Origin of the sequence: Rheinheimera sp. EpRS3, assembly GCF_001513785.1 — a bacterium.
Classification (GTDB): Bacteria; Pseudomonadota; Gammaproteobacteria; order Enterobacterales; family Alteromonadaceae; genus Alishewanella.
In genome coordinates, this window is record NZ_LNQS01000010.1 from 230,686 (window position 1) to 288,356 (window position 57,671).

The 57,671-nt window shown below is 50.0% G+C and carries 46 protein-coding genes and 1 tRNA gene (2 of these 47 only partly in view); 21 read left to right on the plus strand and 26 right to left on the minus strand.

Translation table 11 applies throughout. The annotated features are described in order from the left end of the window. Both AR688_RS16520 and AR688_RS16525 read left to right on the plus strand, forming a co-directional pair. Positions 1–66, plus strand: partial view of a Bax inhibitor-1 family protein gene (locus tag AR688_RS16520; RefSeq protein ID WP_068236544.1) — the end only. Its footprint begins 591 nt before the window's first position; the window shows 66 of its 657 coding nt (coding positions 592–657); its start codon lies off the left edge, out of view; it ends in the stop codon at positions 64–66. Positions 67–154: 88 nt separating this feature from the next. After that, on the plus strand, positions 155–850 hold the full coding sequence (locus AR688_RS16525) for a hypothetical protein (RefSeq protein WP_156420335.1): 696 nt from the start codon (positions 155–157) through the stop codon (positions 848–850). Positions 851–928: 78 nt separating this feature from the next. Here AR688_RS16525 and AR688_RS16530 read toward each other — a convergent pair whose 3' ends face one another. The 3 genes from AR688_RS16530 to ubiK all read right to left on the minus strand — a co-directional run bounded on the left by AR688_RS16530 (position 929) and on the right by ubiK (position 2,770). Then, the gene (locus AR688_RS16530; protein WP_068236549.1) at positions 929–1,837 is read right to left on the minus strand and encodes a histone deacetylase family protein; all 909 of its coding nucleotides are present in this window, start codon (positions 1,835–1,837) and stop codon (positions 929–931) included. Then, a complete protein-coding gene (locus AR688_RS16535) occupies positions 1,834–2,289 on the minus strand; it encodes a hypothetical protein (RefSeq protein WP_068236551.1) in 456 nt (151 codons plus the stop codon). The genes AR688_RS16530 and AR688_RS16535 overlap by 4 nt, the downstream gene beginning before the upstream one ends. 193 nt (positions 2,290–2,482) lie before the next feature. Next, positions 2,483–2,770, minus strand: a complete 288-nt coding sequence (gene ubiK / locus AR688_RS16540; RefSeq protein ID WP_068236554.1) for a ubiquinone biosynthesis accessory factor UbiK — start codon at positions 2,768–2,770, stop codon at positions 2,483–2,485. Positions 2,771–2,910: 140 nt separating this feature from the next. Here ubiK and rep point away from each other — a divergent pair, with 140 nt between their 5' ends. Further along, entirely contained in the window at positions 2,911–4,926 is a 2,016-nt protein-coding gene (gene rep / locus AR688_RS16545) for a DNA helicase Rep (protein ID WP_068236556.1), read from the plus strand. Here rep and AR688_RS16550 read toward each other — a convergent pair. Continuing rightward, positions 4,900–7,461 (minus strand): bifunctional diguanylate cyclase/phosphodiesterase, encoded by a 2,562-nt coding sequence (locus AR688_RS16550; protein ID WP_231732123.1) that lies wholly within the window; start codon positions 7,459–7,461, stop codon positions 4,900–4,902. The genes rep and AR688_RS16550 overlap by 27 nt on opposite strands. Before the next feature lie 242 nt (positions 7,462–7,703). Beyond that, on the minus strand, positions 7,704–8,099 hold the full coding sequence (locus AR688_RS16555) for a c-type cytochrome (RefSeq protein WP_068236563.1): 396 nt from the start codon (positions 8,097–8,099) through the stop codon (positions 7,704–7,706). Positions 8,100–8,659: 560 nt separating this feature from the next. On the opposite strand from AR688_RS16555, the gene polA reads away from it, so the two are divergent. Further along, entirely contained in the window at positions 8,660–11,452 is a 2,793-nt protein-coding gene (polA, locus tag AR688_RS16560) for a DNA polymerase I (RefSeq protein WP_068236565.1), read from the plus strand. Between the two features lie 590 nt (positions 11,453–12,042). Here polA and yihA read toward each other — a convergent pair. Then, on the minus strand, positions 12,043–12,675 hold the full coding sequence (gene yihA, locus AR688_RS16565; protein WP_068236569.1) for a ribosome biogenesis GTP-binding protein YihA/YsxC: 633 nt from the start codon (positions 12,673–12,675) through the stop codon (positions 12,043–12,045). A 181-nt stretch (positions 12,676–12,856) separates the two neighbouring features. Here yihA and AR688_RS16570 point away from each other — a divergent pair, with 181 nt between their 5' ends. The 4 genes from AR688_RS16570 (at position 12,857) to AR688_RS16585 (ending at position 15,790) form a co-directional block, all read left to right on the plus strand. After that, positions 12,857–13,483 (plus strand): c-type cytochrome, encoded by a 627-nt coding sequence (locus AR688_RS16570; protein ID WP_068236572.1) that lies wholly within the window; start codon positions 12,857–12,859, stop codon positions 13,481–13,483. A 590-nt stretch (positions 13,484–14,073) separates the two neighbouring features. Further along, positions 14,074–14,724 carry a class I SAM-dependent methyltransferase gene (locus AR688_RS16575; protein ID WP_068236575.1) on the plus strand — a complete coding sequence of 217 codons (651 nt, stop codon included), beginning with the start codon at positions 14,074–14,076 and terminating at the stop codon, positions 14,722–14,724. Positions 14,725–14,777: 53 nt separating this feature from the next. Beyond that, positions 14,778–15,332, plus strand: coding sequence for a Der GTPase-activating protein YihI (gene yihI, locus AR688_RS16580; RefSeq protein WP_068236580.1), 555 nt, complete (start codon positions 14,778–14,780; stop codon positions 15,330–15,332). 2 nt (positions 15,333–15,334) lie between these two features. Beyond that, entirely contained in the window at positions 15,335–15,790 is a 456-nt protein-coding gene (locus AR688_RS16585; RefSeq protein WP_068236583.1) for a DUF2489 domain-containing protein, read from the plus strand. 32 nt (positions 15,791–15,822) lie between these two features. Here AR688_RS16585 and AR688_RS16590 read toward each other — a convergent pair whose 3' ends face one another. The 3 genes from AR688_RS16590 to AR688_RS16600 form a co-directional block, all read right to left on the minus strand. Further along, positions 15,823–17,106: a metal-dependent hydrolase family protein gene (locus AR688_RS16590; protein ID WP_068237263.1), complete on the minus strand. Its 1,284-nt coding sequence runs from the start codon at positions 17,104–17,106 to the stop codon at positions 15,823–15,825. A gap of 106 nt (positions 17,107–17,212) precedes the next feature. Then, on the minus strand, positions 17,213–17,755 hold the full coding sequence (locus AR688_RS16595; protein WP_068236586.1) for a DUF1285 domain-containing protein: 543 nt from the start codon (positions 17,753–17,755) through the stop codon (positions 17,213–17,215). A gap of 59 nt (positions 17,756–17,814) precedes the next feature. Continuing rightward, positions 17,815–17,890: transfer RNA gene (locus AR688_RS16600), tRNA-His, on the minus strand. Positions 17,891–18,048: 158 nt separating this feature from the next. On the opposite strand from AR688_RS16600, the gene AR688_RS16605 reads away from it, so the two are divergent. Both AR688_RS16605 and AR688_RS16610 read left to right on the plus strand, forming a co-directional pair. After that, a complete protein-coding gene (locus AR688_RS16605) occupies positions 18,049–18,885 on the plus strand; it encodes a mechanosensitive ion channel domain-containing protein (protein WP_068236589.1) in 837 nt (278 codons plus the stop codon). Between the two features lie 2 nt (positions 18,886–18,887). Continuing rightward, complete coding sequence (locus AR688_RS16610; RefSeq protein WP_068236592.1) at positions 18,888–19,634, plus strand: DUF481 domain-containing protein; 747 nt, start codon at positions 18,888–18,890, stop codon at positions 19,632–19,634. Positions 19,635–19,679: 45 nt separating this feature from the next. Here the strand turns inward: AR688_RS16610 and sbcC are convergent, their stop codons facing one another. The 4 genes from sbcC to AR688_RS16630 all read right to left on the minus strand — a co-directional run bounded on the left by sbcC (position 19,680) and on the right by AR688_RS16630 (position 25,153). Then, positions 19,680–22,664 (minus strand): exonuclease subunit SbcC, encoded by a 2,985-nt coding sequence (sbcC, locus tag AR688_RS16615; RefSeq protein ID WP_068236595.1) that lies wholly within the window; start codon positions 22,662–22,664, stop codon positions 19,680–19,682. After that, positions 22,661–23,878: an exonuclease subunit SbcD gene (gene sbcD / locus AR688_RS16620; RefSeq protein ID WP_068236597.1), complete on the minus strand. Its 1,218-nt coding sequence runs from the start codon at positions 23,876–23,878 to the stop codon at positions 22,661–22,663. Before sbcD ends, sbcC begins: the two co-directional genes overlap by 4 nt. 136 nt (positions 23,879–24,014) lie before the next feature. Beyond that, positions 24,015–24,554, minus strand: a complete 540-nt coding sequence (locus AR688_RS16625) for a BON domain-containing protein (protein ID WP_068236601.1) — start codon at positions 24,552–24,554, stop codon at positions 24,015–24,017. Positions 24,555–24,655: 101 nt separating this feature from the next. After that, the gene (locus AR688_RS16630) at positions 24,656–25,153 is read right to left on the minus strand and encodes a hypothetical protein (protein WP_068236603.1); all 498 of its coding nucleotides are present in this window, start codon (positions 25,151–25,153) and stop codon (positions 24,656–24,658) included. Positions 25,154–25,348: 195 nt separating this feature from the next. Here AR688_RS16630 and AR688_RS16635 point away from each other — a divergent pair, with 195 nt between their 5' ends. Then, the gene (locus AR688_RS16635) at positions 25,349–26,695 is read left to right on the plus strand and encodes a sigma-54 interaction domain-containing protein (protein ID WP_068236606.1); all 1,347 of its coding nucleotides are present in this window, start codon (positions 25,349–25,351) and stop codon (positions 26,693–26,695) included. Between the two features lie 7 nt (positions 26,696–26,702). On the opposite strand, the gene AR688_RS16640 is transcribed toward AR688_RS16635, so the two are convergent. From AR688_RS16640 to AR688_RS16665, 7 genes are all read right to left on the minus strand, one after another. Next, on the minus strand, positions 26,703–28,352 hold the full coding sequence (locus AR688_RS16640; protein WP_068236610.1) for a diacylglycerol kinase family protein: 1,650 nt from the start codon (positions 28,350–28,352) through the stop codon (positions 26,703–26,705). An 80-nt stretch (positions 28,353–28,432) separates the two neighbouring features. After that, a complete protein-coding gene (locus AR688_RS16645; protein ID WP_068236613.1) occupies positions 28,433–28,627 on the minus strand; it encodes a hypothetical protein in 195 nt (64 codons plus the stop codon). Positions 28,628–28,679: 52 nt separating this feature from the next. After that, positions 28,680–28,856 (minus strand): DUF1328 domain-containing protein, encoded by a 177-nt coding sequence (locus tag AR688_RS20035; RefSeq protein ID WP_082694821.1) that lies wholly within the window; start codon positions 28,854–28,856, stop codon positions 28,680–28,682. Positions 28,857–29,090: 234 nt separating this feature from the next. Beyond that, positions 29,091–32,162: an efflux RND transporter permease subunit gene (locus tag AR688_RS16650; protein ID WP_068236615.1), complete on the minus strand. Its 3,072-nt coding sequence runs from the start codon at positions 32,160–32,162 to the stop codon at positions 29,091–29,093. Further along, positions 32,159–35,242 (minus strand): multidrug efflux RND transporter permease subunit, encoded by a 3,084-nt coding sequence (locus AR688_RS16655; protein ID WP_068236618.1) that lies wholly within the window; start codon positions 35,240–35,242, stop codon positions 32,159–32,161. Before AR688_RS16655 ends, AR688_RS16650 begins: the two co-directional genes overlap by 4 nt. A gap of 10 nt (positions 35,243–35,252) precedes the next feature. Then, entirely contained in the window at positions 35,253–36,407 is a 1,155-nt protein-coding gene (locus tag AR688_RS16660) for an efflux RND transporter periplasmic adaptor subunit (protein WP_068236621.1), read from the minus strand. A 156-nt stretch (positions 36,408–36,563) separates the two neighbouring features. After that, positions 36,564–37,496: a LysR family transcriptional regulator gene (locus tag AR688_RS16665; protein ID WP_068237266.1), complete on the minus strand. Its 933-nt coding sequence runs from the start codon at positions 37,494–37,496 to the stop codon at positions 36,564–36,566. Between the two features lie 96 nt (positions 37,497–37,592). Between AR688_RS16665 and AR688_RS16670 the strand changes: the two genes are divergently transcribed. The 6 genes from AR688_RS16670 to AR688_RS16695 all read left to right on the plus strand — a co-directional run bounded on the left by AR688_RS16670 (position 37,593) and on the right by AR688_RS16695 (position 44,786). Then, positions 37,593–38,027 carry a DMT family transporter gene (locus AR688_RS16670; protein ID WP_068236624.1) on the plus strand — a complete coding sequence of 145 codons (435 nt, stop codon included), beginning with the start codon at positions 37,593–37,595 and terminating at the stop codon, positions 38,025–38,027. Positions 38,028–38,036: 9 nt separating this feature from the next. Beyond that, positions 38,037–38,492: a DMT family transporter gene (locus tag AR688_RS16675; protein ID WP_068236627.1), complete on the plus strand. Its 456-nt coding sequence runs from the start codon at positions 38,037–38,039 to the stop codon at positions 38,490–38,492. A 108-nt stretch (positions 38,493–38,600) separates the two neighbouring features. Continuing rightward, positions 38,601–39,599: an alpha/beta fold hydrolase gene (locus tag AR688_RS16680; protein ID WP_068236630.1), complete on the plus strand. Its 999-nt coding sequence runs from the start codon at positions 38,601–38,603 to the stop codon at positions 39,597–39,599. A 421-nt stretch (positions 39,600–40,020) separates the two neighbouring features. After that, entirely contained in the window at positions 40,021–42,975 is a 2,955-nt protein-coding gene (locus AR688_RS16685) for a TonB-dependent receptor (protein WP_068236633.1), read from the plus strand. 83 nt (positions 42,976–43,058) lie between these two features. Further along, positions 43,059–43,772 (plus strand): SapC family protein, encoded by a 714-nt coding sequence (locus tag AR688_RS16690; protein ID WP_068236636.1) that lies wholly within the window; start codon positions 43,059–43,061, stop codon positions 43,770–43,772. 15 nt (positions 43,773–43,787) lie between these two features. Continuing rightward, on the plus strand, positions 43,788–44,786 hold the full coding sequence (locus tag AR688_RS16695; protein ID WP_068236639.1) for a cupin-like domain-containing protein: 999 nt from the start codon (positions 43,788–43,790) through the stop codon (positions 44,784–44,786). Here the strand turns inward: AR688_RS16695 and AR688_RS16700 are convergent. Genes AR688_RS16700 through AR688_RS16710 form a run of 3 tightly spaced genes read right to left on the minus strand, consistent with a single transcriptional unit; the run spans position 44,783 to position 49,557 of the window. Further along, positions 44,783–45,763: a glycoside hydrolase family 16 protein gene (locus tag AR688_RS16700; RefSeq protein ID WP_068236641.1), complete on the minus strand. Its 981-nt coding sequence runs from the start codon at positions 45,761–45,763 to the stop codon at positions 44,783–44,785. The genes AR688_RS16695 and AR688_RS16700 overlap by 4 nt on opposite strands. Positions 45,764–45,767: 4 nt before the next feature. Continuing rightward, on the minus strand, positions 45,768–48,293 hold the full coding sequence (locus AR688_RS16705; RefSeq protein WP_068236644.1) for a glycoside hydrolase family 3 protein: 2,526 nt from the start codon (positions 48,291–48,293) through the stop codon (positions 45,768–45,770). Positions 48,294–48,306: 13 nt separating this feature from the next. Beyond that, positions 48,307–49,557, minus strand: coding sequence for a sugar MFS transporter (locus AR688_RS16710; RefSeq protein WP_068236647.1), 1,251 nt, complete (start codon positions 49,555–49,557; stop codon positions 48,307–48,309). A 156-nt stretch (positions 49,558–49,713) separates the two neighbouring features. On the opposite strand from AR688_RS16710, the gene AR688_RS16715 reads away from it, so the two are divergent. The 4 genes from AR688_RS16715 (at position 49,714) to AR688_RS16730 (ending at position 54,977) form a co-directional block, all read left to right on the plus strand. Then, positions 49,714–51,048: a GH1 family beta-glucosidase gene (locus AR688_RS16715; RefSeq protein WP_068236650.1), complete on the plus strand. Its 1,335-nt coding sequence runs from the start codon at positions 49,714–49,716 to the stop codon at positions 51,046–51,048. Positions 51,049–51,075: 27 nt separating this feature from the next. Next, positions 51,076–52,416, plus strand: a complete 1,341-nt coding sequence (locus AR688_RS16720; RefSeq protein WP_068236653.1) for a glycoside-pentoside-hexuronide (GPH):cation symporter — start codon at positions 51,076–51,078, stop codon at positions 52,414–52,416. A gap of 42 nt (positions 52,417–52,458) precedes the next feature. Then, a complete protein-coding gene (locus tag AR688_RS16725; protein ID WP_068236656.1) occupies positions 52,459–53,466 on the plus strand; it encodes a LacI family DNA-binding transcriptional regulator in 1,008 nt (335 codons plus the stop codon). 62 nt (positions 53,467–53,528) lie between these two features. Continuing rightward, positions 53,529–54,977, plus strand: a complete 1,449-nt coding sequence (locus AR688_RS16730; protein ID WP_068236659.1) for a coniferyl aldehyde dehydrogenase — start codon at positions 53,529–53,531, stop codon at positions 54,975–54,977. Between the two features lie 5 nt (positions 54,978–54,982). Here the strand turns inward: AR688_RS16730 and dgt are convergent, their stop codons facing one another. The 3 genes from dgt to AR688_RS16745 form a co-directional block, all read right to left on the minus strand. Further along, on the minus strand, positions 54,983–56,437 hold the full coding sequence (gene dgt / locus AR688_RS16735; RefSeq protein ID WP_068236662.1) for a dGTPase: 1,455 nt from the start codon (positions 56,435–56,437) through the stop codon (positions 54,983–54,985). 67 nt (positions 56,438–56,504) lie between these two features. Continuing rightward, entirely contained in the window at positions 56,505–57,101 is a 597-nt protein-coding gene (locus AR688_RS16740) for a response regulator transcription factor (RefSeq protein WP_068236665.1), read from the minus strand. Further along, positions 57,098–57,671 carry the 3' portion of a sensor histidine kinase gene (locus AR688_RS16745; protein ID WP_068236668.1) on the minus strand. The gene runs 500 nt beyond the window's last position, so 574 of the gene's 1,074 nt are visible here — the last part of the coding sequence; its start codon lies beyond the right edge, outside the window; it ends in the stop codon at positions 57,098–57,100. Before AR688_RS16745 ends, AR688_RS16740 begins: the two co-directional genes overlap by 4 nt.

A 57,671-nucleotide genomic window follows, 5' to 3' on the forward strand; every position in this document is an offset into this window, starting at 1 on the left:
GCCGCGCTGTATATGGACATTATTAACTTGTTCTTAAGGATTTTGCGGATATTGGGGCGTAAATAGCTATGACTCCATATGCATACCAAAAAGGACAAACATTGTCTAAATACGAAATTTTAGCCAAATAAGCACCAAGCGTGAGTATTAAATAGTGAACAGTGAATTCTCGTCTGTTGAAGCTGTACAAAAATATTTGCCGCTAATGTATGAATTAGCAATACGTTTAGATCATATCTCAAAAGCTTTTGATGGAAATCTTGGGTTAAGCGCTCCTTTCGCCTATGAATATGCATATTTTCAGTTTCGCAGAGTCTGCGAATTGATTGCGTTAGGCTGCCTTACTCTGCACGGTGATATCCCTGCTCTTCAGAAAAGCTCAACTAAGAAAGAATGGAATGCTGAAAGGATAATGAACTTGCTTCATCAAAATTATTCATATGCGTTTCCCGAGTGTATTTCAAAGTACCAAGATTCTTTAGGTTGGCACATTCAAGCAAACTCTAAACCAAATGCGCTTTCGAGATCTGAATTTAAAGATTTATATAGTGAATGTGGTCATGTATTACACCGAGGAACTATAAAAACGGTAGAAATATCAAGGGACCTTAATACCGAGATGTATAAAAAAGCTATGACATGGCATAGTAAACTAGTAGACCTGATGAGCGAACATGCTGTTACACGATCTAGTCAAAAAGGGATGTACGTCATATCATTGAAAACCAATAGCGGATATCCAGAATGTAGTATATTTACTGAGGTGCGCCCTGGTGAATTATCAGTTCATACACAGAAAATGAGTGTAAGTGATCAGTTAAAACATTCATACATTGCAAAAACTGAATAGCCTTGGAAAATAGTTCAAACAAGAATTTGGACCATGTTTTGCCAGCCCGACTTCACATGCACTAATTTAAACTCTTATTCAGCAACCTGACACCGCTCTAATCCCCGCTACTGTCGCCGCGGCGCTATCTTTGCCATAACCGCCACCGCCCAGAAATACGGTTGGAATATGTAGCGCTTTTAAGCGCTGGTATACCAGCTTATGGCTTTGTGCTACTTCAGCCACGCTAAGTGATAACCCTCCAAGCGGGTCTGTTGCCAGCACATCTGTACCGGCCACCACAAAAGCGAGTTTATAACCGCTGCTTAACTGCTCTAATGCCGCGCTGAGTTTATTCAGATACAACTCACCACCGGTGCCGCTTGGCAGTGGTACGGCGATATCAACTCTGCGTCGGCTTACCGGGTCGTTGGGGTAAATATCGGCATTGTATACATCCAGCAGGGTCACATTTTTATTATCGCTAAATGTGCGGGCGTTGCCGTTGCCGTGGTGGGCGTCGATATCAATAATCAGTATTTTGTCATCAGCTGTTAACTCGCCGCTGGCGATAAGTTGCTGATAGCTAATGCCAATATCGTTGTAAATACAAAAACCTTCCATTCGGTGTGGGCTGGCATGATGGTAGCCACCGGCTAGGTTCCACGCATCGTCACCGCCAAGCGCTAAACGGCTGGCGATTAACGTACCGGCGACGCCCCAGCGCATAGGCGACAATATTCTGCTATCCAGCCATGAAAACGATAGAAAAGGGATTTTCGGAATCTCCAGCGCCCTGCATAACGCGGCTTTATCTTTAATCTGAATTTTAAGCAGCTCATTTAAAGAGCTGAGAATGGCATCTTCAGCAATAGGACCTTGCGGTGCAATGATATCTGCGTCGTTTAACGCCGCACGTACTTTACTAAATTTGCAGCCATCAAATGGGTGCAGGAATTTAAAAATACCTACGTCGATGTTGTAGTTTTCGTGATAGATAATTTTCATGCTGACTTCAGTTCATTTGCATAGCGCATCACGTTTGCCGGAGTCCAGATGCCGTAACCTAATATGCGACCGACTTTAGCATATTCTGCCGCATTGGGTTTAAATGACGGCTTTTTATTCGCGCCTCTTTTCAAAACATCTACGACTAAGTGCGAGCAATTATGGCGGGCTATCTGGTAACGTGGCACGTTGTTCTGCAGGAAGTTTACATAATGCAGCATTGACACTTCATCAAGGTTCGCAATATCAATTGTAATCGGCTTGCGGCCACCTTCATTCTCAATGTCATGCTCAAGGCTTTCAACATAAGCGCCCGGGTGGCTGGTTTTTATCTTCAAGTCTTTTTTGCCTGCCTCACCATCGGGCCAGAAGCTGACATAAACGTTTCTTATAGTCAGCGCGGCATGGCCAACATGCTTCTCATCCCTTAACCAAATATGTACCTTTACCATGGCTTATCCCTCTGCATTGAAAGCCATGATAATAGTGGTACAGAGCAATAAAATAAACAATTTGTTAATTTTTAATATTCAATTTAACAATTAAATACCAACAAAATAAGATGCCAGCGATACAAGAGCTTTTGGCAATAGCCGTATACCTTTGAGGAACTGCGCAATATCCAGCTGATATTGCGCGCGGGGCTTACTGCTGATCAGACGATGGCAGTTCTTTGGTGTCAAACTGCTGGGTTTTCTCGGCCAGTAACGCAGCGAGTTGCTGTTCCAGCTTTTCTACTTTCTCGCGGGTGCGCAGTAATACCTGGCGCTGTACGTCAAACTCTTCGCGGCTGACAAAATCCAGATCGGCCAGTTTACTTTGTAGTACCTGTTTTACCTTGGTTTCAACGTCATCGGCAAACTGGCGTACCTGTGGTGGAATGGCGTTGCCGATTTGCTTGGCAATATCTTCAATTTTTTTCGGGTCTATCATGCTGCTCTCCTGTATCGCATCAGTAGCTTGCGACGTTATGCTGAACCGTAAGCCTTATTCTACAGGCCAAAACCGTAATCACGCATGCTATTTAGCGGCAAATTTCGTTACAATGCCAGCCTTAGTGTAAGGGTGAGTGAATGAAGTTAAATCCGCAACAAAATGCTGCCGTTAAATTTATCTCCGGGCCCTGCCTGGTGCTGGCCGGTGCCGGCAGTGGTAAAACCCGGGTAATTATTAATAAAATTGCCTACCTGATCCAGCAATGCGACATGCCGGCACGGCACATAGCAGCGGTTACCTTTACCAATAAAGCCGCCCGCGAAATGCGTGAGCGTATTAACCATCAGCTACCGAAAACCGCCACCCGTGGCCTGACTATTTCTACCTTTCACACCCTTGGGCTGGAAATTCTGAAAAAGGAATACCGCCATATTGGCTATAAAGCCAACTTTACCCTGTTTGATGATCAGGACAGTATGGCGCTATTAAAGGAATTAAGCGAAAACGATATTCAGGGCGATAAAGACTTACTGCGCGCACTGCAAAGCCGCATCAGCAGCTGGAAAAACGAACTCACGCTGCCAGCCAAGGCCATAGCTGAAGCTCAGGATGCGCAAAGCATCAGTTTTGCTAATTATTACCAGCACTATACCCAGCAGCTAACTGCCTATAACGCGCTGGATTTTGATGACTTAATTTTAATGCCCACCTTACTGTTTGCGCATAACGCCGAGGTGCGGCAGAAGTGGCAGCAGAAAATTCAGTATTTGTTGGTAGATGAATATCAGGATACCAATACCAGCCAATACCAACTGGTGAAGTGGCTGGTGGGTGAGCGCCAGCGCTTTACCGTGGTGGGCGATGATGACCAGTCTATTTATTCCTGGCGCGGTGCGCGGCCACAGAATCTGGTGCTGTTAAAAACCGATTTTCCCAATTTAAATGTGATTAAGCTGGAACAAAATTACCGCTCGGCCGAGCGTATTTTAAAAGCCGCCAATATTTTAATTGCCAACAACCCGCATGAGTTTGAAAAGCAGCTGTTTAGCGAAAACGGTTACGGCGTGCCACTAAAAGTGATCCCCTGCAAACATGAGGAAGACGAAGCGGAAAAAGTAGTGGCTGAGATTATCTCGCACCGTTTTATTAACCGCAGCCAGTACCGCGACTATGCCTTGTTATACCGCGGTAACCATCAGTCGCGTTTATTTGAAAAAGCACTGATGACCAACCGCATTCCGTACAAAATCTCCGGTGGTACCTCGTTTTTTTCGCGCAGTGAAATTAAAGATGTGATGGCGTATTTGCGCTTGATAGTAAACCAGGACGACGATAACGCCCTGCTACGCATTATTAATGTGCCACGGCGCGAAATTGGCGCGGCTACCTTGCAGCATATTGGTAATCTGGCCAACCAGAAGCAAGTTAGTTTATTTGAGGCCTGCTGCGACAGTGAGTTGTCGATGCATTTATCGGCCCGCGCTCACAATGCGGTGAAACAATTTGCCCAGTGGATTGTTGGCATTGCCGACAATGTTCAGCGCGCCGATCCGGCTGAGGCGATACGCGATTTAATCCGCCAGAGCCATTACGAAGCCTGGCTATTTGAAACCAGCACCAGTGCCAAAGCGGCCGAAATGGCGCTGAAAAACGTTAATGAGCTGTACCGCTGGATCAGCGAAATGCTGCAAGGCAAAGATGACGACGAACCGATGACATTGCCTGAAGTGGTTACCCGTTTAACACTGCGCGATATGATGGAGCGCCAGGAGCAGGAGGATAACGCCGATCAGGTGCAATTACTTACGCTGCACGCATCTAAAGGGTTAGAGTTTCCCTATGTGTTTATGGTAGGCATGGAAGAGGGTATTTTGCCGCACCAGGTCAGCATAGATGAAGACAACGTAGAGGAAGAACGGCGGCTGGCTTATGTGGGTATTACCCGCGCTCAGCGCGAACTGATTTTTACCTATGCCAAAGAGCGGCGCCAGTTTGGCGAAGTGGTGCGGCCGGAACCAAGCCGGTTTTTGTATGAATTACCGCAGGACGATTTAGAGTGGCAAAGCGCCGCGCCGGTGAAAACTGCCGAGCAGCGCCAGCAAACCGGCCAGGCGCATATTGAACGCTTACGCCAGATGCTGAAGAACAATTGACGGTGTGGTACTTAGCTCTTGGGCCGACAGCAGCTCAGCCACATATTTGCCCTGCATAAAGCAGCAGCCTTCGGCCAGCAGCAGGTTTAGTAAGTCGGCGTTATCAACCCCATCGGCCAGTAGGCGGAATTTGTAGCTGAGTGCCAGCGACTGCAGCATTTGCAGTAACTGGCGTTTTTGCTCGCTGCGTACCAACTGGCGGCAAAAAGCGGCGTCCAGTTTGACAAAATCAAACTGCTGTTGCAGCAATAAAGTCAGCGGCGCCATGTCGGCAGCAAAGTTGTGCAGCGCCAGGCGCACACCCAACTGTTTTAATTGCTGCAGGTTATGCTGCACTGTTGCGGCATTGCCACTTTGCAGCAAGTCGGCTTCTGAAAATGCCAGGCATAACCGGTGTAATTCCGTTACCCCTGCCAGCCGTCGCTTTAACGCGTCATATAAGTCATGTTGCTGCAAATGCTGCACACTAAGGCGCACAGTCAGTAAACCTGCACTGGTATCACTTAGCATTAACTGCCGGCAAGCCTGCTGCAGCAACAGTTGTTCGATTTGCGGCAAAATACCTACCTGGGCGGCATGCTGGCTGAAATTATACTGGGTACCCAGTTGCGGATGCTGCCACTGCGCATGTAACTCATAGCCCATTAAACTGCGCGCCTGGCCGCACAGCACCGGCTCGTACACGGCTGTAAATTGCTGCTGCTCTAATGCCTGCATCATAACCTGCTCGGTGCTAAGAGCCTGCAGCATTTGCTCGCGCATGGTTTCATTAAAAATAACAAAGCGGTTACGCCCCATCGATTTAGCTTGATACATGGCAGCATCAGCATCCCGCAGTAAGGCTTCGGCTTTACTGTGCTCATGGCTAAAATGGGCAATACCGATACTGGCACCCGAGTTTACCTGCTGGCCCTGCAATAAAAACGGCTGGCGTATCATGTCAATAATACGCTCGGCGACTTCTTCAGCATCTACTTCATCGGCCAGGCTGGTGAGCAGCACCACAAATTCATCCCCTCCCAGACGCGACACCAGATCATGCTCGCGTACTGTAGTTTGCAGGCGCTTACTTACCTCAACCAGAAATGCATCGCCAATATGGTGTCCCAGGGTGTCGTTAATCAGCTTAAAACGGTCCAGATCGATAAACAGCAGGGCTATTTTCAGCTGCGACTGGCGCTTACTCAGCGCAAATTGCTGTTTTAGCTGTTGCAGAAACATTTGCCGGTTGGCAAGCCCGGTTAAGGCATCATGGTTGGCTTCGTAAAACAGCTTTTGCTCGGCTTTTTTCCGCTCTTCTACCTGCAAGCGCAAAAACAGATTGGTTTGACGCAGTTCGCGGGTACTTTCAAATATTTTACGTTCCAGCTCTTCCTGATGACGCTTTTGCTGCTCGGTTGTTTGCTTACGGTGAATAGCCACCGCTATATGCTGCGATACAAAGCGCAGAATATTCAGCTCGGCCTCTGAATAACAATAACTTTTTTCGTAAGACTGCAGCGCTATAACGCCAATAACCTGCTTATCCAGCATCAGCGGTGCCCCAAGCCAACTGGTAGAATAGCGTACAGCGGAAGCTAAATCGCTGATGCCGCGGCATATTTCACCGCTGGCAACCAATTTTGCGGCGGTATCGGCGTTAATCAGCTTTACATCGGCACAACGTATTACATATTCAGTAAAACCGCGGCTTAATGGCCGTTCACGCGCCGGGGGTGAGTATTGGTCAATATAAAACGGGAAAGTCAGCTTGGTTTTATCGCCGTTAAGCAAGGCAATATAACAGTTGTCTGCATGCATCAAACCAGACAACACCTGATGCACGGCCCGATAAAAGCTGTTCATATCGCTGCTGCTGGCGGTCAGTTCAGAAATACGGTACAACGCCACCTGCAACTGTTCAGCACTGGTGCGTTCTTTTATTTCTTTTTGCAATGACTGGTTAATGCTTTGCAGCTGCTGTGTACGCTGGCGTACAGTGTCTTCAAGCAATTCACGGCTTTTAACTCTGTCCAGCGCGGTAATAGTGTGGCCACCAATGTTGCTGAACAATGCCAGATCAGCTTCGGTATACAGATGCTCAGCGTTATATGACTGAATAGCCATAACACCAATAACCTGGGCTCCACGACACAACGGTATACCCAACCAGTGCGCGCAAGGTGAACCCTGTGCCTGAATATGGCCGTTAAGCACCAGTTGCTCAAACTGCTCACTGTCGCACATCAGCGCCTTGCCGCTGCGGGCAACATAGCCGGTTAAACCGGTTGAAAAAGCACTTGAAGGCACCTGGGCAATAAGCTGCTGATCTTTTTCATCAGAAAAATACTGTGGGGAATACTGCTCGGTTGCGTTGTTATAAAACACTACGTAGAAATTTTCAGCGTGCAGCAGTTCAGATACCATCTTGTGAATAGCAGGATAAAACTCCCGCATATCACTGATAGTGCTGGCTAGTTCAGATAGCTGCAGTAAAGCGCCCTGAATGATATAGGCTTGTTTATAGCGCTGCGCGAGTAATGTAAGACGCCGCAACCTGATTTCAGCCTGACGTAAACGCTTATTCAGTTTTGTTGATCCCTTCAACGCTGATACGATTTTTATATGGCCAGTTATTACTGGGCAACTTTATTTTTAACCGACTCATTATGCACAAAGTTTAACCACATGGAAGAGCCAAACCGGTACTAATTAACAATTGCTTAGGTCAATTTATTTTCTGTGCTGACAAAAACAACTAAGGCCGCATTAAGCGGCCTTAGTGTGACAATAGCCTGTTATACGCCGTCGGTCATAAACTTAATGGCAGCGGCAATTTCATCATCCGAGCAATCGGCACAAGTACCGCGGGCCGGCATATTACGAATACCTTCAATCGCATGCTTCAGCATAACATCGAAGCCTTGATCAATACGTGCTTTCCAGGCTGCATCGCCTTTCTTTGGAGCATCCAGTGCGCCAGTGCCATGACAGGCAAAACAGGCTGTCTGGTATACTTTTTCACCACTACGCGGGCCTGAAGGACCGGCGTCAGAGGCGGCTGCAGCACCGGCAACATAAACCTGACCCACAGGGGCAAGACGCTTAGCCAGTGCTTCGTTGTCTGTATCAGAACTGGCATTGACACTCACTGTTGTTAACAACAAGGCGAAAGCGAGAGTTAATTTTTTCATCTTCTTGGTTCCTGTGGTAAAAGCCGCACAAAATTTGAGGCATTATAGCCCCCAAGCCACAGCAAGGGGAAGCCCCAACAATGGCCGCCATTATAATTGCATAATAAAGTGCGCTGTTATTACCAGTCTGGAGCTAAATCTGCAACAGATATTAGCAGATCTGCTATATGCTTTTTTGTTCCTTACAGAACTTCTTTTAAAGCTAAATTATTTAATGTTTTCGCTTTGAATCCACCAACTTTGTGGTAGTCTATTCGGCCGGTAATTCACGATTTATTCTGCAGTTCTGTGAAGTGCCTGATTAACATGGAAAAGCTTTTCCACAAAATAAAAATTAGAAAATAGTAATATGGGCGCTGCGGTAAACCCCTATTTTTCTTTATAAAACAAAGCATTAAAACACCATTAAACTATATCTTGCAAAAAGACATGGTTCCTTCAGCTATGTTTTGCACAAAGTTATCCACAGCTTATCATCCTGAACAAGACAGCCGTATGACTGGCAGCACTGCACGCGCTGTGGCATGCTATAGCTTTATTTCTGCAGGATATTACTACCCATGGTTTCTATCTCTGGCACTCCACTGATCCTGGTCGATGGCTCGTCTTATTTGTTCCGCGCTTATCATTCTCCACCACATTTAACTAATTCCCGTGGCGAAGCTACCGGCGCTATTTATGGTGTGGTTAACATGCTGAAAAGTTTACTGCGCCAGTATCAGCCAACACAGATGGCCGTAATATTTGATGCCAAAGGCCCCACTTTCCGTAACGAAATGTACAATGAATACAAAGCCAACCGCCCTCCGATGCCAGATGACCTGCGCAGCCAGATCGAGCCGTTACACCGTATTATAGAAGCCATGGGATTACCGCTGTTGTGTGTCAGTGGTGTAGAAGCTGATGATGTTATTGGTACTCTGGCACGGCAGGCCAGCGCTCAAGGCCGCCATACGCTGATTTCTACCGGCGATAAAGATATGGCGCAGCTGGTAGATGAACATGTCACGTTAATTAATACTATGACCAACACCCTGCTCGACCCTCAGGGCGTTGCAGACAAATTTGGCGTCGGCCCTGATCTGATTATCGATTATCTGGCGCTGATGGGCGACAAAGTAGACAACATTCCGGGTTTACCCGGTGTGGGTGAGAAAACCGCAGCGGCATTATTGCAGGGGCTGGGCTCTATTGCGCAGATTTATCAGCAGTTAGATAAAGTGCCGACACTGAGTTTTCGCGGTGCAAAAACCATGGTGGCAAAGCTGGAAGAGTTTCGTGCCCAACTGGAGTTATCCTATCAGCTGGCAACGATAAAAACCGATGTTGAACTGCCTTATCAGCTAACAGACTTAATGATTAAAACAGCAGACAATACGCAGTTAGCCGAGTTATACAAACAGTGCGAATTTCGCCGCTGGTTAAGTGAAGTATTAAGCAATGAACCGGCAGCGGCAAAACCGCAAACCGGCGCCGCACAAGCGGATATGTTTGCCACCGGCGACGATACTGACAGCACAACACCAACAGTTGTCACAGCGCCCGATAACTACCTTACTGTACTGGATGAAGCCGCTTTTAATAGTATGCTGCAGCAGCTGCGCCGCTGCGAACTGGTCGCTTTTGATACCGAAACTACCAGCCTGGATTATATGCAGGCTGAGCTGGTTGGGTTGTCTGTCGCCACCGCAGCAGGCGATGCCTGGTATGTGCCGGTAGCGCATGATTATATCGGTGCGCCAGAGCAATTAAAGCGCGACTGGGTACTGGCACAGCTTAAACCCTGGTTGGAAGATAACAGCAAAGCAAAGGTAGGCCAGAATCTGAAGTATGATCAAAGCGTACTGGCACGCTACGACATCGCATTAAAAGGTGTGTGCTTCGATACGATGCTGGAATCCTATGTGCTGAACTCAGTGGCCTCACGCCATGATATGGACAGTCTTGCACTGAAGTATTTAGGCCGTAAAACCATCAGCTTTGAAGACATTGCCGGCAAAGGCGCTAAACAGCTGACGTTTAATCAGATCGAACTGGAAAAAGCAGCCCGATATGCCGCAGAAGATGCAGATATTACCCTGCAATTGCACCAGACACTTTGGCCGCAGCTACAGCAGGATGCCGGCTTGGTTACCGTGTTGCAAGATATTGAAATGCCGCTGGTAGATATTTTATCGCGGATTGAACGCCATGGCGTGCTGATAGACAGTAAGTTGCTGGCGATACAAAGTGAGCAACTGGCCAGCCGTATTGCCGAACTGGAGCAACTGGCTTACGAGCAAGCGGGTAAGCCGTTTAACCTGGCATCGCCCAAACAGTTGCAGGAAATTTTGTTTGAGCAGATGAAGCTGCCGGTGCTGAAAAAAACCCCGACCGGCACCCCCTCCACCGCCGAAGACGTATTGGCAGAACTGGCACTGGAATATGAATTCCCCAAGCTGATTACCGAGCACCGCGGTTTAAGTAAACTTAAGTCCACTTATACTGACAAACTGCCGAAAATGCAGAACCCGGTGACAGGCAGGGTACATACGTCCTATCATCAGGCAGTGGCCGCAACCGGCCGTTTAAGTTCAACCGATCCTAATCTGCAGAATATCCCTATTCGCACCGAAGAAGGCCGGCGTATTCGGCAGGCGTTTATTGCTCCTAAAGGCAAAAAAATCGTCGCGGTGGATTACTCCCAGATTGAATTACGTATTATGGCCCATCTGTCACAGGATCAGGCGCTGCTGGACGCCTTTGCCCAGGGCCGCGATATCCACCGTGCTACGGCAGCAGAAGTTTTTGGCGTTAAACTGGACGATGTCACCTCAGATCAGCGCCGCAGTGCCAAAGCGGTTAACTTTGGCCTGATTTACGGCATGTCAGCATTTGGTTTAGCCAAACAGCTTGGCGTAAGCCGCTCTGAAGCACAGCAGTACGTTGACCGTTACTTTGAGCGCTTTCCCGGCGTACTTAACTATATGGAGCGTACCCGCAAGCAAGCGCATGAACAGGGTTATGTTGAAACCCTGTTTGGCCGGCGTTTATATCTGCCAGAGATCAATGCCCAGAATATGGCCAGACGTAAAGGCGCAGAGCGCGCGGCAATTAACGCTCCTATGCAGGGCACTGCTGCCGACATTATAAAAAAAGCCATGATAGTTGTAGATAACTGGCTGCAACAGCAAAAACAGCCAGCTGCTACCATGATTATGCAGGTGCACGATGAACTGGTGTTCGAAGTGGATGCCAATAAAGTCAGCGAGATAAAACAGCAGTTGGTTGAGCTGATGGCAACGGCAGCAACACTGGATGTGCCGCTGCTGGCAGAAGCTGGTGACGGAGATAATTGGGATGAAGCACATTAATGTTGAACTAATTACGCAGGCACCAGTCTGACGTTGTAGTTAAGTTATTCATCTCTCCTGTTTACACTTTTTAGCCCCGCTCACCAGCGGGGCTTTTTTTATCTCAGGCCTTGTGTAAAAAAGTAATTAAATTACCAAAAATGGTAATAAGAGCAAACAAACAGCAATTTTTGTAGTTTTATTACAAAAAGCACTTGCTTTATTAGGCTGGCTGGTTAAAATTTGACGCGTAGGGTACAGAGGTAAGATGTTCTATCTTTCAGTGCCAGAGCTTTAGGGCTCCAGCGAATGAAAGTAGGCTTATTTAGCCGCCCCACTGCTTGCAGTGGGGCGTTTTTTTTGCCTGAAAAACCCGCAGCCCAGCGGCTATCTGCCGATAATATCAGCACAGCAAAACGGTTACTAAGTAACAAGGCACCAACTAAAATGAAAATTTATTAGATTTTTTAGAGCAAATACTTCAAACAATAAAAATTTGCTGTATAATGAAGTTGTCTTAGCGATAAGACACCCTGTTGATTTGAAATTATAGCTTCTCCCCGTTTGCTATGACCGACACTTTCGAGTGTCGGTTTTTTTATGCCTGCAGCCTACTGCGTGGCTGTCTCGGTATCTGTTGCTACGCCGTACCACAGATCCAGCACCTGCTCCAGTTCTGGCAACCCGAGTTTATTTAATGAACTGAACGCATGCACGGTGATATCACCCATAAATGCCAATGTCGCTTCACGCACTTCAAGCAAGGTTTTCTTTCTTGCTCCCGGCCCCAACTTATCGGCTTTGGTTAGCAGAATAAGTACCGGCAGCTCACTGCCCACTGCCCAATGGATAAGATCCTGATCTAAATCTTTTAACGGATGACGAATATCCATCAACACCACCAAACCTTTTAAACTGGTGCGCTTCATCAGGTATTCGGCAAGGGACTTTTGCCACTTTTCTTTTACCGCCAGCGGCACCTTGGCAAAACCATAACCGGGTAAATCAATTAACCGGCGTTGTTCGTCCAGGCTGAAAGTATTAATCAGCTGGGTACGGCCCGGCGTTTTACTGGTGCGGGCTAAACTATTTTGCCGCGTCAGCGTATTTAATGCGCTGGACTTACCGGCATTTGAGCGGCCGGCAAAGGCAACTTCAATGCCCTCATCTGCTGGTAATGCTTTGATATCAGGCGCACTGGTTAAAAAAGTAGCTTGCTGATAATTGATTTTTGACTTGTACACTGCCTTCTCCGGCGAATAATTTGATGCCATTGTAGCGGATCTGGCGGATCGGCAGAAGCTTTTGCGCGCTGTATGGGATTTTACTTTGGGCAGTTTCGTGTAAAATAGGCATAAAAATTAAGGTTATTACTCTTGGTTGCCAGTATGCTGGCGGTTTAATGCGGACAGAGACGGATAAAAAATGAAAAAACTTCTACTTCCACTGACGCTGTTATTCGGTCTAATCGGAACAGCCCATGCATTTGACGGTGATGCTGAAGCAGGTAAAGCTAAATCGGCTACCTGTGCAGCCTGTCATGGTCCGGATGGCAATAGCCCGGTTGATATGTACCCGAAAATTGCCGGGCAACATGCACCTTATCTGTATAAGCAATTACGCCAATACAAACAAGGCATGGAAACCGGTGGCAAACAGGGCCGTAACAACAGCATTATGTTTGGCATGGTAGCGTCGCTGTCTGATCAGGATATGAAAGATCTGGCAGCTTATTTTGCTTCGCAAAAAATGAAGTCTGGCACAACACCGGAAAATGTTATTGCCCGTGGTGAACAACTATACCGTGGCGGCGATGCTAACCGTGGTATCGCAGCCTGTATTGCCTGCCATGGTCCCCGTGGTTCAGGCAGCAGCTTAGGCGGCTTCCCGAAAATATCGTTTCAAAATGCCACCTACCTGAAAACGACTCTGCAGGAGTTCCGCAGTGGCCAGCGTGCTAATGATCTCAATGGCATGATGCAGGATATCGCGAAAAAACTAACTGATGATGATATCGAAGTATTGTCGCAGTATCTTGGCGGTTTGCATTAATTAAGCAATTTACGCAGATAATCGCATAAAAACCGGCGCTCATCGCCGGTTTTTGCTATTTGGCCTTTGCTAGATTGTGAGATATATCTCACAATCTCTGTAGGAAAAGTGCCAGTGTTATAATTTCAGGGAACTTTTCTGTTCTAGTGAAAACTCCATAACACAATGAAAATAATCACTATATTTAAAATTTAAAACACAGCAGCGCTTTTTTTTGCAGCAATGTCTTGCCATATGAGCAGATAAGAGTAAATTACCTCCTGTTACATTTTGTAACTGAAAAAAACAGGGATTCGTCGCAAGGAAGGGGTTGTACCAGTACGTAAGTGCGCGGTGCCTTAATAAACACATCAGGATGATGTGCTGCGTGATTCACGCTCAGGGATGATTACGAAAGTATCAGGATGATCGTAAAGAATAAATAATTGGTACGGAAAGCCAGAATAACAAAGGGAACACACAGACAGGGCGTTGCAGCAACATCAGGATGATGACAGCGAATGAGAGAAGTGTCCATTTGACACAAGCATATCCAGGGCGATAAGTGATCTTATCGCCTTTTCTTTTATTTTGAATTCAGCAATAGCCTTATGTCCGACACCGCATGCCCATTGTGCTTGAACCTGCACTGTGGATTATTTCACCAAGATAAACGCCGATGCTACTACCAATGCCAACAATGTCAGCTGGTATTTGCCGATCGTGCAAGTTTGCTATCTGCTGAGGATGAACTGGCACAATATCAGCTGCACAATAACGATATTAGCGACGCAGGCTATCGCAGCTTTCTGCAGCGCCTGGCCGGGCCATTGCTGACAGCTTTACCAAGCATAGGGCTCGCCGGGCTGGATTTTGGTTGTGGCCCTGGCCCATTGCTGGCGAAAATGCTTACTGAAGCAGGCCAGCATATGTCGGTGTGGGACCCATACTTTGCAGCTGACAGCTCTGTACTGCAGCAACAATATGACTTTATCAGTTGCAGTGAGGCAATAGAGCATTTTGTCCGGCCCGCAACAGAATGGGCCCAGTGGCTAAGCTTGCTAAAACCGCAGGGCACTTTGGCTATTATGACCAAACGCTATACTACGGTAGAGGCTTTTGCTAACTGGCACTATAAACTGGACCCAACCCATGTCAGTTTTTTTGCTGACTATACTTTTACTTACTTAGCCCAACGCGACGGTTTTAGTGTGAATTTTGCTGATAAAGATGTGGTTATTCTGCAGCGCATAAAGCATTAGTGTTTCAGCACAAAACTGGTTAAAATGTGCGCCCTTTTTTACAGGTAACAAACATGACTCGTCAGAAAAAAACCCGTTCCGCCGGCCCTAATGGTTTACGCCATCTGTCAGCGGAAGACGCCCGCAAAACCCGCGAGCCCAGAGAAGAAACCAAGAAAAAGGGATCTGGCCTTAAATCTGGCAACCGCAACAATATTGCGCCAGTGAAAACAGCTGAAGCCGCTAAAGATTCAAGCAAAAAAGACAAGCGTATTGGCAGCAAAACCCCCATAGCTCTGCTGCCTGTGGCCGAGCAACCGGTTGCGGTTCAACCGCTGTTACAGCCCAAAGCCAGCTTAGCTAAAGTAAAACCGGCAGAATTAACCGCTGAGCAGGAACTGGCACTGATTGAAAACGACAGCCATTTGCAGCAACTGCTGGAGCGGGTTGAAAAAGACGAAGTGCTGACAGGTAAAGACGCCAAGTACTTTAACGCCAAAACGGCCCGCCTGGAGCAGCTGCTGCAGGAACTGGGTTTAACAGAAGACGAAGATGATGCTATTGTTGATCCTCTGGCCGCTTTTGAAAGTAAAGACTGGCGTAAAGACTTACTGGGCGATGAGGATTAATATTGAGCAGTACTCTATTAGCGGTAATTATTGTTGGTAGCCTGATAGTAGCAGCCCTGGCGTTTTATGCCGGTAGCCTACTGTGGCAACTGCAACAACAAAGCCGGCAACAACAGCAACAGAAAAGCGAAAAAGAACAGTACCTGCGTGACAGTATTACGCTGATTTGCAAAGCGATGCTGGAGCAACAGTGTGAATTATCGGAAGGCACATTACGGCTGTGGGTGTTGCTGGATCATCTGGTACCACAGCGCCAACCTGATCCAGTTGTTACTTATCCGGGGCTGCACCAGATGTATCAGGTGGTTAAAGATATGCCGACCCATAAAGCCCGAAAGCAGCAGGACAAAGTACTTACCCGCCAGCAGGATGAAATCAGGCTTAAAGCTGAACAAGACTTAAAAGATTTTATTCTGGCAGATACTGCTGCCCTGTTACAGCGTTTCCAGCCGGGCTAAGCCGGCTGGTATTTTAATGGCTGTGTGTTCCTCTACTGCCGGTATATCTGGCCGGCTTTCATCACAAAACTTACCTTGCCCATTTGTTGGATATCCTGCAGCGGATCACCCGGCACAGCAATAATATCGGCAATTTTACCGGCTTTGATACTGCCCAGCTCGTCTGCTACGCCAAGTAAACGTGCGCCTTCAATGGTGGCACTGTGAATGGCCTCCAGCATCGGCATACCGGCTTCAGTCATATAAATAAACTCGCGCCAGTTTTCACCGTGTTCATACACTCCGGCATCTGTACCAAAAGCAATTTTCACCCCGGCTTTGTAGGCTTCAGCAAAGGTTTGCTGAATTTTGGCGCCGATAGTGGCCGCCTTCGGCCGCACCAGGTCTGGGAAAAAGCCTGCAATAGCCGCTTTTTCTGCCGCCCATTTACCGGCGCTAATCGTTGGCACAAAGTAGGTGCCCTGTTTGCGCATCATCGCCATGGTGTTTTTGTCCATGTAGGTACCATGCTCAATAGAATGTACCCCGGCTTTAATTGCGCGTTCCATGCCTTCTTTACCGTGTGCATGTACAGCGACTTTCATACCGTAATCATTGGCAGTACTAACGATAGCCGCCAGCTCTTCATCAGTAAATTGTGGGTTACTGCCACTTTTCGCTACGCTTAGCACACCACCGGTGGCAGTAATTTTAATCAGATCGGAGCCTTCTTTATAGCGCTGGCGCACGGCTTTGCGTGCTTCATCTGCGCCGTTAACTACACCTTCTTTCGGGCCCGGATCGCCCATTAACGCATAGGCCACGCCATTGGTAGGGTCGGCGTGGCCACCGGTGGTAGCAATCGATTTACCGGCAGCAAAAATACGCGGCCCTTTAATATAACCTTTGGCAATAGCTTTTTTCAGTGCATTACTGATGTGATGGTTATCTCCCAACTCGCGCACTGTGGTAAAACCCGCCATTAAGGTTTTCTCGGCGAATGTAGCCCCGCGTAGCGCATAGTCAGCTTCATTCATAGTAAAGCCTTCGCTGTACACCGTTGGGCTAAACTGGCTGTAAAAATGCGTGTGCATATCCATTAAACCCGGCATTACCGTATGCTGGCGCAGATCGATAACCTGATCTTCCGCAGTGGGGTTACGAAAGCCGGCTTCGATAGCGGTAATTTTATCTTGCTCTATTACAATAGTATGATTAGAAACTACTTTTTTATCTTCAGCGGTAATAAGCGTACCAGCATGGATCAACGTAGCGGCGCTGGCGATCGGGCTGATACATAAGGTGCTGATGAGTATAGCAAGGGGCGTTTTATTCATATTGTTAGTGCCTTTTAAATAGAAGTTGCGCTTCAGTGATAGCATTATCGCAGCAATGAACAACCAGCTTGAGACAGGCGAACGGTTTTAGCCGACCAGCGTAGGATTAAACAATAGCAAAAGTGTAAGGATAACCGGCACTTTTTAACTGGAAATGTTGCTGGCCATTGCAATACACCGGCCTGGCCTGCCCGCTAAGCTGATAATACACATTGCGGCTAAGTTTGGCCTGTAAGCCATGCCAAAGCTGGATATACGGCAACAATTGCTGCTGCGGGTCCTGCCTGACAAGCATAGGGTATTCAGTACCCAGCACCAGTTGGTGCTGCAGATTAGTGGTCAGCAGCAATGCCGGGCCGGTTACGGTGTCTGTCCAATGCCAGTCGGTAATTAATAACGGTGCATCTGCCACAGTGATGCGTACTTTTTCTACCGGCGTCTGCAAAAAATGCTCACCCTGTTGGCAGATTAAAACCGAGGCAAAAAGTTTAACCATGGCCTGGCGTTGGATCAGGCTTTGCTGATAAAACCACTGACCTTGTGCATCGATATGCAGCGGAATATCACCACAAAATGGTGGGTTCCAGCTTTCAACCGGTGGCAGGTCTGGTTGGTTGAGGTGGCGCTGTATAGCAGACAGATCAGTCATAGCGAGCAAAGCCTGTAGTAGGTGACATAGTGAAACAAGCTTAGCAGCGGGAGAAAAAGTGGGGTGACTGATGGGGATCGAACCCACGACAACCGGAATCACAATCCGGGGCTCTACCAACTGAGCTACAGTCACCGTTGCGGGCCGCTATTCTAACTAAGTTTTTTTTCAACACCAAGCCTTTTCAGGCAAGAAATCAGTTAACAGCTTGTTGTCGTTTTCATTTAGCCCGCTTTTATTCTGTGGTATCCTTTGGCCGTTTTGCCATTTTACCTATGCTACCGGAGAGTTTTATGGAACAAATAACTACGTTATTTGAGGGTAATCACGAGCTTTTGCTCGGCTATTCGCTAAAGATTTTGCTACAGGTTATCGCCGCAATTTTTATTTTTTATATTGGCCGCATGATGGCCAGGGCTATTTCGCGGTTTATTGAAAGAACGCTGGTGGCACGTGCGGTAGACAAAGCAGTTGTGGCTTTTGTCGCCAGCCTTATTTATGCCATTCTTCTAATCGCCACTGTGTTGATGGCGTTATCACAAATTGGTGTACAAACCACCTCCTTTATCGCCATTTTAGGTGCTGCCGGCTTAGCTGTTGGTTTGGCTTTACAGGGTTCTTTGGCCAACTTTGCCTCTGGCATTCTGATTATTTTATTACGGCCATTTAAATCCGGCGATTTTATTGATGCCGGCGGTGTTAGCGGTACTGTGGATAAAATTGAAATATTCCAAACTATGATGCGCACGCCTGACAACAAAAGGGTCATAGTACCCAATGCACAAATAACCGGTGGGCCTATCACTAACTATTCGTCTGAGCCTTTGCGCCGGGTCGATCTGGTGATTGGTATCAGTTATGACTCCGACCTGCGCAAAGCCAAACAAATTCTGGAAGACATTCTAAAAAACGATGAGCGGGTATTGCCGGAACCTGAAGCCTCCGTAAAAGTGGCCGCACTGGCCGATTCATCAGTAAACCTTAACGTCAGGCCCTGGGTAAACTCTGCCGACTATTGGGGTGTGTACTGGGACACACTGGAAAAAGTAAAACTGATTTTCGATGAGCAAGGCATAGGTATCCCATTCCCGCAAATGGACGTTCATATCAAAAAAGACACGCAGGAGTAAGCATGAAGTATTTTTCAATTCTGGCACTGGTTGTCGCTGGCGGTGCACAGGCTCAGGCCCATGACGCCGCAGCAACCGGCAAAGTATGGACCACCTCTGCAGAGCTTGGTGCCATTACCACCTCAGGCAACACTGTCGGCACCTCTATTACCGGTAAGATTGATGCCAAGCAGGAGCTGGAGCAGTGGAGCAACCAGTATATTTTCAGTGCCTTCTTTAAAGAAGATGAGAAAACCGATGACAACGGCGACAAAGTAACCGAGAAGTCGGCAGAGCGTTATATGATCTCGGCAAAAACCGCATACAAACTGGAAAGCGAGTTTGCCAAACTGTTTGCTTTTGGCTCATACACTGATGATGAATTTGGGGCTTACACCGAATACACCACTGTTGCTATCGGTTATGGCACCCGGGTGTACAACGTTGAAGATAAATCGCTGGATGTAGAGATAGGTCCGGGTTATTTCAGCGGCAAACGCTCTACCGGCGAAACGGAAAACGGTCTGATTGTGCGCGGCGCGGCATCGTTTAAATGGACCATCAGTGAGTCTGCCAGTTTTGCCCAAACGCTAAGCGTAGAATACGGTGACGACAATACCCGTTCTATCGCAGAAACCTCATTACTGGCCAAGATTAATGGCTCATTGCAGATGAAAGCGGCATTTTTAGTGCAAAATGACTCTGATGTGCCAGAACTTAAAAAAGGCACTGACACCCAAACTTCTCTGACGCTGGTGTACTCGTTTTAAACATTGTGCCCGCCGTTTGGCGGGCTATTTCCCCATAATCACCGCTTAACTGACAACCCGGATCTGGCTATAACCCAGGCCCTGTTGTTTTTCTACTTTGATCTGCACCGCTATTCGCTCTTTTAATGCCTCTACATGGCTTATAATACCTATCATCTTGCCGCTGGCGTTCAGGTTATCCAGTGCACTTAGCGCGCTGTCCAGTGTGTCAGCATCGAGGGTGCCAAAACCTTCATCGAGAAACAGCGAGTCAATGCGGGTTTTGCTGCTAACCAGATCTGACAATGCCAACGCTAACGCCAGGCTGACCAGAAAACTCTCGCCACCGGATAAGGTTTTGGTATCGCGCAAACTGTCGGCCTGCCAGGTGTCCAGTACCACCAGTTCCAGTTCGGCATCCGCATGGCGTGCCAGTTGATAACGGTTATGTAACAGCGCCAGTTGGCGGTTGGCCAGCACAATTAGCTGTTGCAGTGTTAAGCCCTGGGCAAAGCGGCGATACCTGGCGCCATCTGCCGAACCAATTAAGCTGTTCAGCCGCTGCCAGTGTTCATACTGCTGCTGTTTGCCGGCAATATCCTGCAGCAACTGTTGCTGGCTATCACGGCGCTGGGCATCACTATTAAGTTGCTGCTGTAACTGCCCGAGTTGCTCGGTCATTTGCTGTATTTGCGCCTCTTGCTGCTGCAGCTCGCTAGCCAGCTCACTGGCAGATAACACCGACAGCTGCTGCTGGGCAATAAGCTGCAGCCGCTGCTGCCAGTCGGCCAGCATTCGTTTAGCAGCAATTTCGCCTTGCTGTAGGCGTTGCTGCAACTGCTGTAAGGCGCTAAGTTCGGCTTCGCTAAGCAAGGCGTCTTTAAACGCCGCTTCGTCGGCAAAGCTGCTATCAGTGAGCGCTTGCTGCCATTGCTGCGTGGCCTGTTGCAACTGTGTAGCGGTTTGCTGTTGCTGGCGCTGTAGCACCTGCTGCTGGCCCTGCCACTGCTGCATTTGCTGTTGTAACTGCTGCAAGGCAGCCGTTACTGTCGTTAACTCCGTTACCGGCGTTGTGGCCGGTGGTTGTGGTGCCTGCATGGCTTGCCATTGCTGATGCCAGTGATCATGCTGCGCGGCCAGCTCTGCCTGCTGTTTATCCAGGTGCAGCGCCTGCTGCTGCCATAATTGCAACTGATGCTGGTTATCTGCCAGTTGCCGCTCAAGCTGCTGCTGTTGTTCTTTTACTTGCTGGCGCTGTTGTTGCAGCTGCTCCAGCTGGCGTAGGTGTTGCTCATTTTTACTGAGCTCTGCCGCGATAGCATCAAGCTGTGGGGTAATGGTTGCCAGCGAACTGCCTTCAGCCTGATAGGTCATTTCAGCGTTTAGCTCTGCCAGCTCAGTATCCAGCTGCGCGAGTTGCTGGGTTAAATGCCGCTGCTCGGCCTGTAGCGCTGATTCACGCTTGTTAAGCTCCTCGCCCTGACGTTGCGTTTGGCTGAGTTCAGCTTCTTTTGCCTGCAACTGCTGCTCTGTGGTGGAGCTGTTAAGCTGTTGATATGCAGTGACCGCCGGGTGCTCTGTCGCGCCGCACAGCGGGCAGGGCTGATCTGGCTGCAACCTTGAGCGGTGCTCAGACAGCTGCATAATCAGCTGTTGCTGGGCCAATAGCTGTTTTTTGTCATTGATCTGCTCGGTCAGTGCTTTGTAATGCTGGCGCAGCGTGACTAACTGCGCGGTTACCGGTGCCAATGCCTCTGCGGTGCTGCTAAGTTGCTGCTTTAACTCAGTGCTTTTTAATTGTAGTTTTTGGTGCTGCTGTAATTTTTGCTGTAATTGCTGCAGCTGATACTGCTGCTCACGGCGTTGCTGTTGTTGCTGGCGCAGGCTGTCTGGCTCGGCGCCGCTCAATGCGCCGTCTAACTGCTGTTGGCGGCTGTTCAGCCCGTCCAGTTGCGTTGTCAGCGTAAGCTGCTGTTGTTGGGTATGTTGCTGCTGTTCAGTGCGCTTGCGCGCCTGTTGAGCAAAACTGTGTTGCTGTTGTTCAAGAAATTGTACCCCCTGCCACAGCAAGTCGGCCTGTTGCTGGCTACCACCGGCTATTTGCTGCGCCAGTGCGGCTTGTTGTTGCTGATACTGCTGTTGCTGCACCAGCAACTGTTGCATCGCAGTGTACAACGGCTGCAACTTACTGGCTGGCTGATAAGCGCTTAGCCGGGCCAGCTCCGTTTTATGCGCTGCATTTGCTGCCAGTGCTTGCTGCACCTCTTGCTCTGAGCGCTGTAGCTCCTGCTCGGCACTGCTAAGCTGCTCGCGCCAGGCCTGCACTTTACGCTGCTGTGTCACGGTCTGTTGTTGTTGTGTCAGTGCCGCTTTTAACGCTGAAAGCTCATTGCTAAGCGTCTGTTGTTGTTCCTCGCTAAGCAGTTCTACCGCACCGGCCCTGGCCTGCAGCAGGTCCAGCTGGCTTTTTTGCTCACGGCAATCATTAAATACCTGCTGTGAAATACGGCCGTAAATATCAGTGCCGGTTAACTCTTCGAGTAATTCGGCGCGCTCGTTGGCATTGGCATTAAGAAACGCAGCAAAACCGCCCTGCGCCAGCAACATAGACTTAGTGAAGCGGCCAAAGTCTAACCCGGTGATCTCGGTAACCAGACGCAGTTTATCGCTGTTTTTTTCGGCCAAAATGGTTCCGTCCAGTTTCGCCAGTTCAGTTTTAGCAGCCTGTAATTTGCCATCACTCTGGCCACGGGCCCGGCGCTGACTCCAGAACGCCCGGTAGCCCACCCCGGCAACCTCAAACTCGACTTCGGCCAGACATTCACTGGTATGGCGCGTCATCAATTCATTGCTGGTAGCAGAAGTACTTAGCCGCGGGGTTTCGTGATATAGCGCCAGACAAATGGCGTCCAGAATAGTGGTTTTGCCAGCACCGGTGGGCCCGGTAATGGCAAAAATATTGCTTTGGTTAAAAGGTGGCAGGCGAAAATCTATCTGCCACTCGCCACGCAAAGAATTAAGGTTTTGCAGCCGCACCGACAAAATCTTCATGCCGTTTGTTCCACTTTAGCCAGCACCTGACGGTGCAGTATGGTCAGTTGCTGTTGCTGCTCATCGCTTAATATTTCTGTTTGCAGCCGGGTTTGCCATACCTGCTCTGGTGTCAGCTCAGACAAACTTTGCTGCACCGGCGTTGTTAAACCGGCAGCCTGGTTGCTACGCTGACGGCGTAAGCGCAGCAGTTGGACCGGTAAACCCTGCAATAGTTGCTCAACTCTTTGCTGTAAGTCAGTAAGATAGGCATCGATTTCGCTTATCACCAGCTCCAGCCATAAAGTACTGCCCTCAGGGAGGCCCTGCAGCGCCTGCTGCACTTTTACCGGCACATCAGCCAGGCTGGTTTTTATACTGCACAAGGGCTGAAAACAAGGCACAGGCACGCTGCTAACGGTTTTCTCAGCGCCGTTAAACTCAAGCAACCACAGCTGTTTTTGCGCTTTGGCTTCATCAAAACTCAGTGCTATCGGCGAGCCGCTGTAACGGATGTCGGTAGCGGCTTTTAGCTGTTGGCTCTGATGAATATGGCCAAGCGCGATATAATCAGCCGGCGGAAATGCATCCGCCGGAAATGCATCCAGCGTACCTATGTATATGTCGCGTACAGATTCTGACGTACTAACGCCGACGGTAGTCAGGTGTCCGGTCATAATGATTGGCAGTTGCAGCTGGTGCTCAATGTTGTAGCCTTGTGCCAGTACATACAGTTGCTGATAATGCTGTGCTATGGCCTGCTGCAGGCTAAGCTGTTTGTCACGCGCACTTTGGCCGCCCTGGCTTTGCAGTAAATCGCGGGCACGTAAAAAAGGCACGGCGCACAACAGCGCCGCAGGCTGTTTTTGCTGATCATCCAGCAGTACCAACTGCTCGGTCAGATCCTCACTGCTGCTGGCAACTACCCGGGTGTTTAAGTAGTGCAGCAGATTTTTACTTTCATTCAGTACTGCTGCAGCATCATGGTTACCGCCCAAAATCACCAGCTGACAGCCGCTGCCCTGCAGCTCAACAATAAACTGGTTGTACAACTCACGGGCATAGCTGGGCGGTGTGGCCGTGTCGAAGATGTCACCAGCGACGACAATGGCATCAATATTAAGTGCTGTGACCTGCTGCACCAGCCAGGTTAAAAAAGCCTGATGCTCGGCCTGTCGGCTGCGGCCAATAAAGTGCTGGCCCAGATGCCAGTCAGAAGTGTGCAGAATACGCATAGCGGGAAAATACCGGGAAATCAGTGGCCAAAGCATACCGGATACTACGCCAGACAGCAAAAAGCCGATCTGGCCCGGCAGGCTCAGATCGGCTGTTAATTTACTGCCGCAGCGTCACGGCAATGGTATTACGCTATTACTTTGCAACCTGCAGTTTGTCGACTACACGGCTGACATCAGAGGTATTTTTTGCAATGGTCACCGCTAAATCTTTTTCAGCGTCAGAATCTACTTCACCGTGCAATGTTACTACGCCGTTTTCAGCGTCGACATTAATAGAAGTACCACTTACTTCTGATTCAAACAGCAAACGGGTTTTAACCACAGTGGCAATTTTGGCGTCTTTTAACGCACTGCTGTCTTTGCTGTCAGCATTTTTACCTGTATTAACTACAGTTAACTGGTTATCTACGTCAGTTACGCCTTCAAGATTTTCGATCAGCTCTTCTGCCAGTGCTTTATCTACTTCACTTTCCACTTTACCGGTTAACGTCACGTTGCCGTTTTTAACGTCGGTATTAATATCAAACGAATTCAGATTACCGTTCAACAGTAATGTTGTTTCGGCTTTGCCGTCAATCCACGCATCTTTGGCGCCGTCTTTCCAGTCATTCGCCGCTACTGCTGTGGTGGTTAATGCCAGAGTCATCATCATTGCTAAAGTTGTACGTTTCATGTTGTCGCTCCTTGTTATTGAGACGATAAAACTGATGCCAGTTTGATGCCACAATTTAAGTTATTGTTTTATATAGCATTTATTTTACCATTCAGCTTGTGTTAATTTTTTGTTTGTATATTTTGCCTGTCGACCGGTAAAACTTTCAGCAACGGCTGTAACTGGTCACTGGCTATTTGCAGTGCAGCAGATAAATGCGCCAGTGTTACTTTCGTTGTACGGCTATGCACTGCCCGGATCAGTTGCTTTAATACGTGCAACTGCTGCTGTAATAAACCGGCCAGTTCAGTCAGCATAGATTGCGTCATAGGTTGATTATGCAGAGCCGTTTGCTGATGCAGGTACCAAAACTGCACGGCGGCCAGTTCACTGCTGTAATCCTGCGGTATCGCTTCCTGTTTTGCTGCAATAGGTAACTGCTGTGCTGCCACACTATGTAGCTTTGACAGTGCAATAAAGTTGTAGCGCAGATTGCTGTCGGCGACTTGTTGTGCTGCTTGTTGAAAGAAACGCTGCGCTGCGACGCAGACGGAATAAACGCCAGATAAGATTCTTTCTTCTGTCCGTTGTTCTGACTTTGCTGAACCTGCATACTCCATAAGGGTACCTCCTGTGCGGTTTTAGCGGTCATAGTTCATATTCAATTCATATACCAAAGTGTATATTTATGATTTAATTAGTTATTTTATAAGTTCGCAGTTTGGCCGTAACACATATTGGTAAGTTTTACCCATTCGGATTGTTAAATTTACCGTGCTGACATAGAGTTATATATCGCAACTGAGAGCTGACAAATGAAACAACCACGTTTATTCCTGCATGTGCAGGACTCCGGGCTGGCCGCCCAGCTGTTACAATCGTCCGCTGTGCGCCGCTTCGTGGTAGTAAGAAGCAGCGATGCCGCTCCCTGGCCTGAGCAACTGCAGCAACAGCCTTGTGAGCTGGCATTTATTCAGGCGGATAAACACAGCCAGGCTGACTATCAGCGGCTGCTGACAAGTAAGCTACTGGCAGAGATCGATTTTATTGTAATCAGCGACGGCTTCCCTGATCCGGTATTGGATCAACTGATGCGCTCCAGTGCTGGTTATCATTTCCGCCAGCCGCTGGATATCGCCCGCATACTCGATACCCTGCAGGATTTTTATGAGCAGCTCAGCACCAGCCAGCAGCAGGTAAAAACTAATGTCAGTGCGCTGGATCAGTTCGGTTTACTGGTGGGCTCTTCCCGTTCCATGCTTAAGCTGTACCGGATTTTACGGAAAGTTGCGGTAACGGAAGCCAATGTATTAATCGTTGGTGAAAGCGGTGCAGGTAAAGAGCTGGTTGCCAATACTCTGCACTTAGCCAGCTATCGCTCAGAGCAGCCTTTTGTTGCCATTAACTGTGGAGCACTAAGCCCCGAGCTGGTAGACAGCGAACTGTTTGGCCATACCAAAGGCGCCTTTACCGGTGCACTACGCGAACACCAGGGGGTATTTTCGCAGGCAGAAGGCGGCACCTTGTTTCTGGACGAAATAACTGAGATGCCGATAGATCAACAAGTTAAGCTGCTGCGGGTATTAGAAAGCGGCGAATACCGCCCGGTAGGCAGCGACAAAGCTCATCAGGCTAATGTGCGTATTGTGGCGGCAACAAACCGTGACCCGCAACAAGCTATCGCTGATGGTGTACTGCGGGAGGATTTATATTTTCGCCTGGCGCAATTTCCGGTGCATGTGCCACCACTGCGCGATCGCGGCGATGACATCTGCGGTCTGGCCCAGCATTTTCTGTCCTACCGTAACGCTAAAGAAGAGCAACAAAAACAGCTGGCGGCTGAAACGCTGCAGCTGATTGCCCAGCATAGCTGGCCTGGTAATGTGCGCGAATTAAAACATGCGGTAGAGCGCGCCTATATTCTGGCAGATAAAGATATTCTGCCCGAGCATCTGTTGTTGGAAACCGCTACAGAGGGTGCTGATGAACAGTGCCTGACCGAAGTACCTTGTGGTGTATCACTGGAAGAGCTGGAAAAAGCCGCTATTTTAAATACGCTGGAACAAAATGCCGGGAATAAAACCGATACCGCACAACAGCTGGGTATCAGTGTAAAAACCCTGTACAACAAACTGGAAAAATATCAGCAGACCGAGCAGTAACCTATGTTCAAGCGGCAACCTGCTCGCTGTCAGCACTGTCTGCCAGCATAACCAGCAGTGATGCCGGAACAACACTGATATCCAGTGCGCTGTCGCTGTAAAGCTCACCATCTATAACATACTGCAAGTTTTGCCCGTCCTGCCGGCGAATTTTTATCCGGCGGGCGCTGCAATGTTGGCTAATGGCATTCAGGCTGATATTGGTTAAACCCGCCAGTGCCAGCTCTGCTAACCCTAGCACGGCGTTGTTGTCGGCATTGTCGGCCGTTAGCCAGGTAATATCCAGTTTACCATCCGTTAAATCAGGTGCACCGTGGCCTTGAGCCAATAAGGTAGTTAGCGGTGCGGCATTAGCGATCACCAGGCTGGCGGTATCCAGCTGTTGTTCTGGCTGCTCATCAAATTGCACCAGCAGATGCTGAATATGGTTAGCCTGTACGGCCTGCCATAAACCATTTAGGTACGCCAATTGCCCAAGCTGATCTTTACTGGCACGATCTGCCGCCGCTATCATTTGTTGTTCAAAACCAACGCCAGCTAACAGCAGCATTAGCTTGTCGTTACAACGCGCCGTGTCTATGGCTCGGCTTTGGCCTTCAATAATATTCAGGCAGGCAGAACGCACGGGCATCAGCTTAGCACTGATACCCCACAGCGCATGGCTGAGGGCATTGGTCGTGCCAAGCGGAATAATACCCAAACGGATTTTGCTGCCAGCCAGCACTGAAGCAACTTCGGTAACCGTGCCGTCACCGCCGCAGGCAATAACCATAGTGCAACCAGCCTGCTTTGCCTGCTCAGCCAGTTGTTGCGCGGAGCAGCTATCGCTACTGGTATGCAGGCTTAGCTGCATAAAAGGCGAAAGTAATTCGACAACTTCTGTTTCTGCTTCTGCCCACTTACCGCCACCGGCAGCGGGGTTAGCAATTAGCCATACCGGCTGCTGGCCCTGTTCGGTGTAACTGTCGGTAAATTGCCGCAGTGCGGCCAGCTGATGCTTGTTAAGCCGGGCGGTGTGCCGCACCTGCCGGATCAGCGCTACGGCTTTCTCGGCACTACGGCTGTTATGCCGGCTAAGTAAAAAAGCAGCCAGCACTAACACTGAGCGGCCGCGCCCCAAAGCACAGTGCACCAGCACTTTACGGCCATCTGCGCGTTGGCGCTGTAGCCAGTTTACAGCTTGTTGCAGCTGAGTGCGGCTGGGGCTGGCGTGGTCCAGCACCGGAATATTCAGATAGCTGATATCATCAGATTGGCTTAATTCGTCCAGAGCGGCGAATTCAGCGGTAACATCCAGCACAGCCGTTATTTGCTCATCGCGTAACTGCGCCATATCTGCTGCAGTTAAACGGGCACCAAGATATAAACCACCACTAACCCGCTGCATAGGCGCCACTTTATCGCGACGTCGAGCTATCAGGTTATACAGACCTGCACTAAACAAAAAGGGAATAAACAACCAGCGGCTATACCATGGCAAGCTGCCATCATTGCGCTTGCGAAACACAGTTGCAGTATTTAGCCAGTAAGCAGAACTGACCACCAGAAAAGACAATGCCGCCCAACCCAGTACCAGTTGTAATAACAGGTAGGGAGCAAACCAACTGCCAACAGCCAATAATAATGCCAGCAACACATAGTACAGAGCGATGATCATAGCTGGCCGTCCTCCTGCCAAAGTTGTATTCCTGACAAACAAGACAAACGTAGCCGCCCAGTGGCGGCTACGTTATATGCTTAACAATCCTCGTCTTTAGCATCTGCTTTGTCTTTGACATCCTCACATAAGTCTTCCACTTTATTACCCACATCAGTAGCGACTTCATCAATTTTTTCACCCGCTTCTTCAGCATTATTTTTTTCACATGCTACAACGGAAAAAACCAGTGTTGCTACCAACATTAAACGGAATAATACGTTAGTTATTGTCATACTCTATTTCCTCTTCTTACAGCTTACAAATTAAATACTTACTACTTATCACTTAAAGTCTTGGCGACTTACCGCGCAATGCGCCTGCCAATAGTGAGATAACCAACAGCACGATAAAGATAAAGAAAATAACTTTAGCTATACCTGCAGCTGCACCAGCAATACCACCAAAGCCAAGAACAGCGGCAATAAGCGCGATAATTAAGAATGTTAATGCCCAGCCCAACATAATGTTCTCCTTATGTGCGATATGCACAAGGTCAATTGTCAGTAGGAATATAGCCAATAACATGCCAGCTTTTATAAAATAAACTATGTCATTGATATTTAATGAATTAACGAAAATGCAGCAATAAAATAAAACAGCTATATGAACGGGATACAGAAAAATTTACCGGTTGACCGGTAAAAAAGCCACTGCAGGCACCGGTGGCCTGATGGCAACCGGTGAGGTTTTAATTGCTTAACCCGCGGCAGATGAAGATGTTACATCAGTACGTATCGTGCTTTTACGGCACTTGCTGATCAGCAGATATACCGCCGGGGTGGTGTACAACGTGAGGACTTGGCTTACCAGTAAACCGCCTACTATGGTAATACCCAGCGGCTGGCGCAGCTCAGAGCCCTCGCCTACGCCCAATAATAACGGTAAAGCCCCAAGCAAAGCGGCAAAGTTTGTCATTAAAATAGGCCGCAGCCGTTGCTGGGCCGCCTGCGCAACGGCCTCTTGTGGCGATAACCCCTGATTACGTTCGGCTGCCAGGGCAAAATCGACCAGTAAAATGGCGTTTTTCATTACAATGCCAATAAGTAAAAACAGGCCCAGCAGCGCGATCAAATTAAAATCACTGTTAGTCAGATACAGCGCCAGCAGGGCGCCAAGCCCGGCACAGGGTAATGTAGACAGAATAGTCAGCGGTTGTAACAAGCTTTCATACAGTATGCCCAGCAGTAAATACACTGCCAGGATCACGCCAATAATAAGCCAGGTTTGATCGCTGCTGGCAAACATGGCATTACGCTGGTTTTCACCGCTAATAGCATGAATGGCCCCCGGCACCATCAACTCTGCCAGTGCCTGATCAATGGCTGCTGATGCTTGTTCCATGGTGGTATCCGGCGCCAGGCCGTAGCCGATGTTAACAGAGGCGAACTGGCCGTCGTGCTGTACCCTGTCGTTAACCAAACCATAGCGGTAACTGGCAATAGCCGACAGCGGTATCTGCCGGCCGTCACTGGTAATAACCTGCAATTGCTGTAACACCTCTGGCTGGGCGGTGTAACCTGGCATCAGTTCCATCACGATACGGTACTGGTTTTGCTGATCATATAAGGTAGCGATCTGGCGCTGTGAAAAAGAGTTATTTAATAGCGTGGCCACAGTACGCATATCAATGCCCAGCCTTTGCGCGGCTTCACGGTCAATATGCAGTTCAATTTGCTGGGCATCTTCGCCACCCGGCGTGTCTACATCTACCAGGCCGGGTAGTTCCTGCAGTTTTTCGCCGACTTTTTTGCCCCACTGGCGCAGCAGTGCCAAATCGTCGGATAGCAGCTGTACTTCGTAATCACTGCGGCCAAAGGGTGAGGACAAGCGGATGTCCTGATCAACATTCATAAATAAAATGCCGCCCGGCACCTTAGGCGCCGTTGCCCGCAGCCTGTCTACTACCTCACGCGCTGATACCTGCCGCTCGGCAAGTGGTTTTAACCGTACCCGCATCCATGAATTACTGACACCGCTGTTGCCACCACTGGAGCCGGTAACATCGGCTACGGCAGGATCTTGCAACACAAACTGGCGGAAAGCTTCTATTTTTGGCTGCATCATCTGAAAGGAGGCGCCGTCATCGCCGCGAACAAAGCCATTTAGCTGGCCGGTATCCTGCTCTGGCAGCAAACCAGACGGTATTTTGCTGTATAGCCAACCACTGGCGGCAAACAGTAACACCAGCACCAACAGCAACCAGCGGTAATGGTTAAGGCCAATATCAATGCTGCGCCGGTACCCCTGGCCAAAGCGGTAAAACAGCCCTTGTTTCTGTTGCGCCAACGGCGATGCTTTTAGCATCAGTGCCGACATGCTGGGCGTAAGGGTTAATGACACCAGCAGCGAAATAACCATAGCGGCCACCAGCGTGATCGAGAATTCGCGAAACAGCCGTTCTACTAAACCACCCATAAATAAAATGGACAGAAAAATAACAATCAGTGCCAGGTTCATCGCCAGCAGGGTAAAACCTACCTCAGCCACGCCCTGCCGGGCAGCCTGCAGCGGCGACAAACCACGTTCCAGATGGCGTTTGATATTTTCTACCACTACGATGGCATCATCTACCACCAGACCGGTGGCAACAATCAGTGCCATTACCGATAAATTATTCAGTGAAAAACCGCACAGATACATCACGGTAAAAGCGCCAATCAGTGATATCGGTATGGTCAGGCTGGGGATCAGCGCACTGCGAAAACTACCCAGAAATGCCCAAACCACCAATACCACTAACACTGCAGCAATCAGCAGGCTGATTTGCGCCTCTGCCAGCGTAGCGCGGATCACCGGGCTGCGGTCCATCACCACGGCTAAATCGGCTCCGGCCGGGGTCAGAGCCTGCAACAAAGGCAATTGCTGATAAATAGCATCAATAGTTTCGACAATATTGGCACCGGTACGCCGGCTTACCAGCAGGATCACCGCATCTTTGTCATTGTGAAAACCCGCGCTGTAACGGTTTTCGGTTGAATCGGTGACCAGTGCCACATCTGACAGCCGGATCGGTGCTCCGTTAATATATTTAATCACCAGCTCTTGATAATCCGCAGCCTGGCGCAGCGTTTCACTGGTGGCCAACTGCCAGCGATGGCTGTCGCTTTCCAGCACGCCAAGCGGCACTGAAGCATTAACACTGCTAATAGCGGCACGCACTTCATCCAACGCTACACCGTAGTGCGCCAGCATGCCCGGGTTAAGCTGCACCCGCACTGCAGGCAGTGAAGAGCCACTTACTTCTACCTCACCTACGCCGGTAATTTGCGCCAGCTTTTGCGCCAGCACGGTAGAGGCGTTGTCGTACAACACACTGCCGGCCAAATGGCCTGAACTTAGCGCCAGCGCCATAATCGGCGCCTGTGACGGGTTAAACTTGCGGTACACCGGGTTACCCGGCATACCCGATGGTAACTGGCCGCGGGCAGCATTAATGGCGGCCTGCACTTCGCGGGCGGCATCATCGACATTGCGGTCCAGCTCAAACTCCAGCCGTACCTGAGTAGAGCCCTGGCTGCTGGACGAACTGATACGGCGGATACCGGAAATACTGCCAAGCGCTCGCTCCAGCGGCGTTGCCACCGTTGCCGCCATACTTTCCGGGCTGGCGCCGGGCAAGCTGGCGGTAACAACAATCATTGGAAAATCAATGGCGGGTAACGGCGACACCGGTAACAAACGCCAGCTTAGCAAACCCAGCAGCAAAATGGCGGTGGCCAGTAAAGAGCTGGCAACCGGCCGCTGAATAAAAGGCTGCGCCAGACTCATACTGCGGTTGCCTCTGTCTGTACTGCCGGTTTGCGTTTGCTGAACAGCCGGTCAAACCACAGATACACCACTGGCGTGGTGAACAGTGTCAGTACCTGGCTGACCATTAAACCGCCTACCATTACCAGCCCCAGTGGCTGGCGCAGCTCGGCACCGGAACCTGTACCCAGCATCAGTGGTATAGCGCCAAATAAGGCCGCCAGTGTTGTCATCAGAATTGGTCTGAACCGCATTAAAGCAGCCTGATAAATGGCTTCGTCTGGTGTTAAGCCCTGATTACGCTGCGCGTCGAGGGCAAAATCGACCATCATAATGCCGTTTTTCTTTACCAGGCCAATTAGCAGCACTATGCCGATTACCGCGATAAGATCCAGCGGCTGGCCGGTAATCAGTAAAGCCAGCAAGGCGCCCACTGTGGCCGAGGGCAAAGTAGATAAAATGGTGACCGGGTGGATCAGGCTTTCATACAAAATACCCAGTACGATATACATAGTGACAATAGCCGCCAGCACCAACCACAGTGTGTTGCTAAGTGAAGCCCGGAATGCCTCGGCCGCGCCCTGAAAGGTCAGCTCTACTTCAGGTGGCAGTTGCAGCTGTTGTTGCACCTGCTCAATTGCGGCAACTGCCTCGCCCAGTGAATAACCGGCGGCCAGGTTAAACGACAGCGTAACCGCCGGAAACTGCCCCTGCTGATTAATCAGCAAACGGGCCGGTCGCTGGCTTACCGTTGCCACCGCCGACAAAGGTACTGTCGCGCCACTGCTACTGGTCAGGTACAGTTTGTCCAATGCATCGATGCCGGTTACCTGTGCCGGATCAGCTTCCAGCACAATGCGGTACTGGTTCGACTGAGTAAACAAGGTTGAAACCTGACGCTGGCTGTAGGCACTTTGCAGCACCGAGCTTATTTGCGACACACTCAGGCCCAGCCGTGCGGCAGCTGTGCGATCAATATCAATATAGGCCTGTAACCCTTGCTGCTGTAAGTCATGTGCTACCTCAGACAACTCCGGCCGTTGCTGCAAAGCGCTGAATAAGTCCGGCAGCCACTGGCTGAGCATTTCATGGTCCGGCGTGCTGAGGCTAAACTGATACTGGGTACGGCTGATCCGGTCTTCGATACTCAGCTCTTGCACTGGTTGGAACCAACCTTTAATGCCGGGTACGGCCAGCACCTGCTGCTCCAGTTGACGGATGATTTGCACCGCCGATTCACTGCGCTCACCGTGAGGCTTTAAATTCACCAGAATACGGCCGCTATTGATGCTGCTGTTATTGCCATCTACGCCGATAAAAGACGACAGGCTGCTCACATCGGCGTGCTGCAAAATATTCGCCGCCAGTTGCTGCTGGCGCTGCGCCATTGCCTGAAACGAAATGTCCTGCGGCGCTTCAGTGATAATTTGTATTACACCGCTATCCTGTACCGGGAAAAACCCTTTTGGTACAATCATATACAAGCCCGCCGTCAAGGCCACTGTTGCCAGCATACTGGCCATCGCCAGCCGCTGATGGCGCAGTACCCATTGCAACGCGCGGCCATAGGCGTTGATCACCCGCTGCATGGTACCGGGGTTATCTTTATCTTCGTGCGGTGGCAGTGCTGTCAGCATATGGGCGCACAGCATAGGTGTAAGGGTTAACGACACCACTAACGAAATCAGTATTGCCACAGTCAGGGTTACTGCAAATTCATAAAACAGCCGGCCTACCACATCGGCCATAAATAGCAGCGGGATCAGCACGGCGATAAGAGAAAAAGTTAACGAAATCAGCGTAAAACCAATTTCTTTGGCGCCTTTAAGCGCCGCTTCCATCGGTGACGCGCCTTGCTCACGGTGGCGGGCTATGTTTTCCAGCATCACTATGGCGTCGTCTACGACAAAGCCGGTGGCGATAGTCAGCGCCATTAGCGTCAGGTTGTTTACCGAGAAATCCAGCAGCAACATGATGGCAAAGGTACCAATCAGCGATAACGGCACCGCCAGGCTGGGAATAATGGTGGCCGGTATGGTGCGCAAAAACACAAAAGTGACCAGGATCACCAGACAAACCGCAAAAATCAGTTCTTTTTGTACATCACGTACCGAGGCGCGAATACTCAGGGTGCGATCGGTTAATACCGTTACATTTACCGCTGCCGGCATGGTGGAGGTAAGCTGCGGTAGTAGCGCCTGTACTCTGTCGGCCACTTCGATAACGTTAGCGCCGGGCTGGCGCTGAATATTCAGTAGCACAGCCGGTTGCTCGTTAGCCCAGGCGGCCAGAAAACGGTCTTCAGCACCTTGCTCTACTGTGGCAACATCTGCCAACCGCACCGGCGCATTGTCACGCCAGGCAATAATCAGTTGCTGATATTCAGCTATATCGCGGATCTGATCATTGGCATCAAGCATGGTTGAGCGAAACGGGCCATCAAAACTGCCCTTGGGTTGGTTGGTGTTGGCGGCGGCGATAGAAGTGCGCAGGTTTTCCAGGCTTAAATCCATATTCGCCAGTGCAGCCGGGTTGGCTTTTACCCTGATCGCCGGGCGCTGGCCACCGGCCAGGCTGACCATGCCCACGCCGGGCAACTGCGCCAGTTTTTGTGCCATCCGGGTGTCGACTAAGTCGTATACCTGTGGCAAGCGCAGGGTGTCAGACGTTACAGCCAGCGTAAGAATAGGCGCATCAGCCGGATTTACTTTACGATACACCGGTGGTGTGGGCAGATCGGACGGCAACAATGACGCCGCAGTGTTAATGGCGGCCTGCACTTCCTGCTCGGCCACGCCCATATCCACCACCAGCGCAAACTGCAATGTAATAACCGATGCACCGGCTGAACTGCTGGACGACATTTGCTTTAAACCGGGAATTTGCCCCAGCCGCCGCTCCAGCGGCGCGGTAACGGTACGTGCCATAATGTCAGGACTGGCGCCGGGGTTAAAACTAAATACCTGAATAATCGGGTAATCTACCTGTGGCAACGCGGCTACCGGTAACTGCCGCCAGCTGAGAATACCGGCTATCAGTATCGCCAGCATCAGCAGCGACGTGGCAACAGGCCGCAGGATAAAAGGACGGGATAAATTCATCACCGGCTCCTTAACTGGCCGGAACCGGTTGATCGGTAATCACTTCCACTGCGCGGCCCGGCCTTAAGCGGTCCAGCCCTTCCAACACCACCAGATCGCCGGTTTGCAGGCCATCTTCCACCGCCACCAGGCCGTTATCTGCGGCGCCCAGTTTAACCTGGCGGATTTGCGCTTTGTTTTGCTCAATTACATACACATAATTACCGGCCGAACCATACTGCACAGCGTCTTGCGGAATCGTTACCGCGTCTTGCTGCACCGCTACATTCAGCCTTACATTGACAAACTGATTGGGGAACAGCTCTTCCTGCTCGTTAGCAAATTCGGCTTTCAGCCGCAGTGTGCCGGTAGCAGCGTCAATCTGGTTGTCCAGAATCGTAAGCGCGCCCTGGCTGAGCAATTGCTGCTCAGATCTGTCCCAGGCTTCTACCGTTAAGCTTTCACCACGGCGCACGGCATCCCGCACCTGCAATAACTGACTTTCAGGAATGGCAAACACCACTGCAACAGGTGAGCTTTGCGTAATAGTTACCAGCCCTTCGGTATTATTGGCCTGAATAAGGTTACCCGGATCAACCCGGCGCAGGCCCAGACGACCACTGATAGGCGCATGAATACGGGTGTAGGACAATTGCAGCTTGGCCGCGTCAATTTGTGCCTGATTCGATTTAATTGTGCCCTCAAGCTGCGCTACCAAAGCCTGCTGCTGATTATACTGCTGCGCTGAAATAGAGCTTTGCTCACGCAGTTTGCTGTAAAGCTGTAAATCCGCTTCAGCGTTTTTCAGTTGGGCCAGATTTTGCTCCAGTTGGCCCTGTGCCTGCGCCAATTGGATCTGATAATCGGCTTGCTCAATTTCTGCCAGCAACTGGCCCTGCTCAACTTTGTCGCCTTCGGTGAAGGCTAGTTTCTGCAGTATGCCGGTTACCCGGCTTTGCACTACTACGGTATTTAATGGCGTAACCGTGCCAATAGTTTTTATTTGTACCCGTAAATCGGCGGCATCAGCCGTTACTACCCGTACCGGAACCGGCATTGCCCAGGGGTTCATTTGCCTGGCGGGCGCTGCGTCTGAATTGCCAGCCTTTGGCCATAAAAAATAAGCTGCAGCTGCAACTACTACCACCACACCTGCCAACAGCAAAGGTTTCTTCAGCAACGCCATTTTCCGTAATTCCTGTAACCTGAGTAAAATCCGCGCTTACTATAAGTTAGCGTTAACATTGGCTCAACGCAGCAAACGTCAAGATTAGGTAAAGATTGTCAGCATTTCGGCAGAACACTACTTTAGTGCGTTAAAACGCACAGGTATGAACTGCTATTACAGTTGCCAGTAAAGTGGCGAGCCGTACACTTCGGCAAAGTAGTCAATGGTTGCCCTGACATTCAGCGGCGGGTGACGTACATTAGGATAAATAGCCGCGATGTGCTGAGGCTCAGTATTAATGGCCGCATCGTGCTGTGGCAGCAACTTAATCAGCTCGCCTTTTTTCAGACAATCGCCCAGTAGCCAGTCGGGAAACAGCACTATACCCATGCCTTTAAGCGCTGAAATCAGCAATGTTTCGGCATTATTAGATGTCAGCAAAGCTGCCACCGGATAGTGGGTCCAGTTTTCGTGCTGCTGTTTAAACAGCCAGCGGTTGGGGCCGGAAGAGCCTTTATACACCAGACATTTATGCTGGTTTAAGTCGGCCGGGCTTTGCAGCATACCGTGCTGGCTAACATAGCCAGGCGAAGCGGCAAGATGATACACTTGAGTGCCAAAAACCCGGGCGTGAAATGAAGAATCTGTCAGGGCGCCGATGCGAAAGATCAGGTCGGTGGCATCGCGATGCGGATCGATAAAGTCGTCGGTTTGTGTCAGCTCTATTTGTAGCTGCGGGTAACGTGCAGTTAAACCTGCCAGCCAGGGCGCAATATGGCGCTGGCCAAAAAATACCGGCGCATTAATTCGGATCAGGCCGCCCGGCTCCAGGGTTCTGTCCTGCAGCGCCTTGCGTGCCTCACTTACCTGCTCGATAATAGTTCTGGCGTAGTTAACAAATAGCCTGCCCGCTTCTGTCGGCACCACTGCGCGGGTGTTGCGGTAAAAAAGTTGCTGCCCCAGTGCGTCTTCCAGCTGTTGTATGGTACGCGACACCATAGAAGCCGACACGCCTTCCCGCCGCGCTACTACAGAAAAACTCTGCGCATTAAACACACTGATAAACAACAGTAGTGTCTTAATACTCACTGCATTTACATCATTCACTTGTGCAACTCCTGCAAAGGTCATTTCCAGATTATAGCGTTTTTCGTAACACTACACTGCTGTAAGCTGCGCCACCTGAACTATTGGAGCGTGTATATGCAGATTTTATTGATATTGCTCGTTGTGGCCGGCGGCATGGGGTTGTCGGTTGAGGCCGGCCTGTTAGGGCCGCTGGGCAGTGAAGTAGGTGAGTTATGGGCCACCTTCAGCATTTTTGGTGTCGGCGCAGCACTGACATTTCTGTTAATGCTGTTTTTCAGCCCGCGCAACAGCCCATCATTTTTTGTCCAGCCCCCCTTGCTGCTGCTTGGCGGCGTACTGGGCCCGGTTTATGTGGTTATTCTGACGCTGGCAGCACCGGCCATTGGTATTGCCATGACCATGATTGGCATTCTGGCAGGCCAAGTATTTAAAAGCTTAATTATTGACCACTATGGTTTATTTGGTACGGCGCGTCGCAAAATTGATGTTAAACGTATTATTGCACTGCTGTTTATTGTCGCCGCACTGGTGTTTATGGCTAAAGGGTAAGGTAACGCTATGACTATTTTAATGATTATGTTGGCGGTAATTGGTGGCGCAACGCTAAGTGTGCAAGCTGCATTAAACGGCCGGCTGGGCAGCAATGTGGGTGTGTTTCGCAGTGCCTTTTTAACCTTTTCGGTCGGGGCTTTAGTTACCGCATTACTTATTTTCTTTTTTGAACCCCGCCATGCCGTTACCTTGCTGGATGTACCCAAGTGGCAGCTACTTGGGGCAATGTGTGGTGTACCCTATATTGTTATTATGGTGCTTGCGGTACAACGCATTGGCACTGCAGTAGCCACGGTAGCCGTGATCTTTGGCCAGTTAACCATGAGTGTGCTGATTGATAACTTCGGCTGGCTGGGCAACGAAGCCATTGCGCTGTCAAACAGCCGCATGGCGGCAATTGCCTGCCTGGCGATTGCGCTGTTTTTTATACACTCCAGTAGTAAAGTAAAAACAGCAGCCTAATGCCACACCGCTAACAGCCAGCAAAAACCGGTGCAACAATAGAGGGGTGGTTCATCACGGTGTTTTTCTTTACACTCAAACGAAGTTAAAACAAAACAGGAACAATTTATGCGTATTTTCACAGCTATTGTTGCCACTGCTATGGCTTATATTTTTTCAGCCCCGGCGTTTGGCCAAGCCACTTATGGCCCGCGCCTGGAAGGGTTTGACTATCCGTTTGAAGTAAAAAACTACCCGTTGTTAACCCAGGGCCAACAGCTGGAAATGGCCTATATGGATATCAGCCCAACAGCAGCAGCTAACGGCAAAACCGCGGTACTATTGCATGGTAAAAACTTTTGTGCCGCCACCTGGCAAGCCAGTATTAAGGTGCTGGCCGGGCAAGGCTACCGTGTAGTAGTGCCTGATCAAATCGGCTTTTGTAAATCCAGTAAGCCAAAGGGCTATCAGTTTAGCCTGGCTCAACTGGCTGCTAATACAAACAGTTTACTAAATAGTTTGGGTGTTACCCGGCCGGTTATTATCGGCCATTCTATGGGCGGCATGCTAACTGCGCGCTATGCGCTGCAATACCCGCAAAACGTGGAAAAAATTGTACTGGTTAACCCTATCGGCCTGGAAGACTGGCAGGCTGAAGGCGTGCCTTATGCCACTATTGACGCCCTGTATGCTAACGAACTGAAAACCAGCTTCGACAGTATTAAAGCCTATCAGCTGAAGTTTTATTACGACGGCAACTGGAAACCGGAGTATGAGCAATGGGTAACTATGCAGGCCGGCCTTTATGGCGGAGCAGGCAAAAACATAGTGGCGATGAACCAGGCACAAACCTCTGAGATGATATTTACCCAACCCGTAGTGCATGAATTTGCCAATATCCGCGTACCCGCAGTGCTGATTATTGGCGGAAAAGATCGTACCGCACCGGGTGCCAACCGCGCCAGCAAAGAACTGGCGGCTAAGCTGGGCAACTACCCTAAGCTGGGCCGGGAAGCTGCCAAGGCAATGCGGGCAACTCTGGTGGAGCTGCCCAAACTGGGCCATTCGCCACAGGTAGAAGCGGAACAGGAATTCCATCAGGTATTATTAAAACATCTGGCAGACTAGGGGTATTAAAGGCTTACGCCTTTATCACGGTAATAGCAGCAGCGTTTATCACGCTGCTGCTTTTTTGCATACCATCTGGCAGAAACTATCCGACAACCCATGACCCGCTTTAACATGCTCTGAAGCACTAACTCAGAGCAACGACATTATTTTTCCCATGCCATCGCAGTTACCGGCAATCATTTGTATTTAAAATAGAAAATGACAACACAGCAGTATTAAGCCAACACTTTGCACCAACACGAATCAGCCACGCTGCAATATTGTGCAGCTTTTTACTGCTGACGTATTGACCTTGCGGCGTTAATCACTTACCTTTTGTAAGCGCTTACATTATTGATTTGCACTACAAGATTAAAAATGTAAGCGCTACCAAATAACTAAAACGATTAGATACTCAGAAAAATACGGGAGAAAGGGTATGAACCAAACACGTTTCAAACTATCGCGTCTGGCGGTAAGTTTGTCACTCATTACAGGCGCCGGTGTTATGGCTCCTGTTTACGCTAATGACGAAACAGCACAAACTGCCGAGGTTGAAGTAATACAGGTAACCGGTATTCGCGGCAGCTTAGCCAAGTCGATGGATATTAAACGTGAATCAACCGGGGTAGTAGATGCTATAACGGCTGAAGATATTGGTAAATTCCCGGATACCAACCTTGCTGAGTCATTGCAACGTATTACCGGTGTATCAATTGATCGCTCGAATAACGAAGGTAGCCGCATTACAGTGCGCGGCTTTGGCCCGGAATTTAACCTGGTTACGTTAAATGGCCGCCAGATGCCAACTACCGGCGGTGGCCGCTCGTTTGACTTTGGTAATATTGCCACTGAAGGCGTTAGCGGTGTGCAGGTGCATAAAACCAGCCGTGCCGATGTACCCAGCGGCGGTATTGGCGCCACGGTAAATATTTCCACTGCCAGGCCACTGGATAACCCGGGCCTGAAAGCCTCAGTTGGCGTAAAAGCCGTACACGACACATCTAATGAAGTGGGCGATGATTTAACTCCGGAAGTATCCGCTATTTTCAGCAACACCTTTGCCGATGAGAAGTTTGGTATTTTGCTGTCTGGCTCTGTGCAAGAACGTAACAACCGCGCAGAGGGCATGGCAGTAGATAACTGGATCCCGAATGTCGATTTATCGAACTCACCTAACCTGCAGCTGACCGATAACAACCAGCGCGCTGACGGCAATACCTGGTATCCGCAAAATGCCGGTTACGAAATTCTGGATAATGATCGTAAACGTACCAACGGGCAGTTGGTTATGCAGTTTGCACCAACCGACAGATTTAAAGCCACGCTGGATTACACCTATTCTAAAACCGAGCTGGATGTAGAGCGGGTGGGCTTTGGTGTCTGGTTTAATAATGGCGGCAACGTACAAAGCGCCACCATTAATGAAAACGGCACCTACGTTAATATGACTGAGGTTAATGGTGACTACTCCACTAACCTGAACCGTAACGGCTCTGCCAGTGAGAATAAATCTCTTGGCCTGAACCTGGAGTGGCAGGTTAGTGATGCACTAAGCCTGGAACTGGATTACCACAGCTCAGAAGCAGTAAGCATGGGTACAGGCCTTGGCCATGATGCCTATATGATTATTGGTAATACATCTTGGGCAGGTGACGATGCTCACCCCAACGCGACAGCTAATCTGGAAACCAAAACTGCTGATTTTAGCGCTGGCGGTATTCCCGTTATTGACTTTACCCTGACCAATGGCCAGACCGAGCTATTGCCACAGGATATGGGCTCATTATTTGGCGGTGTTAGCAAAAATGAAGACAAGAACAAAATGGACCAATTGCAGCTAAAAGGCCAGTGGCTTAACAGCAGCAACAGTGCTTTGGTCAGTTTTGACTTTGGCGCAACCTACACCGATATGTCGTTCCGCTCTACCAACGCTTACTCCGGGCAGCTGGCAGCGGGCTGGTGGCTGTGGTCAGCCGACTGGTATCCGGATGACATGTTTTACCGTGTCGACACCAGCGGTTTACTCGACCAGTTTTCAGGTGGCGGCAGCGACAAAAAAATCAACTACTTCTATATGGCGGATTTCTACGACGTAGTAGATATTGCGCAAAGTATTGACTGCGACCACCCTGATGCCGGTATTGGCGCCTGCAGCTGGCCTGAAGAATTGGGCGGCGTATTTGGTGCTGGCCCGATTGATGATGATCACAGAGTAGAAGAAGAAACCGTTGCACTGTATACCCAAGCCAAGTTTGAAACCGAGTTTAATGGTATGCCGGTAAATATCACCACCGGCTTACGTTATGAGCAAACCGATGTCACTGCAAACAGTTTAGAGCGCCCGGCAGTGAGTATGCAATGGGTAAACGGCAACGAGTGGGCTTATACCTATGCTACCGACCGCTCTTTCTCTGAAGGCAGCGGTAAAACCCGCGAGTTCCTGCCTAATGTTGATATGAACATCGAGATTGCTGATGACGTTATTGGCCGCTTCTCATACAGTCGCTCGTTAACACGGCCACCGGTAGGGGCTTTACGCTCAACTACCACTTTTGCCGGTAACCCTAAAGTGGGCCAGCGTAAAGTGTCTGTTGGTAACCCGGCGTTAAAACCTTACACCGCAGATAACATCGATTTATCGCTGGAGTATTACTATCAGCCAGGCAGCTATGCGTCTGTTGGTTACTATCGCAAGCAGGTAGAAAACTTTCTGGTCAATACCACTACTGAGGAAGAGCTGGCTGGCATTCGGGACCCTTTTATCGGCCCGCGTGCAGAGCAAGCTATTGCTGATTTAGTAGCAGAAGGCTTGCAACCTACCGATCAGGCTATTCATGATCGCATCAACGCAAATCAGGGCACCCCGCAAGGCACCCCGATTACCGGCGATGAAAATGATCCGCTAACGGTATTCTCTGTGGCGCGTGACACTAACGTCGAAACAGCGAACCTGTGGGGTTGGGAGCTGGCTGCGCAGCACATGTTCGGTGAAACCGGTTTTGGCGTGCAGGCAAACGCTACCTTGGTATATGGTGATATCGAAGCTGATGTTAACGCCATTGGTTACCAGTTTGCGCTGCCAGGCTTAAGCGATTCGGCTAACCTGTCATTGATTTACGAAAATTATGGCCTGTCTGTGCGGGTGTCTTATAACTGGCGCGACGAGTTCCTGTCAGGCTTTGATCAGCATTCTGCGCCGGTATTTACCGAAGCCTATGGTCAGTGGGATATTAACGTAAACTATGCAGTCACCGACAACCTGACAGTATTTGTCGAAGGATTAAACGTTACCGAAGAAACGCAGCGTACCTATGTGCGTTTCCCGGAGCAATTCCTGCGTGGATATCAGTATGGTGCCCGTTACAATTTAGGCGTACGTTATAACTTCTAACGACACCGTTTTTTGCTAAACCAGAAAGCCGCTGTAATAAGCGGCTTTTTGTTAGTTAATACCGCAACAGCCAGGGAGAAATTATGGCCAATCATGCCGTGCTGGATAACATCAGCCATAAAGATATCAAGATTATTACCAAAAGTGGCAGCACCTACGGCGACAATGTTAGCCTGACTACCGCCTTTATCAGTGAATTTATGCAGTTGCAAAGCTGGTACCCGCTGTTTTTCCGCCATAACACCGCTCAGGATACCTATGAGCCGGTGGTGTTGCTTGGCGTAAAGCCCGGCCAAAACCTGTTTTTGCAACAGGATAGCTGGCAAACAGGCTATATACCGCTAAGTATGCAGCGCCAGCCATTTTTGATCGGCTTTCAGCAACAGCTTAACAACGGTGTACCGCAGCAAGTACCCGTGGTATGCATTGATCTGGACCATCCCCGCGTCAGCCTGACTGAGGGCGAAGCGGTATTTTTACCGCATGGCGGCAATAGCCCGTTGCTTGAGCATGTCAGCTCCGTTTTGCAGCACATTCAGCAGGGTCATCAGGCGAATCAGGCATTTAGTGTCATGTTAACTGAATTAAATTTGCTACAAAGCCTGACGCTGGAACTGAGCTATCTGGGTGCGGTGCACAAGCTGGCCGGCCTGTTTAGCATTAACCGCCAGCAACTTAGCCAGCTAAATGCAGCACAGTTACAGCAGTTGCACCAACACGGCTATCTGGAGGCGATTTATTTGTTACTGGCATCTCAGGCGAATATCAGCAAAATGCTGACTATGGTGCAGGCCTAATCAGGTGATATCAACATGCAGGCAATAGACGAAATAGATTACAACGCTGCCAATATAACCAACTTACTGGCCGGGCGCACCACGCCACTGGTGTTGCGTGGTCTGGTACAACACTGGCCGCTGGTGCAGCAAGCGAAGCAATCTGACGCCGCAGCAGCAGCTTATCTGCAAGGTTTTGCTGCTGATGTGCCAGTACAGGCTTTTTTTGCGGAACCGACAGCAAAAGGCCGTTTTTTTTACAATGACGACTTAAGCGGGTTTAATTTTCAGCAGCGCCAAACCAGGCTTAACAGTGTGCTAAACAGCATATTGCAGCATGGCGGGCAAACCGATGCGCCGGTATTTTACATGGGTTCTACCACCGCAGAGTATTGTTTGCCGGGGCTGACAACGCAAAACGCACTAACCCTGGACAGCATTAATCCGCTGATCAGCGTATGGCTGGGTAACCGCAGCCATGTGGTAGCGCACTATGATGTACCGGACAATATTGCCTGTGTCGCAGCAGGTACGCGGCGTTTCACGCTGTTTGCGCCAGAGCAAATGGCTAATTTATATATAGGCCCGCTCGATTTCACCCCAGCCGGGCAACCTGTCAGTATGGTAGATTCGCGCCAGCTGGATTTCGAACGCTATCCACGCTTTCGCCAGGCTTTACAGCAGGCGCTAACGGCCGAGCTCAGTGCAGGCGACGCGATTTTTATTCCGTCAATGTGGTGGCATCAGGTAGACAGCTTAAGTGATTTGAATATTCTGATTAACTACTGGTGGCGGCAAACTCCGGCTTACTGCGGTTTACCCACCGATGCCCTGCTGCATGCCATGCTCAGCATACGTGACCTGCCGCCGGCACAGCGTAAAATCTGGCAGCAACAGTTTGAACACTACGTGTTTAATGCCAATGACGATACCGCAGCACATTTACCGGCAGATAAACGCGGCATACTGGGGCCAATGCTGGAGCAAACGGCACGTAAGCTACGTGCCATGTTGCTAAGCAGGTTAAACCGCTAAGGTTGCTGGCGCTGATATACCCGCACGTAGTCAATTTGCAGGCTTTGCGGGTAGGCACTGGCATCAATGCCGGTTTCATTCACTGACGCCGCCCAGTTGCCACCTACGGCTAAATTCAGCAGTAAATGAAAAGGCTGGTCAAAAGGGGCATGCCTGGGCAAGGCGGTTTTTAGTGTCACAGCGCCAGTGTGCCATTCGCTACTTTTTTGCGTAGCGTACAACACATCATCGACATACCAGCGAATTTCACCCGGTTGCCATTCTATCGCATAGGTATGAAAATCATTGGCCGGGCTTTGCCCGTCGGGCAGTTTATAACTCTGACCGCTATGCACATTGTCTGGCCAGAGTTCGCCGTAATGTAAGGTGCCGTGGATACGCCGCTCAGGTTCGTCAGCCAATGCGCTGGGTTCATCAGAAACTGTACCGAGGTTTACCGCTTCCATAATGTCTATTTCACCGGATAACGGCCAGGGGCCGTATAACCAGTCTGTTGGCAGCATCCATATTGCCGGCCAGCTCCCCTGACCTGTCGGTAATTTAGCGCGAATTTCAAAGCGGCCATATAGCCAGTCGCCTTTACCCTTACTGCGCAGCCTTGCCGACGTATAAGGCAGAGTTTTGCGCTGATGCGGGCTAAAACTCGGATCATCTTCGTTTAACGCCGGGCCGGTGAAGGTTTCTTTGCGTGCCACTATATATAGCACGCCGTTATCAACATAGGCATTTTCCGGCCTGTCGGTATAACACTGTTGCTCGTCGTTACCCCCACCCCAGCAGTTTTGTTCAAAGCTCCATTTACTCTGGTCAATACTGTTGCTGTCAAACTCGTCCTGCCACACCAGTTGCCAGTCTGCGCTGTCAATAGCATCAGGCTGGTGTTGTGCCACGCTTTGTTCATCTGGCTCTGGTGGCACTGTGGTGCTGCAGCTTACCAGCACAGCGCTGGCAAGCAGGGTAACGAGGTAACGGCGCATATTTTTAGTCTCCGCTGCAGGAAAGAGTAGCGTCGCCTGCCGCAGCAGGTTTCAGCCGGATATCAGCCAAGCTTAGCACCAGCGGCGCTGTTGTGGCTAATGATACCGGCGTGAAAATCTGGCTGAAGTCAGCGCCTTGCCGGGCAAAGCAGGCTAAATCAACGCTGAGTGTATGCCATTCTTCATCGGCCAGAGCCTGTAATTGCGCCGCTATATTCACTGTACTGCTGCAGTTTTGCGCACAATCGATACCCAGCAGTACTGTATCCGGCACTGCGCCGCTGCGTTTTACCTGCAACACCAGCGCACTACCGGCTTCCTGGTAAGAGCGTAAATCGGCAGGGAAAGCACTGCTTAGTGACACTTTGGCTTCACCGCTAAAGGCAAAACGGCGCGCGTCTTCCTGTACAGCTTTATCAAAAGTGCGCATGGCAATATTTCCCAGTTGCTGCACGCTGCTTACTACTGCCTGCGTTTCGGCGCCACTGTGTAGCTGTAACTGATACGGTGCTTTTACTGCCCGCTCGAACAGCACTAAATCGTCCAGTTCTGTATCTGTGGCGACCTGCTCTTGCAGAGTATTGCTCAGCGTGCTGGCATCGCCGTAGCGCAAACCAAAGCCGTAAGGCAGCAGCGGCTGATAATCTGCGTCGTGCCGGTTTACCATTTGCTGCGCGGTGGCAGGCCAGCTGAAAGATAACTTACCGCGAAAATCGACATTAGCACTGCCGTCTGCTTTTGCCATGATTACATCAGCCACACCGGCACCTTCGCTGCCCGGCAGCCATACTGCTACAAACGCATCAGAGGCATTGAGTTCTGGGTTAACCCACAGCGGGCGACCACTGATAAACAGCGACACCACTTTAATGCCATCGGCTTTAAGTTTACGCAGCAGCGCTAAATCGGTTTTATTGCCACGCTGATACTCTAAGTTATCCAGATCGCCATTACCTTCGGCGTAGGGTTGCTCACCAAATACCACCACCGCTACGTCAGGCTTGTTACTATAGCTACCATCTGTGCTTAGCTCGGTACTGCCACCTGCGGCATCAACGGCCTGTTTAATACCGGCATAAATGGAACTGCCGCCGGGGAAATCGCTGTTAGTGTTGCCGGTGCCCTGCCAACTGATGGTCCAGCCACCCGACTGCATGCCAATATTGTCGGCACCTTCACCGGTAACCAAAATATGCTGCTTAGGGTTTAACGGTAAAATGGCATCGTTGTTTTTCAGCAACACCAGGGATTGCTGCACAGCTTCACGCGCTACAGCGCGATGTTCAGCCGAGCCTATCAGCTCGGTTTTACCCGACAATGGCCGCTTAGCCGGGCTGGGTTTATCGAATAAACCGGCGCGCAGTTTTACGCGCAAAATCCGCCGTACTGCATCGTCAATCCGGCTAAGTGGAATAGCGCCGTTTTCAACCTGCTCAATCAGGTTATAGTACAGCGGTTTCCAGGCTGCCGTTGGCACCATGTAAACGTCCAGCCCGGCCAGTGCGGCCTGGGCGCAGTTATCATTAGTGCAACCGGGGATCTGGCCATGGCCGTTCCAGTCACCTACCACAAAGCCATCAAAGCCCATGCGGGTTTTCAATACGTCGGTTAGCAGATATTTATCACCGTGAATTTTACTGCCGTGCCAACTGTTAAATGACGCCATAACACTTTGTGCGCCAGCCTGCAGGCCGCCCACGTAGCCCTGGGCATGAATGCTGAACAGCTCTTGCTCACTGGCAATATTATCGCCCTGATCATCCCCCCCTACAGTGCCGCCATCGCCAACAAAGTGCTTAACAGTGCTGATCACCCGCTCATCGCCGAGAAAATCCTGATCTGCCGCGCCCTGTAAACCGGTGACAATAGCCGCGGCGTAATCGTGCACTATGTCGGGGTCTTCCGAGTAACCTTCATAGGTGCGGCCCCAGCGATCATCACGTACCACCGCAACCGTGGGCGCAAACACCCAGTCGATACCGGTAACCATCACTTCGCGGGCGGTTACTTTGGCAATTTGTTCAATTAATGCCGGGTTATTTGCCGCGCCCAGGCCAATATTGTGCGGAAATAATGTCGCACCAATCACATTATTATGGCCGTGTACCGCATCAGTGCCCCACATGGTTGGAATACGGCTGCCGTCCAGACTGTCATCTATTGATGCCTGATACATCGCCTCGGCCAACGCTATCCAGTCGGCAGGTGTAGCATGTTTATTATCATTTGGAAAAGCACCGCCACCGTTTAAAAATGAGCCAAAACCATATTTGCGCATATCTTCAACTGTAATATCGCGGATTTCCGGCTGGATCATCTGGGCAATTTTATGCTGCAGCGTCATGTCTGCCATAATATCGGTGATTTTTTGCTCCATAGCGGCATCTTTTGCTACGGGTAATTGTAATTCTGGCCAAATGGCAGCGGTTTTATCTGTCACAGTGTCAGGCTCTGTTGGGGCTTTGGCGCAGGCTGTCAGAATGACAGCGCAACTTAAACTTACCAGTGAAAGTTTCAGGCGAAATGTCATAGGGGGTTCTCCGTTACGCCACAGCACGCGGTTTGCTGCCAACCGCGCCGTACCAGGCAATAAATACATAACACAGCAAAGGAATAATAAAAGCGATCTGCACGTTAACCGTGTCAGCCAGCCGCGCCTGCGCCAGTGGTAGCACTGCACCACCGACAATCGCCAGACATAAAATGCCCGAGCCCTGACCGGTGTGTTGCTTTAAGCCGTGAATAGCCAGGCTGAAAATAGTTGGGAACATAATAGAGTTACATAAGCCCACCAGTAACAGCGCCCACATAGCCAGGCTGCCACTGCTGCTGATCGTCAGCGCCAGCAGAATCACGGCACACACCGCGTTAAACGCCAATACCTTGCCCGGGGCAATATATTGCATAACATAAGCACCGATAAAACGGCCAACCATAGCGCCGCCAAAATACCAGGCAATATAATGTGATGCTTTTTGCGCATCCAGGCTGCTGATATCAGGCTGGGTAATAAAACTCACCAGAAAACTGCCAATACCTACTTCAGCACCCACATAAACAAAAATACCCACAGCACCCAGCACCAAATGCCGGTAGCGCCAGGCCGAGCCACTGGTTATATCCAGATTTGCATCTTTTTTACCCAGCTTTGGCAGACGCAAAAAAGCAAAAATCAGTGCCATTATAATCAGCACAGCCGCCAGTAACAGGTAAGGCATTTGCACGGTAGATTCAGTTACTTCACCCGGCGTGGGCGCTTCCATGCCACCAAAAATCAGCCAGGCACCAAAAAAGGGCGCTAAAGTCGTACCAAGTGAGTTAAAAGCTTGCGTCATAGTTAGGCGGCTGGAAGACGTTTCAGGCCGGCCCAGCACACTAACATAGGGGTTAGCAGCAACCTGCAAAATGGTAATACCGGCGGCTAACACAAACAGCGCGATCAGAAACAGCGGATAGTAATGCGCGGCTGCGGCAGGGTAAAACAACAGGCAACCGGCACCGGCAATAAGCAGGCCGGTAACAATACCCGACTGATAGCCAATACGGCTTACCAACATACCAGCAGGCACAGAAACTACAAAATAAGCACTGAAAAAACAAAACTGAATTAACAACGCCTGCGTGTAGGTCAGGTCAAACAAGCCTTTGAGGTAAGGCACCAGAATGTCATTCAGACAGGTAATAAAGCCCCACATAAAAAATAATGTGGTTAACGATGTTAAAGCAAATCTGTAGTTGAGCTGGCCTGATGCAGCCTGTGGCGTAGCCTCGCTAAGCGTTGGTGTTACAGCCATCTTGTCCTCCCCGGTGTTTTATGTTTTTCATTGACGCGCGCTTTGTCGCCGTCTAGTATGATGTAAGCGCTTTCATTTATAGCATATATCACGCTGTTGGCAATCCTTTTGTCGCTCAGCAGCCCGTAACAACACGACCGGAAGATAGCAAAACCGATGAAAATAACCTTAGCCAACAGCTCACCCTTGCTTAAACCTGACTTTGTGTTTGGTGTTGCCACTGCCTCGTTTCAGATTGAAGGTGCCGCCGATAGCCGCGAGGCGTGCATCTGGGACACTTTTTGTGCACAACCCGGCCGGATTAAAGATGGCTCAAACGGCCTGGTTGCCTGCGACCATATCGCACGCTGGCGTGACGATGTTGAGTTGATTGCCGCACTGGGTGTAGATGCCTACCGCTTTTCAGTGTCGTGGGGCCGGGTAATTAATGCCGACGGCAGCATAAACCAGGCCGGGCTGAATTTTTATCTGCAACTGCTTGATGCGTTAAACGAACGCAATATCAAAGCTTTTGTTACGCTGTATCACTGGGATTTACCGCAGTACCTGCAAGATAACGGCGGCTGGCTTAACCGCAGCACTGCCTATAAATTTGCAGAATATGCTGATATTGTCAGCCAGGCCTTTGGTGACAGAGTGTATTCTTACGCCACATTAAATGAGCCATTTTGCAGTGCTTATTTAAGTTATGAAGCCGGTATTCATGCCCCCGGCGTGCAAAACCGCCAGCAAGGCCGCCAGGTAGCGCACCATTTATTGCTGGCGCATGGTTTGGCCATGCCGCTATTGCAAAAAAACGCGCCACGGGCACTTAATGGCATAGTCCTGAATTTCAGCCCCTGCCATGCGGCCAGCAACAGCGAAGCGGATATCCGCGCCGCCGATATGGCCGATCAGTACCACAACCAGTGGTACCTGCAACCGTTAATGGAAGGCTGTTATCCGGCACTGCTGCAACAACTGCCCGCGGCCGAGCAGCCACAAATTCAACACGGCGATATGGCTATTATTGCCCAGCCACTGGATTTTCTCGGTGTAAATTACTACACCCGCACCGTGTACCGTGCTAACAGCAAAGGCTGGTTTAGTGATGTACCGCCCACCACGCCACCGTTAACAGATATGGGCTGGGAAATTTATCCGCAGGGCTTAACTGAAATATTACTGGCAATACATCAGCGCTATAAGCTACCGCCGGTGTATATTACCGAAAACGGCGCCGCCATACCTGACACCATGCACCTTGGACAGGTGCATGACACGCAGCGGGTTAAATACTTTGAGCAGCACTTACAGGCCACTGAAAATGCCATTACTGCCGGTATGCGTATTGATGGCTACTTTGCCTGGAGCCTGATGGACAATTTTGAATGGGCCGAAGGCTATGCCAAGCGTTTTGGTATAGTCTATGTCGATTACGCTACACAACAGCGCACATTAAAAGACAGTGCTATAGCACTGCGTGAAGTGTTCGCCGGGCGTAAAAAATAATAATAAAGCAGTTATCACGGGGTTAGCATGCTGACAAAACGGGAAAAAGTGGCCTACGGCCTTGGCGACACCGCCAGCAATATTGTGTTTCAGACGGTAATGCTGTTTTTAACCTTTTTCTACACCGATATTTTTGGTATTTCGCCAGCGGTGGTAGGCAGCATGTTTTTGCTGGTGCGCATTATTGATGCGGTAACCGACCCGTTAATGGGTGCAATGGCAGATAAAACCAAAAGCCGCCACGGTAAATACCGGCCCTATCTACTCTGGCTGGCATTACCCTTTGCTCTGTGCAGCGTGCTGGCGTTTACCACACCGGATTTATCTGCCAACGGCAAAGTTATCTACGCTTTTGCTACTTACACCCTGCTGATGCTAGCTTATACCGCCATTAATATTCCGTATTCTGCGCTCGGTGGTGTATTAACAGCAGATCCAACCGAGCGGGTGTCGGTGCAGTCTTACCGTTTTGTGTTCGGTATGCTTGGCGGCTTGCTGGTTACTGCCTGTACGCTGCCGCTGGTTAACTTTTTTGGTAATGGCGATAACGCCAAAGGTTATCAGCTCACCATCGCCGCTATGAGCGTACTGGGCCTGGTGCTGTTTTTACTCTGCTTTGCCGGCACCCGTGAACGGGTGCAACCACCGGCTGATCAGCAGCTTACGCTGCGCAGCAGTTTTGCTTCGCTGTGGCAAAATGATCAGTGGCGTATTTTGTGTATCGCTGCGTTTTTTCTGCTTACCGGCATGGTGCTGCGCACTACACTGGCCATTTACTATGTTAAATATTTTTTAGGCCGTGAAGACTTAATCACTGCTTTTGTTACGTTGGGCATGATCGGCAATATCGCCGGTTGCGCTGTAGCCCAGTGGCTTAGCCGTTATGTCGATAAAGTAAAAGCCTATATTGGTTTGCAGTTGATCTCTGCAGCCATTTGTATACTGAGCTTTTTTATCGGCAGCGAGCAACTGGTGCTGGCATTTGCGTTGTATTTTCTCTGGGGCTTCTTTTTACAAATGGCCACGCCACTGTTGTGGGCCAAAATGGCCGACACCGTTGACTACGGCCACTATAAAACCGGCATTCGTATTACCGGCCTGGTGTACTCGTCTATCGTATTCTTTATTAAACTCGGGCTGGCGTTAGGTGGCGCACTGGCAGGCTGGTTACTGGCCGGATACGGCTATCAGGCCGACGTGCCACAAACTGCAACCGCACAACAGGGTATTTTACTCAGCTTTACGGTACTGCCTGCTATTGGCTCAATACTGGTAGCAGTGGTCATGAGCCGTTATCGCTTAACCGGACCACGGGTGCTGGATATCCACCACCAGCTGGCGCTGCGCGCTGGTGGCACTGCACCCTAGCATGCTAGAGTAACTGCATAAACGTTATTACGCAGGCAGGCCATGGCAACCATTTACCAAGTATCAGAATTAGCCGGGGTATCGCTGGCGACAGTATCCCGGGTAATGAATAATAACGCCCGTGTCAGTGAAGCCACCCGTAACAAAGTGCTGGCGGCAATGGAGCAACTGGGCTACCGGCCCAACTCTATTGCCCAATCGCTGGCGTCAAACCGCTCTAACAGCGTGGGTATTCTGGTATCAGAGCTACACGGCCCTTTTTATGGTGAAATGCTCAGCGGCATTGAGAACGAATGCCGCGCAGCTGGTAAGCACGTTATTATTGCCGCCGGCCACAGCGAGGAGGCCAGTGAAAAAGACGGTATTGAGTTTTTAATCAGCCGCAGCTGCGATGCGCTGATTTTGCATGTTGAAGCGGTATCCGACGACTATCTGATTAAACTGGCCAGTGGCAATATGCCAATAGTGCTGATTAACCGTTTTATTCCGCGACTGGCAAATAATTGCATTAGCCTGGACAATGAGCTGGGCGGTTATCTGGCAACCAAGCAATTGCTGCAGCAAGGCCATACACAGCTGGCGTATATGGCCGGCCCAATGTGGAAAAGCGATGCCAAAGATCGCTACCACGGCCACTTACGCGCCATGGCAGAGCATGGCCTCAGTTTTAACCCGGCCTTACTGGCAGAAGGTGACTTTCAGGACAGCAGCGGCAGTGCCTGTATGCAACAGCTACTGGCTAAGGGCCTGCCATTCAGCGCGCTTGTGTGTGCCAACGATGAAATGGCAGCCGGCGCTATGGAAGTAGCGCGCGCACATGGCCTGAATGTGCCACAAGACTTATCCATCGTTGGTTTTGATAACCTGATTCTGGCACGCTACATTTACCCCAAACTCACCACTATTGATTACCCCATTGGCGAAATGGGCCGTATGGCGGCACGCTGGGTACTAAAAAATATTTACCAGCAACAGGCGTTGCAGCTAAAAAATGTATTTGAGCCGGTGCTGGTATGCCGCGATTCGGCCAGCGCTATTGCTGCGGGTTAACTGCAGCCAATGGGCCGACCCCGGGCACTTAACGGGTTTTTGTTATTTTTTTGGAGTTTGCTATGCATCTGCCCGCTGATAATAGCGCAGAAACCCACACCTCTTTTTCGCTGTTTGCCGAGGCCTTAACACTGCAGCGTCAGGCCTATCATGCCAACCCGGAGCCTGATTACCAGCAGCGCCATGCCGATTTAACCGCACTGGCCGCGCTGGTAAGCGACAACGAAACCGCACTGGTTGAGGCAGTCAATGCTGATTACGGCAGCCGTTGCCGGTTTGAAACCCGTTTTTCTGAAATTTTAATGGTGCTGGAAGATATCAGCCGCACGAAAAAACAGCTGAAAAAATGGCTTAAACCACAACGGCGCCATATAGACCGGTTGTTGTTTCCTACCTCAAGCTGCAAAGTGCTGCCACAACCGCTGGGCGTGGTTGGCGTTATCGTGCCGTGGAATTTCCCCATTATGCTGGCACTGTCGCCACTGGTCGCTATTTTTGCCGCCGGTAACCGCGCTATGGTAAAAATGTCAGAAAACTCCGGCCAACTGGTGCAGTTGCTAATTGCGCTGGCGCCAAAATACTTTGCCCCCGACAAACTGCAGTTTTTTGCCGATAATAACGGCAGCGGCCCGGCTTTTTCAGCCCAACCGTTTGATCATCTGTTTTTTACCGGCTCGGCGCAAACCGGCAAGGCGGTTATGGCCAGCGCATCGAAAAACCTGACCCCGGTAACGCTGGAGCTGGGCGGAAAATCGCCCGCCGTTGTCGCGCCGGATTTCCCGCTGCAAAAAGCCGCCGACCGCATTTTATGGGCCAAGGCGTTTAATGCCGGGCAAATTTGTACCAATGTCGATTATCTGTTTTTACCACACGGCAGCGAGCAAACCTTTACCGGGCAGGCATTAAAACTGGTGGCACAGCGTTACCCCGACATTAACCATAACGATTACACAGCCATTATTGATCAGCGAGCTTATCAGCGCTTACAACACACACTGGACGATGCCGTTGCAAAAGGCGCTAAAGCGGTAAACCTGATGCCGGGCCAGGCTACGGCACCGGGGCTGCGCAAATTTCCGCTTACGCTGTTGTTTAATGTTACTGACGATATGCTGGTTATGCAGCGCGAAATTTTTGGCCCGCTGCTGCCGGTAAAAACCTATCGCGATAAAACCGAAGTGGTTAACTATATTAACGCCAGGCCAAGGCCGCTGGCGTTTTATCCGTTTAGTCATGATAAAGCGCTGCAGCAATTTTATCTTGAACAAGTCATGTCGGGTGGCGTAACGGTTAATCACGCTATTTTGCATGTCAGCCAGCACGATTTACCCTTTGGTGGCATCGGTCACAGCGGTATGGGGCACTATCACGGCTACGAAGGCTTTGTTACTTTTTCCAAACTGCGGCCAGTGTTTTATCAGGGCGCCTTTAACAGCGTCAGTATGTTGCTGCCGCCTTATGGCAGGCTGGCAACCAAGCTGACTGACTTGTTGATCAAGTTTAAACGCTAAACGGGTTAACTCTGGCAATTTACCAGCGTTTGGTACTCATCGAAGGCAAAATGATCGGTCATACCGCTGATAAAATCCTGCAATAAACGGCAGCGGTAGTATAACTCCAGCGCGTTGTCGTCCGGGGCTATTTGCGCTACTGCCAGCTGGTACGCCGCCAGATGCTTATTGGGCAGCCGGTGTGCCAGCCGTTGCTGTTGGGCTAAATGATAACCGTCGTTTTGCAGCACAGCTTCGAAATCGGCACGCGACAACAGTAACAACGGCTGATAACTGTTAAGCAAACCGGCAATAATACGAAAACCCTGCAACTCCAGTGTTTCTACTTCGGGTTGATTAAACACAAATTGGCGGGCAACCTGTTTAAAGGTGCTGGTAATGGCATGATACTGGCTGCCATCTTCCAGAAGGGCACGATTTAAACTGCCGTCATAAACCGCAGCAATATTGCTGATAAACTGGCCTGCTGCATGGCGCACCAGTGGGTGTATCATCATTACACGCAACCTGATAAAAAACGTCGAGGCGGTATTTACCGGCTCAGCCTCAGCGCTGTCCAGCGCGGCTTTAATCAGTGCAGAAAAGCTAGCGCTGCCGCCACGCTGGGTAGTGATTAAACGGCCGCGGGGCTCAAGCTCAGCAAAGGCAATGTTAAGCTGGTGCGCCAGGTCTTTGAGGTTGAATAAGCCCTTTTCTACTGCATCTTCAATATCAGCCAGACAATACGAAATGTCATCGGCCGCCTCCATAATATACGTCAGCGGGTGGCGGCAGCACGGCGCGGTGTCCAGTTCTTGCCACAGTTGTTCAACAAACGGCTGCTCAGAGAAATAATATCCCGGCTTTTTCTGCAAATAGCTAAGGCTGTGCTGCTTATCGGGTTTGGTGGCGGTGGCGCAGCGGGTGTATTTTAAAATACAGGCAGTTTGCGCATACGTCAGGTTCATGCGCTGTAAGCTGTGTACCAGCCGAATGGCCTGGGCATTGCCTTCAAACTGTGCCAATTCGGTAGTTAAAGTGCGCCAAAGCGCGTTATTTTCCAGCTTATGCTGTTTGGTTAGTTCAGGCAGTAACTGACTAAACCAGACATTAATAGCACTTTCACCACTGTGGCCAAACGGCGGGTTGCCGACATCGTGTAGCAGGCAGGCCATTTCTACCAGCGACTCCATTGGCCGCTCCAGCTCAGTTAAGCCGTATTCTGCCAGTTGTTGCGGTGTTAGCAGGCGGAATATCGACTGCACAATAAAACGGCCGCTTTGTTGCACTTCCAGCGAATGAGTTAAGCGGCTGCGTACAGCGGCGTTACGCTCCAGCGGAAATACCTGGGTTTTTTGCTGTAAGCGGCGCACAGCTGCAGAATTGATAATACGGCCACGATCACTTTCCAGCGCGCTTTGTAAATCACTGCGGCTGCTTTGCAATGGGCGATCTGCTTTGATTTTATTGCAAAAATCCATAAAGGTATCCGGTATTGCATCAATTGGCCCAGTGTGGCGCAAAAGCCCGCTACCTGTAAAGGTGAAACTACAACCAGCCCTTCTGCCGGGCAATGCGGGCGGCATCGATGCGGTTGGCGGCGTTAAGTTTGCTAATGGCTTCTGACAGATAATTGCGGGCGGTGCCCTCTGCAATGTATAAAGCTGCAGCAATCTCACTGGTGCTTTGACCATCGGCAGCCAGGCGTAGTGCCTGACGCTCTTTATCCGTTAGTGGGTCTTGTTCGCCGAGCGAATTCAGCAACAGCTCGCTGTCGACCACTTTTTTACCGGTCATTACTTGCCCAATAGCTTGCACCAGCTGCTCTACCGGGGCGTCTTTTAATAAAAAGCCACCCACGCCGGCATCCATCGCGCGTTTAACATAGCCGGCACGGCCAAAGGTGGTAATAATCACGACTTTGGTGGCCAGCTTATGCTGCTGTATATGCTGCGCCAGCTCTAGGCCGGTCAGCCCCGGCATTTCTATATCACTGAGCAACAAGTCAAACGGTTGCTGCTTTAACAGTTTAAGTGCTGCGTTACCGTCTGCGGCCTCAGTCACGTTAAAACCGGCTTCCAGCTTGAGCAGGCTGGCAAGAGCAGTGCGGATCATGGCCTGATCTTCAGCCAGTAAAATATTCATACGCTCTCCTGCAGCGGTAATTGAATAGCGGCGCTAAAACCATCGGTTTGTTGTGTTGTCAGGCTGCCTCCGATAGCTGCCAGCCGCTCGCGCAGCCCTGTAATGCCATTACCTTCCTTAACGACAATACTGCTACCATTGTCAGTTAAACAAACCGATAAAATATTGTTTTTGCAGGTAAAGCTTAACTGGCAGCTGTCACCTTTGCTATGGCGCATAACATTGGTTACCAGCTCCGTCAGTGCCAGAATAACGGCGGTTTCGCGCCGGTTATCCAGTGTTGGCACCTCGCCTTTTAATTCTGCCTTAAAGCCCGCTTCCCGTAACCGGCTGAGTAATTTGGCGATTTCTGCCGTTAACCCCTGATGTTTATAACCCGACACACTCTGTCGCACCTGGCTTAGTGCGTCGCGGGCTATCTGGCTTAGTTCAGACAACTGGTGCTGTGCGGCTTCCGTTTGTTGATGTACTAATAGTTTGGTCGCCAAATCAGCTTTTAAAATAACGCTGGATAGGGTGTGGCCAAGAATATCGTGCAAATCGCGGGCGATACGCTCGCGCTCTACCATG

What these genes read in the sequence shown, in the direction of transcription:
- AR688_RS16530 (WP_068236549.1), bottom strand. Translation starts at nt 1,837, where the DNA reads ATGAAAATTATCTATCACGAAAACTACAACATCGACGTAGGTATTTTT.
- AR688_RS16535 (WP_068236551.1), bottom strand. Translation starts at nt 2,289, where the DNA reads ATGGTAAAGGTACATATTTGGTTAAGGGATGAGAAGCATGTTGGCCAT.
- ubiK (WP_068236554.1), bottom strand. Translation starts at nt 2,770, where the DNA reads ATGATAGACCCGAAAAAAATTGAAGATATTGCCAAGCAAATCGGCAAC.
- rep (WP_068236556.1), top strand. Translation starts at nt 2,911, where the DNA reads ATGAAGTTAAATCCGCAACAAAATGCTGCCGTTAAATTTATCTCCGGG.
- AR688_RS16555 (WP_068236563.1), bottom strand. Translation starts at nt 8,099, where the DNA reads ATGAAAAAATTAACTCTCGCTTTCGCCTTGTTGTTAACAACAGTGAGT.
- polA (WP_068236565.1), top strand. Translation starts at nt 8,660, where the DNA reads ATGGTTTCTATCTCTGGCACTCCACTGATCCTGGTCGATGGCTCGTCT.
- AR688_RS16570 (WP_068236572.1), top strand. Translation starts at nt 12,857, where the DNA reads ATGAAAAAACTTCTACTTCCACTGACGCTGTTATTCGGTCTAATCGGA.
- AR688_RS16575 (WP_068236575.1), top strand. Translation starts at nt 14,074, where the DNA reads ATGTCCGACACCGCATGCCCATTGTGCTTGAACCTGCACTGTGGATTA.
- yihI (WP_068236580.1), top strand. Translation starts at nt 14,778, where the DNA reads ATGACTCGTCAGAAAAAAACCCGTTCCGCCGGCCCTAATGGTTTACGC.
- AR688_RS16590 (WP_068237263.1), bottom strand. Translation starts at nt 17,106, where the DNA reads ATGAATAAAACGCCCCTTGCTATACTCATCAGCACCTTATGTATCAGC.
- AR688_RS16595 (WP_068236586.1), bottom strand. Translation starts at nt 17,755, where the DNA reads ATGACTGATCTGTCTGCTATACAGCGCCACCTCAACCAACCAGACCTG.
- AR688_RS16605 (WP_068236589.1), top strand. Translation starts at nt 18,049, where the DNA reads ATGGAACAAATAACTACGTTATTTGAGGGTAATCACGAGCTTTTGCTC.
- AR688_RS16610 (WP_068236592.1), top strand. Translation starts at nt 18,888, where the DNA reads ATGAAGTATTTTTCAATTCTGGCACTGGTTGTCGCTGGCGGTGCACAG.
- sbcC (WP_068236595.1), bottom strand. Translation starts at nt 22,664, where the DNA reads ATGAAGATTTTGTCGGTGCGGCTGCAAAACCTTAATTCTTTGCGTGGC.
- sbcD (WP_068236597.1), bottom strand. Translation starts at nt 23,878, where the DNA reads ATGCGTATTCTGCACACTTCTGACTGGCATCTGGGCCAGCACTTTATT.
- AR688_RS16625 (WP_068236601.1), bottom strand. Translation starts at nt 24,554, where the DNA reads ATGAAACGTACAACTTTAGCAATGATGATGACTCTGGCATTAACCACC.
- AR688_RS16630 (WP_068236603.1), bottom strand. Translation starts at nt 25,153, where the DNA reads ATGGAGTATGCAGGTTCAGCAAAGTCAGAACAACGGACAGAAGAAAGA.
- AR688_RS16635 (WP_068236606.1), top strand. Translation starts at nt 25,349, where the DNA reads ATGAAACAACCACGTTTATTCCTGCATGTGCAGGACTCCGGGCTGGCC.
- AR688_RS16640 (WP_068236610.1), bottom strand. Translation starts at nt 28,352, where the DNA reads ATGATCATCGCTCTGTACTATGTGTTGCTGGCATTATTATTGGCTGTT.
- AR688_RS16645 (WP_068236613.1), bottom strand. Translation starts at nt 28,627, where the DNA reads ATGACAATAACTAACGTATTATTCCGTTTAATGTTGGTAGCAACACTG.
- AR688_RS20035 (WP_082694821.1), bottom strand. Translation starts at nt 28,856, where the DNA reads ATGTTGGGCTGGGCATTAACATTCTTAATTATCGCGCTTATTGCCGCT.
- AR688_RS16650 (WP_068236615.1), bottom strand. Translation starts at nt 32,162, where the DNA reads ATGAGTCTGGCGCAGCCTTTTATTCAGCGGCCGGTTGCCAGCTCTTTA.
- AR688_RS16655 (WP_068236618.1), bottom strand. Translation starts at nt 35,242, where the DNA reads ATGAATTTATCCCGTCCTTTTATCCTGCGGCCTGTTGCCACGTCGCTG.
- AR688_RS16660 (WP_068236621.1), bottom strand. Translation starts at nt 36,407, where the DNA reads ATGGCGTTGCTGAAGAAACCTTTGCTGTTGGCAGGTGTGGTGGTAGTA.
- AR688_RS16670 (WP_068236624.1), top strand. Translation starts at nt 37,593, where the DNA reads ATGCAGATTTTATTGATATTGCTCGTTGTGGCCGGCGGCATGGGGTTG.
- AR688_RS16675 (WP_068236627.1), top strand. Translation starts at nt 38,037, where the DNA reads ATGACTATTTTAATGATTATGTTGGCGGTAATTGGTGGCGCAACGCTA.
- AR688_RS16680 (WP_068236630.1), top strand. Translation starts at nt 38,601, where the DNA reads ATGCGTATTTTCACAGCTATTGTTGCCACTGCTATGGCTTATATTTTT.
- AR688_RS16685 (WP_068236633.1), top strand. Translation starts at nt 40,021, where the DNA reads ATGAACCAAACACGTTTCAAACTATCGCGTCTGGCGGTAAGTTTGTCA.
- AR688_RS16690 (WP_068236636.1), top strand. Translation starts at nt 43,059, where the DNA reads ATGGCCAATCATGCCGTGCTGGATAACATCAGCCATAAAGATATCAAG.
- AR688_RS16695 (WP_068236639.1), top strand. Translation starts at nt 43,788, where the DNA reads ATGCAGGCAATAGACGAAATAGATTACAACGCTGCCAATATAACCAAC.
- AR688_RS16700 (WP_068236641.1), bottom strand. Translation starts at nt 45,763, where the DNA reads ATGCGCCGTTACCTCGTTACCCTGCTTGCCAGCGCTGTGCTGGTAAGC.
- AR688_RS16705 (WP_068236644.1), bottom strand. Translation starts at nt 48,293, where the DNA reads ATGACATTTCGCCTGAAACTTTCACTGGTAAGTTTAAGTTGCGCTGTC.
- AR688_RS16710 (WP_068236647.1), bottom strand. Translation starts at nt 49,557, where the DNA reads ATGGCTGTAACACCAACGCTTAGCGAGGCTACGCCACAGGCTGCATCA.
- AR688_RS16715 (WP_068236650.1), top strand. Translation starts at nt 49,714, where the DNA reads ATGAAAATAACCTTAGCCAACAGCTCACCCTTGCTTAAACCTGACTTT.
- AR688_RS16720 (WP_068236653.1), top strand. Translation starts at nt 51,076, where the DNA reads ATGCTGACAAAACGGGAAAAAGTGGCCTACGGCCTTGGCGACACCGCC.
- AR688_RS16725 (WP_068236656.1), top strand. Translation starts at nt 52,459, where the DNA reads ATGGCAACCATTTACCAAGTATCAGAATTAGCCGGGGTATCGCTGGCG.
- AR688_RS16730 (WP_068236659.1), top strand. Translation starts at nt 53,529, where the DNA reads ATGCATCTGCCCGCTGATAATAGCGCAGAAACCCACACCTCTTTTTCG.
- dgt (WP_068236662.1), bottom strand. Translation starts at nt 56,437, where the DNA reads ATGGATTTTTGCAATAAAATCAAAGCAGATCGCCCATTGCAAAGCAGC.
- AR688_RS16740 (WP_068236665.1), bottom strand. Translation starts at nt 57,101, where the DNA reads ATGAATATTTTACTGGCTGAAGATCAGGCCATGATCCGCACTGCTCTT.